39 protein-coding genes (2 of these 39 only partly in view) are annotated in these 57671 nt (G+C 38.2%); 2 read left to right on the top strand and 37 right to left on the bottom strand.

Features of this window, described 5'->3' with window-relative positions; translation table 11 throughout:
- Together RM541_RS01185 and RM541_RS01190 are read right to left on the bottom strand one after the other, a co-directional pair.
- Positions 1–150: the start of a hypothetical protein gene (locus tag RM541_RS01185; protein WP_311498399.1), read on the bottom strand. It extends 210 nt beyond the left edge of the window; the window shows 150 of its 360 coding nt (coding positions 1–150); the start codon lies at positions 148–150; the stop codon falls past the left edge of the window.
- A 307-nt stretch (positions 151–457) separates the two neighbouring features.
- Entirely contained in the window at positions 458–826 is a 369-nt protein-coding gene (locus tag RM541_RS01190) for a hypothetical protein (RefSeq protein WP_311498400.1), read from the bottom strand.
- A gap of 299 nt (positions 827–1125) precedes the next feature.
- Between RM541_RS01190 and RM541_RS01195 the strand changes: the two genes are divergently transcribed.
- Complete coding sequence (locus RM541_RS01195) at positions 1126–2679, top strand: protein adenylyltransferase SelO (protein ID WP_311498401.1); 1554 nt, start codon at positions 1126–1128, stop codon at positions 2677–2679.
- A gap of 140 nt (positions 2680–2819) precedes the next feature.
- Here RM541_RS01195 and RM541_RS01200 read toward each other — a convergent pair whose 3' ends face one another.
- From RM541_RS01200 to RM541_RS01370, 35 genes are all read right to left on the bottom strand, one after another.
- Entirely contained in the window at positions 2820–4454 is a 1635-nt protein-coding gene (locus RM541_RS01200) for a GH35 family beta-galactosidase (RefSeq protein ID WP_311498402.1), read from the bottom strand.
- 619 nt (positions 4455–5073) lie between these two features.
- On the bottom strand, positions 5074–6132 hold the full coding sequence (locus tag RM541_RS01205) for a sugar phosphate isomerase/epimerase family protein (protein WP_311498403.1): 1059 nt from the start codon (positions 6130–6132) through the stop codon (positions 5074–5076).
- An 18-nt stretch (positions 6133–6150) separates the two neighbouring features.
- Positions 6151–7290, bottom strand: coding sequence for a Gfo/Idh/MocA family protein (locus RM541_RS01210; protein ID WP_311498404.1), 1140 nt, complete (start codon positions 7288–7290; stop codon positions 6151–6153).
- A 76-nt stretch (positions 7291–7366) separates the two neighbouring features.
- On the bottom strand, positions 7367–8596 hold the full coding sequence (locus RM541_RS01215; protein WP_311498405.1) for an MFS transporter: 1230 nt from the start codon (positions 8594–8596) through the stop codon (positions 7367–7369).
- A gap of 132 nt (positions 8597–8728) precedes the next feature.
- Positions 8729–10099 (bottom strand): alkaline phosphatase family protein, encoded by a 1371-nt coding sequence (locus RM541_RS01220; protein ID WP_311498406.1) that lies wholly within the window; start codon positions 10097–10099, stop codon positions 8729–8731.
- On the bottom strand, positions 10096–11307 hold the full coding sequence (eboE, locus tag RM541_RS01225) for a metabolite traffic protein EboE (RefSeq protein WP_311498407.1): 1212 nt from the start codon (positions 11305–11307) through the stop codon (positions 10096–10098). Before eboE ends, RM541_RS01220 begins: the two co-directional genes overlap by 4 nt.
- A gap of 36 nt (positions 11308–11343) precedes the next feature.
- The gene (locus RM541_RS01230; protein ID WP_311498408.1) at positions 11344–12483 is read right to left on the bottom strand and encodes a 3-dehydroquinate synthase; all 1140 of its coding nucleotides are present in this window, start codon (positions 12481–12483) and stop codon (positions 11344–11346) included.
- Positions 12484–12517: 34 nt separating this feature from the next.
- On the bottom strand, positions 12518–13426 hold the full coding sequence (gene eboC, locus RM541_RS01235) for a UbiA-like protein EboC (RefSeq protein ID WP_311498409.1): 909 nt from the start codon (positions 13424–13426) through the stop codon (positions 12518–12520).
- Positions 13427–13438: 12 nt separating this feature from the next.
- On the bottom strand, positions 13439–14350 hold the full coding sequence (locus RM541_RS01240; RefSeq protein ID WP_311498410.1) for a TatD family hydrolase: 912 nt from the start codon (positions 14348–14350) through the stop codon (positions 13439–13441).
- 105 nt (positions 14351–14455) lie between these two features.
- A complete protein-coding gene (locus RM541_RS01245) occupies positions 14456–15358 on the bottom strand; it encodes an EboA domain-containing protein (RefSeq protein ID WP_311498411.1) in 903 nt (300 codons plus the stop codon).
- Positions 15359–15486: 128 nt separating this feature from the next.
- On the bottom strand, positions 15487–15840 hold the full coding sequence (locus RM541_RS01250; RefSeq protein WP_311498412.1) for a transmembrane 220 family protein: 354 nt from the start codon (positions 15838–15840) through the stop codon (positions 15487–15489).
- Positions 15841–16116: 276 nt separating this feature from the next.
- A complete protein-coding gene (locus RM541_RS01255) occupies positions 16117–17904 on the bottom strand; it encodes a RagB/SusD family nutrient uptake outer membrane protein (RefSeq protein WP_311498413.1) in 1788 nt (595 codons plus the stop codon).
- 18 nt (positions 17905–17922) lie between these two features.
- Complete coding sequence (locus RM541_RS01260) at positions 17923–21162, bottom strand: SusC/RagA family TonB-linked outer membrane protein (protein WP_311498414.1); 3240 nt, start codon at positions 21160–21162, stop codon at positions 17923–17925.
- Between the two features lie 216 nt (positions 21163–21378).
- Positions 21379–24825: a ThuA domain-containing protein gene (locus tag RM541_RS01265; RefSeq protein WP_311498415.1), complete on the bottom strand. Its 3447-nt coding sequence runs from the start codon at positions 24823–24825 to the stop codon at positions 21379–21381.
- A 1041-nt stretch (positions 24826–25866) separates the two neighbouring features.
- Positions 25867–26412: an azurin gene (gene azu / locus RM541_RS01270; RefSeq protein WP_311498416.1), complete on the bottom strand. Its 546-nt coding sequence runs from the start codon at positions 26410–26412 to the stop codon at positions 25867–25869.
- Positions 26413–27111: 699 nt separating this feature from the next.
- Positions 27112–29463, bottom strand: a complete 2352-nt coding sequence (locus tag RM541_RS01275; RefSeq protein ID WP_311498417.1) for a DUF7133 domain-containing protein — start codon at positions 29461–29463, stop codon at positions 27112–27114.
- A 353-nt stretch (positions 29464–29816) separates the two neighbouring features.
- Entirely contained in the window at positions 29817–31538 is a 1722-nt protein-coding gene (locus RM541_RS01280) for an IlvD/Edd family dehydratase (protein ID WP_311498418.1), read from the bottom strand.
- A 121-nt stretch (positions 31539–31659) separates the two neighbouring features.
- A complete protein-coding gene (locus tag RM541_RS01285; RefSeq protein WP_311498419.1) occupies positions 31660–33240 on the bottom strand; it encodes an aldehyde dehydrogenase (NADP(+)) in 1581 nt (526 codons plus the stop codon).
- 80 nt (positions 33241–33320) lie between these two features.
- Entirely contained in the window at positions 33321–34154 is an 834-nt protein-coding gene (locus RM541_RS01290) for a fumarylacetoacetate hydrolase family protein (protein WP_311498420.1), read from the bottom strand.
- A gap of 66 nt (positions 34155–34220) precedes the next feature.
- Entirely contained in the window at positions 34221–35552 is a 1332-nt protein-coding gene (locus tag RM541_RS01295; RefSeq protein ID WP_311498421.1) for a GntP family permease, read from the bottom strand.
- Positions 35553–35918: 366 nt separating this feature from the next.
- A complete protein-coding gene (locus RM541_RS01300) occupies positions 35919–36836 on the bottom strand; it encodes an NHL repeat-containing protein (protein ID WP_311498422.1) in 918 nt (305 codons plus the stop codon).
- A 183-nt stretch (positions 36837–37019) separates the two neighbouring features.
- Positions 37020–37400 carry a cupin domain-containing protein gene (locus RM541_RS01305; RefSeq protein WP_311498423.1) on the bottom strand — a complete coding sequence of 127 codons (381 nt, stop codon included), beginning with the start codon at positions 37398–37400 and terminating at the stop codon, positions 37020–37022.
- A 7-nt stretch (positions 37401–37407) separates the two neighbouring features.
- Positions 37408–39492 (bottom strand): transketolase C-terminal domain-containing protein, encoded by a 2085-nt coding sequence (locus tag RM541_RS01310; RefSeq protein ID WP_311498424.1) that lies wholly within the window; start codon positions 39490–39492, stop codon positions 37408–37410.
- 55 nt (positions 39493–39547) lie between these two features.
- Positions 39548–40303: an SDR family NAD(P)-dependent oxidoreductase gene (locus tag RM541_RS01315; protein ID WP_311498425.1), complete on the bottom strand. Its 756-nt coding sequence runs from the start codon at positions 40301–40303 to the stop codon at positions 39548–39550.
- A 27-nt stretch (positions 40304–40330) separates the two neighbouring features.
- Positions 40331–41401 (bottom strand): zinc-dependent alcohol dehydrogenase, encoded by a 1071-nt coding sequence (locus RM541_RS01320; protein ID WP_311498426.1) that lies wholly within the window; start codon positions 41399–41401, stop codon positions 40331–40333.
- A gap of 26 nt (positions 41402–41427) precedes the next feature.
- Positions 41428–42459, bottom strand: a complete 1032-nt coding sequence (locus tag RM541_RS01325; RefSeq protein ID WP_311498427.1) for an SMP-30/gluconolactonase/LRE family protein — start codon at positions 42457–42459, stop codon at positions 41428–41430.
- 227 nt (positions 42460–42686) lie between these two features.
- The gene (locus tag RM541_RS01330; protein ID WP_311498428.1) at positions 42687–44162 is read right to left on the bottom strand and encodes a CoA-acylating methylmalonate-semialdehyde dehydrogenase; all 1476 of its coding nucleotides are present in this window, start codon (positions 44160–44162) and stop codon (positions 42687–42689) included.
- Between the two features lie 199 nt (positions 44163–44361).
- Positions 44362–45297 carry a sugar phosphate isomerase/epimerase family protein gene (locus RM541_RS01335; protein WP_311498429.1) on the bottom strand — a complete coding sequence of 312 codons (936 nt, stop codon included), beginning with the start codon at positions 45295–45297 and terminating at the stop codon, positions 44362–44364.
- 16 nt (positions 45298–45313) lie between these two features.
- Complete coding sequence (locus tag RM541_RS01340; protein ID WP_311498430.1) at positions 45314–45751, bottom strand: DMT family transporter; 438 nt, start codon at positions 45749–45751, stop codon at positions 45314–45316.
- 126 nt (positions 45752–45877) lie between these two features.
- Positions 45878–47830 carry an FG-GAP-like repeat-containing protein gene (locus tag RM541_RS01345; RefSeq protein ID WP_311498431.1) on the bottom strand — a complete coding sequence of 651 codons (1953 nt, stop codon included), beginning with the start codon at positions 47828–47830 and terminating at the stop codon, positions 45878–45880.
- An 11-nt stretch (positions 47831–47841) separates the two neighbouring features.
- A complete protein-coding gene (locus RM541_RS01350) occupies positions 47842–50121 on the bottom strand; it encodes an outer membrane protein assembly factor BamB family protein (RefSeq protein WP_311498432.1) in 2280 nt (759 codons plus the stop codon).
- 304 nt (positions 50122–50425) lie between these two features.
- Complete coding sequence (locus RM541_RS01355) at positions 50426–51934, bottom strand: RagB/SusD family nutrient uptake outer membrane protein (protein ID WP_311498433.1); 1509 nt, start codon at positions 51932–51934, stop codon at positions 50426–50428.
- Positions 51935–51988: 54 nt separating this feature from the next.
- The gene (locus RM541_RS01360; RefSeq protein WP_311498434.1) at positions 51989–55261 is read right to left on the bottom strand and encodes a SusC/RagA family TonB-linked outer membrane protein; all 3273 of its coding nucleotides are present in this window, start codon (positions 55259–55261) and stop codon (positions 51989–51991) included.
- A gap of 108 nt (positions 55262–55369) precedes the next feature.
- Positions 55370–56236 (bottom strand): FecR family protein, encoded by an 867-nt coding sequence (locus tag RM541_RS01365; protein ID WP_311498435.1) that lies wholly within the window; start codon positions 56234–56236, stop codon positions 55370–55372.
- 71 nt (positions 56237–56307) lie between these two features.
- The gene (locus RM541_RS01370; protein WP_311498436.1) at positions 56308–56841 is read right to left on the bottom strand and encodes an RNA polymerase sigma factor; all 534 of its coding nucleotides are present in this window, start codon (positions 56839–56841) and stop codon (positions 56308–56310) included.
- A 527-nt stretch (positions 56842–57368) separates the two neighbouring features.
- Here RM541_RS01370 and RM541_RS01375 point away from each other — a divergent pair.
- Positions 57369–57671, top strand: the 5' portion of a protein-coding gene (locus tag RM541_RS01375; RefSeq protein WP_311498437.1) for a transposase. The gene runs 123 nt beyond the window's last position; the window shows 303 of its 426 coding nt (coding positions 1–303); the start codon lies at positions 57369–57371; the stop codon falls past the right edge of the window.

Below are 57671 nucleotides of genomic sequence, written 5' to 3' on the forward strand. Positions count from 1 at the left end.
GTAATGAACAAATTTGGCGAGAAAATTATGCTTAATAAGTTCCACAACATCCTGAGAAAGCTCCTTCCCTTGAGAACAATCCCGTATTTTCTGTTTTACAAGTGTCTGAAGTGAGGCTTTAACCTCCCCTGTTTTAATATACGAAACCATAATACTGCCAGAATGTTAAATTATAGAAATAAACCGTATTTAGCACCTAAAAGATGAAAATATCCTAATGCTATCTTCTCAAATATAATTAAAACATTGAGGTCACAGATTGATCTACAAAAATATAAAATGTTAATTATCAAATCTTTAATTCAACTAATATTAGGCGACGAGAAATATTATATTCGATTTTTCCGGGTAGCGTAATTATATTATTCACAATATCGTTTTCGCCACAAAAAGTTCAACAAATAAAAAAGGCAGCTTTTTGCAAAGCCACCTTTTCCAGAAAACATAAGATTGATTATTATCTCATTAGAACAACCTCGGAATTTGAGTGGAGGTTATTCCTGTTTATCAGCCTGCCATAAAATTCCAGGTCAACATCCTTATCTCCACAAGAGCGTGCAATTTTTTCCTCAGCATCATCAAGCCTGTATTTATAAACCTCAATTTTAGGATAAGCTAATTCAGATTTTTCATTCCTGTCTTCTATCCCAATTTCTATAGTTTTCTCAGACCTGTTAAAAATTACATACTTTGCCAGGAAATTATGTTCTAAAAGAGTTATAAAGTCCTGAGATAGTTTGTTACTCTTCCTGCAGTCCTGCAGATACTGTTTAATTAATATTCGAAGAGAATTTTGAATTTCGTTCTTATTTAAATATGAAGCCATGATATATTAAGTTTTGTTTAATGCGGTAAATATATCTCATAAGCTCCCGTCCAGAAGTTTTTTTAATCAGGTTTAACTTCAAGTACTAAAGAAATCGTAACAACAAAAATTTCCTTATTATCTTAAATAATTGTTTTACAAATACTTACTGTTCTGCCGATCAAAATCAGAAACTTTTCTTTAACTATGGGATTTCTCCATCAAGAAATTGCTACTTGAAAAAATATAATTATTTTACTGAAGTACTGGAATTCTTTTGAAGAGGACTCTTCTATGGGTTCAGTGAAAAACGAAAAATTATGCAAAGTCTCAGTAGAAAAAATTATAGTAACGAGTTTGTCTCCAAATTTAAAGGGGACGAAAGCGGGGATCTTTCTCCGCGCCAAACGCCGGGGGTACTATACAGCAAAGCAATCCCTACTCCGGTACCTCAACCTCATCTTATTGCATGGACGGAAGACTTTGCCCAGGAATTAGGAATTTCAACACCAAATGAAGATGATTTAGCAGTTCTTGCCGGAAATAAAGTCACGAGTTCCATGCAGCCTTATGCAGCCTGTTATGCAGGTCATCAATTTGGAAACTGGGCCGGACAATTAGGAGATGGCAGGGCAATCACCCTGGGAGAATGGGAAAGTCAGGGAAAAAATTGGGAACTTCAACTAAAAGGAGTTGGTCCCACACCCTATTCAAGAAGAGCAGATGGTAGGGCCGTGTTGAGATCTTCGGTTAGAGAATACCTGATGAGCGAAGCTATGCATCATCTGGGAGTTCCCACTACAAGAGCTTTAAGTCTTGTTTCTTCCGGAGAAGAAATCCTAAGGGACATGTTCTACAACGGAAATCCTGAGTATGAACCCGGAGCAATAGTGATGAGAACTTCGCCATCTTTCCTGCGATTCGGAAATTTTGAAATTCTCGCCGCCAGGCACGAAATAGACAATCTTCAAAAGCTGGTTAATTGGACTATTGATGAATTCTACCCTCATCTTACGGGAGAGAACAGAATAATTAGCTGGTACAAAGAAGTTATCCAAAAAACAGCCAGTCTTATGGTCGAATGGCAAAGAGTGGGTTTCGTGCATGGAGTGATGAATACCGATAATATGTCTATTCTGGGTCTCACTATAGACTACGGTCCATTTTCGTTTATAGATGATTACAATCCCGGGTTTACTCCAAATACCACAGATCTTCCGGGCCGTCGCTATGCATTTGGGAATCAACCTTCGGTGGGTTACTGGAACCTGGGAAAACTAGGAAATGCACTCCTTCCCCTTTTTGAAAAACCTGATGAGCTCGAAGAAGCCATGCAAACCTATGAAGAGACCTTCTGGAGGAAATACTACGAGATGATGGCTAATAAACTAGGACTCGATAATGTGGAAAAAGATGATCTAACTTTAGTTGCTCAATTTGAAAAAGTACTCTCTTCTTTAAATCCAGACATGACTATTTTTTATCAGTTACTCACTTATCTTCCTAAGGATCTTCTTGAGGAAGAATCTATTCTGGATTATTTCAATGATAGCTTTTATGAGATTCCGACGGGCAATGGAAGAAAATCCTTCTTTGATTTAATACAAAAATATCAGGACAGACTAAAACAGAATTCAATATCAGAAGAAGAATCACGGGAAAGAATGGAAAAAGCAAATCCAAGGTTTGTTCTTCGGAATTACCTGTTGCACCAGGCCATCGAGGAGCTGGAAAAAGGAGAATCCTCTCTTTTTGAAAAATTAAGAGTAGCCCTGAAGGATCCATATTCAAAAAATCATGATGAATTCTTTAAGAAGAGACCGGACTGGGCTAATGACAAGGCAGGATGTTCCATGCTCTCCTGTAGCTCATAGAATCCTGTTGTTTATTTTCTTCGGAGAAAATTTTATGCACTGAAAGAAAATCGGCTAAAATACTTGCTCACTGTACTACAAAAACTTAAACCGTAAAATTCTAAAGATCGATAACTGCCAAAAAAGGGGATAGGCTTTAATCAGTCATATTTGTAAAGCTCAAATCGCTGGATGGACACATCATCTACAAAAGAACGTATATGCCTTCCCTGGTGCGTCTGGTCCCCATTCAAATGCCGATAAACCTTCCACTGATCGTCTTCAAAACAACCCAGATCAGTTTTCAAGATGCCTACCCTGCCACTTTTATCTTTTAGGTTCTTCATCTTAAGCGAAACACCAAAACCAGCAAAATAAAACTCGTTTTCTCCAGTCTGAATAATTATAGCTCCGGAAGGTTCCCACTCTTCAGAAGCAGCATCGGGTTCCCAGCCCAGGTTAAAAGTATGTTCAGCGGTAAATTCATAGTCGCCCAGCACAAATTTTGCTTCACTTACTTCTTTATCCAATAACACCCCTTCAATTTTGCCCTGTCCTCTGTACTTATTCAAGAGCGGCTTTATTTGGTCAATAACTTTATAAACTTCAGCTAATTTCTTTTCTTTATGACTTAAAGGCTCTCCCGGTATTTGTTCAATAGAAAAAGGTGAGAATCCCAGCGCCTCATAATGACCAATTGTGTAAAGCGCTTTTGCCGCCACGGTATTATCAAATCTATGTTCGGGAACGAAAAGCGGATTATCCTGCCTTACATACAAATCGTTCCAGTGCTTAAATCGGGGATTATAGAAGTCGGGTGCATAGAAATCGATTTCTGGAGAAGCTGCTTTCCACACGTCCAGAATGTGTGGTAAGGGTCCTGCACTTGGGTAATCCCCAGGTTTAACATCAGGCCGGTTAAGTGCGGCATTTACAAAGGTTGGCAACGCATATTCTTCTTTCCCTGCAGCAGAAATCTGGTTTGTATATTTAGCAAAATAATAAGCCATAAAAATTTCATCTGTGTGTAAACCTTTGCCGAAAACTTCCGCCCAGTTTCCTTCGGTTTTGAATCCGTTTTTCTTCCATACTTCTAAAAATTCCGGGTTTAACTCAGACCTATTTTTTTGAAAATATTGAATTAGATCAGCAGGAACTTCCTCTTTAAATTTCCGGTTTGCCAGGCGACTATGATCTCGTGCCGATGACAACATTCCAATTTCATTTTCCGGTTGCATTAAAATTACAGTCTGGTGCCCGGCATCCACACCTTTGATATGTCGCATAAGATGTCGGTAAGCGTTTATTTCTGCTTCTAAGGTTTCTTCAGAAAAAGGGGTGAGAATTTCCTGACTTTCTCCCGATTCACTTTTAGCACGAGGGAACCGCTGCTGGTCCAGCTTTACCCATGCGGGGGCGTGACTGGACATGCTGTTCTTCCATGCTCCAAACCAAAGAAAGGTTAATTTTAAATCGTGCTTCCTGGCTTCAATTATTAAATCTTCTACTAATTTATATTGAAATTCTCCTTCTTTGGGTTCTAAAAGTTCCCAGTAAACAGGCACGAGAATGGTGTTCAAATTTAGTGAGTCCAGTCTTGGCCATACAGGCTCCATAGACTCCATCGTAGTCGCAGTAGAATTTCCCAGCTCCCCTCCCAATATTAAAAAAGGCTTTCCGCTAACTATCAATTGCTGTTCGTTCCCTACTTTCTGTAAATGCGGGATTTGTTGTGCTAATAGATTCTGGACCTGAATTATTGAGATGATTATTAAAAGGAATATTGTTCTTATCATAGCATTTTAAAAAAATTTATGCGGTATTACATTTTTTCATTTTAATATAATGGGAATTCTGAAGGCTGTTATGAACAAGTAACAAAGAAGGATGAGCACCAAAAGTTAAAGCGCTGACGTGCGAGCAAAGGTCAATCAAATTTAGCGGCAATGGCCGAATTCAAAACTTGAAAATTCCAGAACAGGCAAGGAGGATAGCCATATTCGGTTTTATCAGATAAAGGTATTAGGCTCTCACAAAAAAGGAAAAATTGGCGATCTGGTTTGAAACACCTTAAAATAAAAGAATTGTATTTAGCGACAAAAGCACCAGTTATGTTGATATTACCCATTTTGTAGTAATGCAATTAGGTCAAAATACCATCAAATAAGGAAACCAGAAAGATACCTTAAAAGATACGTGGACATTAGCAATGCAAAATGAACATCATTGGGTAATTCCCAAAAAGTCGAAGGAAAATGTTTGCAAATTACCTTGATGACTTCTACAAAACCAACAAAAGATAATCTGCTGACCAGCTGTTCGTCAGTCTGGTACTTGCAGTTACCCATTAATACTGGTGCAAAAGCGCTTAATTCATAAAAACTTTATTTCTATTTGTTAGCCTCTATTTTAATTCTAACGGTTAATTCCTAAAATTCTTTGAAGCTTCTCCTCATCTGTTTGAGCACTGGCAAAATCATCAAATTTCTTATCTGTTGCCTGGATTATAAGATCCTGTATAAAAGGAGCTCCTTCCTTTGCTCCCTGCTCGGGTGACTTGATGCAACATTCCCATTCCATAACAGCCCAAACATCACAACCATACTGCGTCAGTTTTGAGAAAATAGTTTTAAAATCTACCTGACCATCTCCAGGGTGACGATATCTTCCTGCGCGGTTAACCCAATCTTCATAACCTCCAAAAGTCCCCTTTTTTCCAGTAGGATTAAATTCAGCATCCTTAACATGAAACATCTTTATAAAATCATGATAGTGATCAATATATTCTATATAGTCTAGTTGTTGTAATACGAAATGGCTTGGGTCATAAAGAATGTTTACCCTTTTGTGATTTCCTGTAGCTTCCAGGAAACGTTCAAAAGTGACGCCATCATGCAGATCCTCACCAGGGTGGACTTCGTAACATACATCTACTCCCTGTTCGTCAAAGACATTAAGAATAGGCATCCATTGCTTCGCGAGTTCTTTAAAGCCCATTTCCACCAGACCGGCAGGACGTTGAGGCCAGGGATGTGAGGTATGCCATAGAAGGGAACCACTGAAAGTACCATGAACATCCAATCCTAAATTTCTACTGGCTTTTGCTGAACTTTTAAGTTGTTCTACTGCCCATTCTGTTCTTTTCTTTGGATTGTTCCTGTATTCTTCGGGAGCGAAGCTGTCGAACATAATATCGTAAGCTGGGTGAACAGCTACCAACTGCCCCTGAAGATGAGAAGCAAGTTCTGTTATTTCCAGCCCATACGATTCAACTTTTCCTTTTAATTCATCACAGTACGATTTACTTTCACCAGCTTTGGTAACATCTATTAAGGCAGTTTCCCAGGTCGGTATCTGTATTCCCTTGTATCCTAAATCTGCAGCCCATTTACAGAGACCATCCAATGAATTAAAAGGAGGTTTTTTATCCATAAATTGCGCTAGAAAAACTGCAGGTCCTTTTATCGTTTTCATGCTAAAATATTTTAATTCTTAATTATTAAGTTTTACCCAAACGTTACCATTTTTATGTGATTCTATTGTTTTTTCAATAAAATTCACTCCTCGCACACCTTCGGCTAAATCTGGGTATTCTCCGGTTGCAAAATCTTCATTTTTTACCGCTCTGGCCACACCTCTATAGATATTTCCCATAGAATCGAAGATTCCCTCCGGATGGCCGGGAGGAAGTTTTGTGCCATCCAAAGATATTTCACTGTTGTAAGGATGTCCAGGCTTTAAAAGCTTTACCGGTTCAGAATCCTTCATCATATATAAATAATTTGGGTTTTCCTGTTCCCATTTAAAACCTCCTTTTTCTCCGTAGATTTTAACGGTGAGGTTATTTTCTTCACCAGTAGCAACCTGGCTGGACCGGATAATACCCTTGGCATAATCAGAAAACCTTACCAGTACAGTCCCATCTATATCCATTTTATTATCTTCATATAAATAATTAAGGTCAGATAAGATTTCACTAACCCGCATATCTGTAAGGTATTCCATCATATTAAATGCATGGGTTCCAATATCGCCTATACAGCTGCTAATCCCGGCCTTTTCGGGATCTAACCTCCAAACCGAAGAGCGTTTTTCTTTATCATGGATAATTTCATTTATCCAACCCTGGTAATACTGTACATCAACTTTATGAATTTTTCCAATCTCCCCTGCAGCAATCATTTCCTTCATCTGCCGCACCATAGGGTAGCCTGTATAAGTATAAGTTACCGCAAAAACCTTTTGTGATTTCTCCCTTAGAGCATCGAGAATCTTAGCTTCTTCATAAGTAGTTGTAAGTGGTTTTTCGCATATTACATGAAAATCATTTTCCAACAACTGCTTGGCCATAGGAAAGTGAAGAAAGTTAGGTGTTAGTACAGAAATCACCTGCATTCTTTCGTTTTCCGGAAGTGCTTTTTCTTTTTCTATAAGGGTATTAAGATCTTCATAAATTCTGTTAGTTGATAATCCTATTTCCTCTGCAAATATGATACTTTCTTTTAGCTCAGGATTAAAGACCCCTCCCACCAGTTCGAATTGATCAAACATTGAAGAAGCTATCCGGTGAAGAACACCAATAAGGGAGTCTCCTCCTCCTCCAAGGATTCCTAATTTAATTTTTGAACTCATTTTAATTATAATTTATTGTTTACCATTTATATCAAATACTAGAAAATACTGTTCTGAACTGTTGTTCAACAACATACTATTCCTCCGGTATTTTTTCTGTTTTCGTTGAATTTTTTTGCCAGAATAGCAACACCAGAAATAATACTATTAAAATCGCGGGGAATGTAATCATTTTTTCTAACGTCTCCTGACCTGCAACTAACTGTAATTCATCACCTGTAATACCCTGACTTCTATAATCTTCCATAGAACCATCAATCCAGCTTCCTATAATAGGCTGAAAAATAGAGGAAGAGAACATTCCCACTGCACCAATTACCGACATACCCAGAGCGCTGCTTAACGGCACACGTTGTGCTACGGCTCCAACCATGACCGGCCAGAAATAGGCATATCCAAGGGCATAAACTATGGCTGCCACATAAGCTAAAGGACCGGTAACCACACTAAACATATAAATACCTATTGCCGCAAAAACAGCACCTCCCAGCAGAACACCAATCTGGCCAAATTTTCCTACAACAGGTCCCGCAAAGAAACGAAGTAGTGCCACCAGGCCGGCAGTAAGTGCCAGGATCAACATAGGATCTGCCCCACTGCTTCCAAGAATAATTTCTACCCATTGTCCAGGTCCAAACTCTGTAATAGCCGTAAGAGCCATACAAACGATCAGGAATATGTATAGTGGACTAAGCATGGCTTTAAAGTTTGACAACAGAGATGTAGCCCCTTCCACTTTGGGTTTTGGAAATACTTTTCCGAAAAACAGAAAAGCATAAATAACAGCCGGCACCATGATAAACCACATTTGTGCCTGCCATGTAAATCCAAAGTCTGTCATAAACTTAGAAATGAGCGCACCAATAAGGATTCCACCGGGAAACCACATATGAAACCTGTTAAGCATTTTATTCATTCTAACTCCAGAATACATATCTGCAATCATAGGGTTACATGCCGCTTCTGTACACCCATTACCTATGCCTATTAAAAGTGTGGAAATAAGCAAAGCTGTATAACCGCCAGCATATATTGTTAAAATTATACCTAAAGTATGGGCTATAAAAGCTACTGTCATAATAGTTTTGGGACCTACTGTATGGTAGACCAATCCCCCAATGATCATAGAAATAGGGAAACCCAGGAACCACATGGAGTTAATAAATCCAAGTTGCTCAGCAGAGAGACCAAATTCTACACCTAGTTGAGGTAATATTCCAGCCCTTATGGAAAAGGTAAAGCCAGTGGTTATTAGAGCAAAGCAACTTCCATAAAATAAAGCATTTTTATTAACAGACGCACTCATAAGATTCAATTTTATTGGTTAGATTATTAATAATTAAAAAATGGTGTAAAAAAAATATTAAAACAGCTGCAGCAATATAAAAAAATTATTAATCAGGAACATGAATTAAGATATTTTTTGATAGCAAATTGATTATTTAAGATGTTTAAAAATTAAATTATACACCTCTTTAGAATCGATTTCTGACTTTCCTAAAAGCTCTGTCTTCTGGGTAATGAAGACCGGCCAGTCTTCCTTCACTTCCCCTGTTCGACCATGAGAACCTTTAACTAAGTTTGCATCCAGCGGAATGACATCCATAAGATATCTAAACCCTAGTTTCTTCTTCAATAATTTTAGTCCTATTTTTCCCTTCAGAAACTTAATTTTGGGATCTGCAAAGGTCTCGACAGGATCATATCCAGGTTTGCGGTGAATATCTACAGTTCGCGCATAATCCGGAGCTTTTTTATCGTCCAGCCAGAAGTAGTAGGTGAACCAGGATTTCTCCCCCGCCATTATCACCAGATCACCTGCACGCTCGTGGTTAAGGTGATGCTCTTCTTTCCCTTTCTCATCCAATACTAACTCAATACCCGCAGTCTTTTCCAGAAGTTGTTTTACAGCAGGAATATCCTGGGAATCTTTAATGTAAATATGGGCTAACTGATGGTCTGCCACTGCAAAAGCCCTGCTGGCCCAGGTATCCAGGGTCTCTAGCCCCAGTTCGTCTTTAACCGAAACATATCCTTTCTCTCGCAAGATCCTGTTGATATGCACAGGCTTGTCTACATCTGTAATTCCGTATTCTGAAACGATCATTACTTCTGCTCCCCTATTTTCGTAATAAGTAATTAGATCTTCACAAACCTCATCTATCTCCCGCAAATCCTTTCCAATTTTAGAAAAATCTATTCCCACCCTCTGCAGATTATAATCCAGGTGCGGCAGGTAAATAAGTGTGAGTGTAGGATCGTGCCATTTATCCACCATCATGGAAGCATCAGCTATCCATCTGGTGGATTCTATATTCGCGTTAGGACCCCAGAATGAGAATAAAGGGAACTGACCGAGTTCCTTTTGTAATTTTTGACGAAGATCCATTGGCTGGCTATGAACATCGGGTAATTTAAGCCCCGTTGCAGGATAAAGTGGACGCGGAGTAACTGCGAAATCTACCGTAGAGTTCATGTTAAACCACCAAAACATATTCGCACAGGTGAAATTAGGATCCTCTTTTTTTAACTCTTCCCAAATCTTAGGAGCCTGGACCAATTTATTGGATTGTCGCCAGAACTTAATTTCATATTCATCTCTAAAGCACCAGCCATTACCAACAATCCCATGTTCAGACGGCCTTTTTCCCGTAAAATAAGTTGCCTGCGAAGAGCAGGTTACAGCAGGGAGAAGAGGTTTAATATTAGCTTTCTTCCCTTGCTCGGTCCACTTCTTCAGGAAGGGCGTGTGTTCCCCGATAAGGCGGGAGGAGAGAGCGACTACATTAAGAACTACAGTTTTCTTCATTTTATAAGTTTTTTCTGTACCCATTGTAATTCCCGCACAATAGAATCTACTATTTCCAGCTGAATATCATCTGGAAGTACTTCCCAGGTATAGGTTTCGACTTCCAGGTGATTGGTAATTTTTTTTCCTTTTATATATTCGAGAATATCAAGGATATCCTCTTGAGTAGATTCCAGCTGACCGTAGTTAGCAAGGAAGACCGGTACATGAAAGTGGGTACGCCATTCCCTTGCATCCGGGTTGTTCATATTTTCCAAGGCTTGGGGTAAATCTGGATAATGAGTGAACTTATTTTTAGAACTTCTTTCCACTACCTGGTGCAGATAAGTAGATTCTACAAATGGAGCCAGGGCATCTTTCACCGATCCCCTTTGCGCTACATTTTTGGACAAGCTTGCCTTAAGTGCAGCGCTTATTTGAATTTTTCCAATTTTAATTCCTTCATTAGCCAGCAGTGAAAAAACTTCTCTGGGTTTTTCGTAAACAATCGCAAAATGGCACACATCATAACAGAGGCGGATATGCCTTTTCAAACACTTCTCTGCCTCTTCATCTGTAAAATTTAACTGCTCCTTCAGGTATTGAATGCCTTGCGGGATCAACCAATCCTTATACCAATCGATTACTTCGTGTGTATTCTCGAGAAGTCCATCAGGTTCCGGTTCAATATCCAGGTGCAAGACCTGATCCTTTTCCTGTTGAATATTAATAAGTCTTTCGGCAATTCTAATTATATGAAATGTAGCCTTTTGCAACACTTCTTTCTTATTATTTTTAACATCTTCCCAGTACTTATAAGAGAGCGGAGAGGTAGAAATACCGCCATCCATTTCTTTCGGGAGAAGTGCAGATAAAATATTGAAAAGTCGAAGAGTGTAATCCAAGCGGAGATTGGTAGTCCAATCTGGATGATGCACCTGGTCTTTTACGGACTGATGGTGAAATCCACCAAAGGGAAAGCCGTTAAATGTAAATACGTAACAATCACTCTCAGCTAGCCACTCTTTAAAAATGGAAAGATTGTTACCTTCCATTAGTGATGCGCTGGCTTTATCTGATAATCGGAGGCCAATCCCAAAAGAAGTATCAGGAGAAACTTCAGCTTTAATCTTCGGGATATATTTCTTTAAGTTACTAAAGGTTTCTTCCCAGCTCTCGCCGGGATGTATGTTAGTGCAATAGGTAAGATGATGTCTATTTGTATACATAAACTAGCTTTAATTCAGAATAATACTCTCAGTAAATTAGTTTTCTTCTTCCTGATACTCCTTCAATTTCTCTGCTGCGTCAAAAATTAATTGGGATTCCATTTCGTGGACTTCCAGCCCCTGGCCAATTTCATTTAGCAGCATAATAGTTAATTCCCCTCCCAAATGTTCCCGGAACTCTTCCAGTCCTTTTAATAGGTTATCTCCGGAAAGCTCCGGAATATGCACTGTGAAATTTAACTTCTTAAACAGGGAGATAATGCGATTTAAATCTTCAATAGAAATCAATCCTTTAAGATGAGAGTAGGCAGCATCCAGGCAGATCCCTATAGCCACTGCCTCTCCATGCCTTAATCTATAATTGGTAAGCTGCTCAAGCTTATGTGCAGCCCAGTGGCCAAAATCCAAAGGACGTGAAGAACCCATTTCAAAAGGATCTCCCCCAGCAATATGATCCAGGTGCATTCCCGCACATCTGTAAATCAACTCTTCCATGGACGGCATTTTCCTTGCCTTTAGATCTGCCGCATTGGCTTCTAACCATTTAAAAAACGAAGCATCTTTTATAAGGGCAACTTTAACAGCTTCTGAAATACCTGAACGCCAATCCCTGTCCTCCAGCGTAGATAGAAAAGCAGTATCGTTAATCACGGCAAAAGGAGGCGCAAATGTTCCCAGGAAATTTTTTTTGCTGTAAGCGTTAACGCTGTTTTTTACTCCTATCCCAGAATCATTTTGAGCAAGAACAGTTGTAGGTATACGTATATGCCTAATACCCCTGTGCGCAATAGCCGTTGCAAATCCCGCCATATCAAGAACTGCACCTCCTCCAATGGCTACAATAAATGAATGCCTGTCTATACCATATTTGTTACTTGCATCCAGGATCTGATCTACATAACTCCTGTCATTTTTCACGCCTTCCCCACCAGTGACTATGAGAGGCGTTGCGCACAAGATAAAATCCTGAGAATATGCTTCAGCATAGTTCTTAATATCACTACTTATATAAGGATGTGCTTCTGCTACTCCTTCATCTATAATAAAAAAAACTTTTGCCGGACGAGCGTTTCTTACAGTATGTGCGAAAAGTATATTATCTAAACTGAAAACTCCCTCTGTGAAATGAACAGTGTATTTAAATGGAACAGAAAATTTCTGTTGTATAGATTTCATTTAATAATTTTTAAAAGTTGTTCCCAAATTTATTTCAGGTTACAGAAAATTTCTTTGCTATTAGCAGGGAAACAGGTAAAAGTAACAGCACGATCAAGCCATAAACCCATCCGGCAAAAACTGTTGCCAGCGAGGCATTAAGAACAATTAAAGAAAGAACACCTGCCTTTACTGCTTTTCCTATTAAACGTGGTTCCTGCTTTTGCAACGCTTGAATTAGAGGCCTGAAAATAAGAAATGAAAACAGAAGCACAAAAGGCAATACCTGCCACCAAAGAATTTCAGAAAGAAAAGCAAGACCGATAATTGCCAAAATAATAATAGCATACATTACAGCTCCTCCTACAATGGCTTTTCTATTACCACCATGCACTTCTCCCCTGCTTATCATGGTAATAGCTGCAATGTAAATAACAGGAATTATGGAAATAAACCACATCTCCTGAAGTGCAGCTGGAATAGCGCTCATCCCCAGCAATAAATTCCCGCCTCTGCACAATCCCATATTCACGGGACCAAAAACAAGTTGATGTTTCCCCCAGGCATTGTAAAGTACAGCCAAAATAGCTACTGCCAACGCAATTACTGCACTAAGAACCGAGATCTGCCAGGCGGAAACAAGCCCTATTAAAAAAAGTATACATGCCAGGATGCTTGCACTTTGCACGGAAGCTCTTCCGCTTGGAATAGGTCTTTCCGGCCGTTCTTTCCTGTCCAGATCGGCATCAAAAACGTCGTTAAAAACAATCCCACCTCCATATAAGCCGATTGTTGCCAATATTAGCCATAATAGTGTATTGATTAAAGTGGGATCTGTCCCCACTTCTGCTGAAAAGAGTTGTAAAGCAGCTCCAGAGACAGCAAAACCAGCTAAAATATCGGCAACTGCAGTTATGATATTGGCAGGTCGCATCAACTGAAGGTGAGCAATAATGATCTTCATTAAAAATTAATTCTAGTTTTCTACTATACCTGAAGAGGAATCACCTTCTACTTTTGGAGACTGCCCTCCTCTTAATACGGTATTTCCTGAAAGCTTTTTTCGTTGATCTATAGGTTCGGCATTTAGCCAGTCACTTTCCTTCATCTGTCCGCTTTGCCCGTATGCGGTAAGTGCATTTTGATAGCAGGCGAGATGAATAAGCTCGTCACTTATTCCTTTTTCCTTCATTAGTTTTGCGGTTTTTGGCACTGCCAGTGGATCACTAATACCCCAGTCTGCAGCACTATCTACAATAATTCTTTCAGCCCCATACTGCCTAATTATTTCCACCATTCTTTCACTACCCATTTTGGTATGAGGATAAATGGTAAACGCAGCCCAGTACCCTCTATCCAGCACCTCTCTTACCGTTTCCTCATTATTATGATCTACCACAACCATAGAAGGATTTAGCCCGTGCTCTTCACTCACATCCATACTTTTTATTGTTCCTCTTTTCTTATCGCGATGAGGCGTATGGATCATTACAGGTAAGTTTACTTCTTTGGCCAGGTCCAATTGCAGGCGGTAGTACTTATCTTCTGCCTTTGTCTGATCGTCATAACCAATTTCTCCTACCGCAACCACTCCCTCCTTACCTACGTATAAAGGCAATAATTCCATTACTTCTTCTGCCAGAGCTTCATTATTGGCTTCTTTTGAATTTAAGCCAATCGTACAGTAATGTTTAATTCCAAATTGGCTCGCCCTAAAACGCTCCCAACCTACAAGGCTGTTAAAGTAATCCTGAAAGCTTCCCACTTTTGTACGAGGTTGCCCTAACCAAAAAGCAGGTTCAATTATGGCGCGAACCCCAGCTTTTTGCATGGCTTCGTAATCATCTGTTGTACGTGAACTCACATGTATATGAGGATCTATAAACATAATATATTTTTAAAGTTATTAGCTAAAACTAATTTAGCTGTGTCATTAAACAATTTTTTTTTTGAAAAATCAAAACACCTGGGATTACGAAGAAGTGCACACTTTTTACTTTCTAAGTTCATCTTCAAATCGGAGCCCAATTGTCATCCAGTTCAATTTACCGTTTTCTATCCTATCTATTACTTCAGGATACTCGTTAAGCAGCTGTTGTGCTTTAGGAAACTGGCTGGTTGCACAAGCTAATAAACCGGCATCTCTTTCAAGAACATCATTTCCGCTTATAACCTTTTCGATATCAGCAAAATTGTTTTCATTTAGAAATGGACCTACAAAACGCCATAACTCTGGTAAAACCTTTCTGTTTGCTGCCCAACGTTCGTGAGCAAAATCTATTAGCATCCCGGCTAATTCTAGATTGGCACGTTCTTCAGCTTTGAATATTTTAAACAAGGGTCGCTGCATAAACACAGCTTTTAAAATCATTTGATTCCACGCCTGCTGGTTCAGGTAATCAGTTGGATAAGGATTATTAAGGGCTATGGCGTCAAAAACATCTGTAATATTAGTTCTTATTCCTTCTGCAGCCCGTGCTGACATTTCCTCTGGATAAGGAAGAAGTGGTAATGCCTTATATAATGTCACCTGCTCATCCATATCAGCCGTTTCGTGAAGCCTCTGCATAGTTGCTATATATTCTTCTTTATCCTGATGTGGAAGCATTAACAGCAAATAGATCCTAACGCATTCTAGCAAACTCCAATGTTGTAACTGGAAACCTGTTCTAATTCTACCTGCCTTTTTTAACTGTGCTTCAGAAAGAAGGAGAGAATCTTTTCTAGTAAAACGGGATGCTGAACTGAAGGTTATATAAAAAGAAGATAGCTGAAAACTATTCCGAAGTTTATCCTCCTGTTGGCCTAACCAATCCAGTTCCTTTTTTTCAGCTTGTCCCGCAACTACTTCCTTAAGAAAATGGCTTGCCTGCAATAAATCTACCTGAGAAGTCATAATACTTTTGTGCTTTTTGCTTTAACAATAAAGATATTAATTAGTGTCTGCATTATACTAATGAAACTCTATTTCCTTTCTTAAAATCCGATCATTTACCAGGCTTAATATATAAAAAGACTACTACCTCAAGTAGCAACAATATAATTAATTACCAAAGCAGCGCTAATAATGAGCAGGCCAAAAAATTCCCTCGTCTTCTCAATATATGGTTTAGTTGCCTGCATACTTTGGACAATACTTTCCTGCTTATATTTTGTAATCCAGTCCAGTACTCCTTCTTTAGAGAAAAACAATACCACGGCAAATGCCATATAAAATGCAATTGCTATAAGGTATATCATTGGGAAATAAGTACCAAATGCCGCAAACCCACATGCTATCGCGGCTACCATATAAATCGTGACCCAAAGCCATGAATCTTTATCATTTAAATTCACATAAGCAAAACCCGCAAAAGCGATACAAAATAGAATGTTCAAAATCAAAATCATAAATAAAAGTACAAGCAGTTAAAATCAGTAGATGTATTTATATTTAAAAGCAGCGAAACCTATCAGCCATGAGGCCCCGCTATTAAGACATTTTAAATAAAGTTAGTTTTTCAAAGTGTGCAGTCTGAAATATAAAATTTTTATTCAAGACCGCTATGGTATTACTATTAAAAAAAATATCGGGAGTTAAATCCCCCGATATTTCTTTATTAACTTCTTAAAACCTTCATTTTATACCTGAAAATGAAGAGTTAAATTATATTCTTAATAACCAGGGTTTTGTTCAATCTTATTATTTTGATCAATAACAGCCTGAGGTATGGGGTTCATGTACATTTTAGGGGTGAAAGTATGAGGATGATTAAGAGGTATTGGCTCGTAGACCCATGTGCCACTATTATCCTCGGGAGAAGTATTGGTTATCTTCATCCCATGTTTATCGACATTCATTACGTCCTCTGCCACTTTCCAGCGAATAATATCAAAGAACCTCACATTCTCGTATGCAAGTTCCACTCGTCTTTCCCTTCTTATAGCCTCACGCATTTGGTCTTGAGTTAAACCTTCTTCCAAATCTGGAAGGTCTCCTCTATTTCTTATTTTGTTGACCGCTTCATAAACAGAAGCATCGGGCCCTACAGCTTCATTTTGTGCTTCGGCATAATTTAAAAGCACCTGAGCATAGCGGTAAAAAATGTAATTTTGTCCACTTGCACCACTACCTCTGGGAGCATCATTATTTAATTTCTTTTTAGAATAGTATCCTGTGTTCCCAACATCATCACTACCAAAATCGATTTCGTTTAATGACGGGTTCACTTTATCAATTCTAGTATAGATAGTGTCTACCTCTTCCATCCAGTCAAGATAAAAAGGAGCACCATCGTACACTATAAAATCATAAAAACGTTGTTCTCTACCTTCGTAAGGATTTTGTGGATCATAACCCGAGGTTGGATCTGTAATTTCCTTACCATTAGCCATGGCAAATTGATCTACCAACTCCTGCGTTGGATTGTAGTTACCCCAAGTGTAATAAACGCCATTAATCCATACTGGACCACCATACTGCTCATAGTTTGAGCCCATTACATTTGCTACAACCTGTCGGTCCCAAATTACTTCAGAATTGTATTCATTCTCTGCTCTCCATAGATCTTCAAGATTAGGAAATAAAGAATATATACCTTCATAAGTATCAATAAACTGCTTATTGGTAGCCGCTGCTTTCGCCCACCTGGAGTCATCTGCAGAAGAAAAACTGATCAGGTTCTTTGGATCATCAACTGCCGGATCGTCATTAAACAAAGGACTTGCAGCATATAACTCTAGCCAGCCTTTTAAAGCCAGTGCAGCTCCTAATGTAGCTCGTCCTGCATCTGGATCACCGTTATTATATTTTATCTGCAAATTGCCATTATCAACAATAGATCCCAGTTCGCTGGTCAGAAATTCAAAAGTTTCACCAAATGTAGATCTAGGTTTATAAAGTTCTGACTCATCCATAAGATTACGGTCTAGCGGTTCGGTATGAATTATTAATCCGCCAACATGCATAAATAACTCACTATAGAAATATGCTCTTAAAAATCTTGCTTCATCAGTTCTTTGCGCTATATAATCTTCAGAAAAATTGCTTGAATATTCCTGTAATTTCTGAATATACAGATTTATCTTTCTTACCCTTTCGTAAGTATCACCCCATGGGTGATGATCTGTTGGACCAGAAATGCCCCCCCACACCTCAAAGCCGCTTGAAGCCGGGGTTAGTATTCCCTGCTTCCAGTTCCATGATGTATAATAAAATCCTGCGTCGTTATCATCTGTAAAATTATCAAGATTCTCTGGCTGATTTCCCTTATTTGGAATATCGCTATAAATATCATTTAAGAAAAGATCAGCAGTAGTTTCTGACTCCCATTGCGTGGCATCTACCAGATTAGTCTTGTCCTCATTTTCCAAAAAATCTTCTTCACAGGAAAAGGAAACTAAAACAATCAACCCTATTAAAAGGAGATTACCTGCCTTTAAAAATTTGTCTATTCGTTTCATAATAATCGTTTTTTTTATTTAAAAATTTATATCGAATCCAAAAGTGTAAACCTTTGAATTAGGATAAGCAGTTTCCCTATCTATATCGTCCCCATTTTGATTACTAAAACCTGCTTCTGGGTCGATAAAATCTAACTCACTTATTGTGAATAAATTTTGGCCTGTAACATAGAATCTAGCGCTTTGTATTCCTAATGTTTCGGTAAGGGATACTGGAAGAGTATAACCTAATTGAGCTGTTTTTAACCTTACAAATTTACTATCTACCATCCAGAAATCTGAAGTTTGAGTATTGTTAGCATAAGGACTCTGGGTAGCACGTGGATATCTTGCATTTTCTGTTTCAGGAGTCCACCTGTTATTATAATATTCTGTAGTAGTATTACTGCTGTTATTAGCAAAAGGTAAGGTATGAAAAGATTGATTTAAATCGAAGCTCATCATAGCAGATCCCTGGAAGAACAAACTCATGTCAAATCCTTTCCATGAAGCATTTGTTGTAAGTCCATACGTGATACCTGGATAAGCTGGATTTCCAATAACAGTTTCGTCATGAGCATCAATTACACCATCAGGTACTCCTTCTGGTCCACTTAAATCTGCATAACGTATATCTCCGGGATGTAAATCCCCAAATTGAGTTATCTCATATCCATCGGCGCTGTTAATAATTCCATCATTATTTACGTCATCTGAAGTTGTGAAAAGACCTAATGATTTGTAACCAAATGGAGTATCAAAAGCTCTTCCGGTTCTTCTTCGGTTTGGGTTATCAAAAGTAGCAGCTGTTTCAAAAACTTCTACCATTTCATTAGTAGAGTAACTGAAGTTACCATCTATTCCTAGCAATAGACCGTTTTCAAATGTGTAATTACTACCAATTACAAATTCAAACCCGTGGCTTTCCATAACTCCTGCATTTTCTTCCGATAGATCCAGACCATATTCTGCTGGCACACTAACTGCCGGCGGCAATAACATTCCGGTTCTTCTTTCTGAAAAATAATCTACTTCCAGGGTTAGAAGCCTATTCCAAAGAGAGGCGTCTAAACCTATATCAAATTTTGTCGCTATTTCCCAGGTCAAATTAGGGTTCGCTTCTAAAGGCACATAAGAACCCTGAACCATTCTTCCTGGTCCAAAAGCATAAGCATTTCCATATATGCTATAGCCCTGCTGATACTGAAAAGCAGAACCTGCCAAATTACCAGATTTACCCCATGACCCTCTAAGCTTAAGGTTTTGAATATAATCAATGTCATTCATAAATGATTCTTCAGAAATCCTCCAACCTGCTGCAAAAGCAGGGAAGTAGCCATATCTTTTTCCGGGAGCAAAAAAGTAGTGACCATCATATCGCCCGGTAGCCTCGAATAAGTACCTGTCATTATAAGCATACGTGAAACGATAAACATATCCTATTTGACTTCCTGTCTCTGAGGTACCATAGTTGTCATAATCGTTCCTGTCTGAACTTCCCATTCCCAGTTCATCAACATTAACAGCAAAATTGTTTCTTCTTGCATTGAAAGTTTCATAGGTATTGTTTCTTGCTTCTGCAACAAGCAATCCTGAGACATCATGAAGTCCAAATGTGTTTTGGTAATTAAGCATAGCTTGGTACGTAAAAGTCTCATTCTTTATATATTCCTGTTCAAGATAAGTATAGCTCACCGCATTTCCTTCATTTGCCGATATCTCCTCAGCGTACTCATAAGGATCGGTATTCAGATTCTGAGAGTAGAAGTAGAAAGGTCTATGCCAGTTTTTTATAGTTCTTTGATTAGGGTCGTAACTAAACTTACCTGTAAAACTTAATCCCTCTAGAAAAGATAATTTCTGGTCTACAGAAATACTCGTTAATAAGGTATTATTGTTATTTCTTGCATACCCACCACTTTGAAGAATGGCAACTGGTGATCGACCTGCAAATTCACCCCATAGACCATTGCTATAATAAATATTTCTAATTGGAATAAATTTAAACCCACTTCGAAACAATCCACTTGCCGTTTCTTCCGGATCCACACTCTCTGTTTTTTCGATTGAACCAATAACAGAAAGTGACACCTCTGTTGTACTGGTAACCTGGGATTGTAAATTCATATTGTAGTTATATCTATTATAACTCATTGGATCAAAATACCCCCCCTGATCAAAATAGCCGATTCCTGCGTAGTACCGGGTATTTTCCGAGCCACCACTTAACTGGATATTGTAATTTTGCATAGGCGCAGTCATCGACGTATACTCTGTAGGGTTGCTCTGAGGATACCTGTCGGGATCCTCTGCGCGTAATTGATTATAATTTGAAATAACGTCAGGATCAAAAGGAAGTTGACTCCCCTCCGGTACCTGGCCATTGTTTTCATTTAAAAAAGCTTCATTTCTCAAACGCATGTACTGTTGGGAATTCAACAAATCATCGTAGTAATCATAAGTAGGGGTTTGAATTCCGTAATAAGCATTTAACGTGAGTTGAGGTGCTCCACTCTTTCCTTTTTTAGTTGTGATGAGAACAACACCGTTAGCTCCACCCAAACCATAAGGAGCTACTGCTGCTGCATCTTTTAAAACAGACATGGACTCTATTGAGTTGGGATCAATTTGAGCAATATTGTCTCTAATAATACCATCAACAACAATTAATGGAGCGCTGCTCCCGGTTGTACCTATCCCTCTAATCTGGATTTGGGGACTATCCATACCCGGTTGCCCGCCGTTGGGTCTCATGCTAACCCCAGCCATTCTACCTGCAAGAGATTGGCTTATATTTGCAACAGGGTTTTCTGCTACATCACTCCCTGAAAGTGTGCTTACAGATCCCGTCATAGTAGATTTTCTCTGTGTACCATATCCTACAACAACAACTTCCTCTAAAGCTGCCGCATCTGCCTCTAGTACAATATCTATTTCACTGCTGGTTCCGACGACTTGTTCATATTCGGCCATTCCCACAAATGAGAAGACCAGTACAGCTTCACTCGAGCTAACATTAAGAGAATAATTTCCGTCAAAATCAGTCTGGGTTCCATTGGTAGTTCCTTTTTCTATAACATTAACAGCAGGAAGAGGGATACCATTTGCATCAGTAACGGTTCCAGTGACTGTGTTCTCCTGGGGTAATTCCTTAAAAGCAAAAGTATTATTACATACGAAAAGTAGGAATACAAAAACCAACAAAACTTTCCCTGCCCTTGAAAGGGCGTGGTTTTCATGGTCTTTTTTAGATGCTAGTCCTTTTGTAGTTTTTTTCATTTAGATTAGTGATTAGTTGTTCAACAAAATTTAATAATAGTAAAAACTTGAAATCGATTCCGGTATATTGCCTGAGGATAAAATATTGCAATAAGTATTAACAGTCACCTCTAAAATGCAGGTTACTGATAACATTATCAGAACCTTAATTTTAGGTACTGTTAAACTTTATTTTATTAAGTGCTGGATTTTATTAAGTGCCGGTTTGCTCCTTGTCTATTTATCCTGTAATTTTAACTCCATAATCCCTATGCCGGCTTGTTCTTCGGGATTGAGATTACGAAATACAAAGAACACATCATGAAGAGCTTCTTCATTAAAATCCTTTTTTAAAGAAACCACAGTTTCGGATCGCTCCCGCTCCTTCGCGCCCATTCCAAAAGTCTTCTCGCCAATTACATTTCCTTCAGCACTATCTAGACGTACTTCTATCACCCACCCTTCCTTTAAAGCCTGGCGTGCACCATAACTAAGAAGAATAGATTTAACATTCTTCAGGCTTATTTGAGAAAATTGTATCCAGCTGTCACTGCTGTTTACAAATTTTATCTCCCTTCCCCCCATGGTCATGTCAGAAACATCAGGAGACGATGCTGAAGATCCTAATGATAGTATTGGATTCTTAAGGATAAGGTTTTCAACGGTTGTAAGCGAAGGCATTTTATTACTGGCTTTATCTTTATAAGATGCTGAAAGAATGATATCGCCTTGTGGTTGTAGTTCAAATCTTTGTGAAGGAACAAATGATCCACTCATTGGCATTGATGGTTCTTTGGAATCTTCATTAGCAAGAGACAATATCCAGGTAACAATTTCTTTGGCATCAGATAACGGAAGATCTGGATGTGCAGCCATAGCCATATCTCCCCAATTGCCACTACCACCTTTTAAAATAGTTTCAGGCAAGAAATTCATTGCTTCAGGATTGTCTTTATATCTTTCTGCCATTTGCTTATAGGCAGGACCAACAGATTTTTCATCAATTTTATGGCATGCCACACAATCTAAAGATTCCATTTTTGCTTTACCAGGAAGACCTGTAGCCATAGGTTCTACGGTTGCCACGTGCAAAGCAGCCTGATCTGAGCTTTCAAGGTAATCTGTTTTTACATATCCACGTGCTTGCAAATCTTCCTCACTAATATTTCCGTCCTCAATATCTTCGACTGTAACGCTATATCTTACCGGGGTATTAGGCAAATAGAAATTTGGATTTCCTGTAATACCAATGGTCACCTTCGGACGAGTATTCCCTGCGTAAACTTCAACTTTAGGACTCTGTGAAGTTGAACCATTTCCATCTGACACTTTAAGTGTAACAGCATAGACTCCTTCAGATTCGTAAGTATGCTCGACATAAGGTTCATTGGTCTCTACCGTTTCACCATTTCCAAAATCCCATACATACGTTAATTTATCCCCATCAGGATCAAAAGTACCTTCTGCAGATGCTTTTATTGTTAGCGGCAACCCACCCGCATCCTTATCTAATAAGAACCGTACAACGGGCGCACGGTTACCACTGTTATAAGTAAGTACAGAAAGTGCCGCGCCTGGGTTTTGTGAGTACCAGCCTTTACCATATTCTACTGTATAAATTTGGCCATCTGGACCTACCTCCATATCACTTATAGCTTGAAAATCTGCACTTTCCATGAATGGTTCTATAGTTTGCAAATCTCCATTATCATCCATGGTGACTGCCATTATCCAGTCCCGAACCCAGTCATACATAAAAAATTTACCATTATAGTATTCCGGAAACCTTTTTTCCTCAGGGTAGTCATTTACATAATATACCGGTCCCGCCATAGAGGTACGCCCTCCTTTTCCAAGAACAGGATATTCACGGGAAATAGCGTAAGGATATTCAATAAAGGCCGGTTGCCCCTCTGGGAGCGTTTTTAACCCCGTGTTGTGACGGGAATTATTTTCAGGACTTTCAGGATCAAAAGCATCACCAGATTCTCCGGTGGCATAATTATATTCCCTGTAAGGGTAATTTTTCCCTATAAGGTAAGGCCACCCATAATTTCCTGCTTTTCGCGCCTGGTTAATCTCATCATAGCCTCTTGGACCCCTGGTAGATAAGCTGTCGTTATTAGCATCTGGGCCTACTTCCCCCCAATAGAGGTAATCTGTCTTCTTATCTACAGAAATACGGTACGGGTTACGAGTTCCCATTACATAAATTTCCGGGCGTGTTTGAGGCGAATCATCAGGAAAGAGATTTCCCTCAGGAATACTATAAGAGCCATCCTCATTTACATGAATACGAATAATTTTCCCTCTTAAATCTGCTGAGTTTCCGCTAGAACGGCGCGCATCATAATTTTCGTAGCCAGGGCGGTCATCCAAAGGGGCAAATCCATGTGTATTTATAGAAGTTGCTTTTCCTGTCGCCGGATCTATTTCATTGAAAGGAGTAGTGTTATCTCCTGTTGAAAGTAAAAGGTTTCCAGCAGAATCAAAAGCAATGGAGCCTCCCGTGTGGCAGCAAATTTCCCGCATCGTCTCTACATCCAAAATTACCTGTTCTGAATCAAGATCAAAATTTCCATTGTTAAACTGGAATCGGGATAAACGATCTACTGATTCTTCAACTGGTGAATAATACAGGTAAACCCAATTATTATTGGCAAAATCAGGATCTGCCTGCATTCCCAATACACCAAATTCGACATTAACTTTAGCTTCAAGCGGCTTATAATAAACATCCATCTCGGCCACAATGCTAAGTGTACTATCCTTGGAACTATAATATTTAATATTTCCTTTTCTTTCCGCTATCAGAATATCCAGATTTGGCAATATTGTAAGTTCTGTTGGCTCGTCAAGGCCCTCAGCAAGTATCTCCTTCGAAAAGCGATTTTCCTCCGGCACCTTTAAAGCCGTTGCTCTCTCATAATCTAAGAGATTATTTTCTCCAATAGCATAATCTATTCCTGCTTTAAGCAGGCTTAATACATTTGGATCCTGGTATGATTCCGGAGTATGTCCAAGAGCCATATAAAATCCCCGACCTCCATCATATTCATGATACCAGGCCATTGGATGATCTTCCCCCATTTCACCACCTTCATAACTATCCTCATCAATACTCAGTATTACGTTTACATTTTCAGGAAGCGATCTAAAGTTGTACCATTCATCTGTTGTCACCCAAGGGTTAGGTAAGGATTCTGTAACCGAAAAAGCTTCATCTTCGTGCACCTCCAGAGTAGCCTCCTGAATGGCGGGGTGGTTTTTAAAGTAGGTACCTATTAATTTCCCGTACCACGGCCAGTTATATTCTGAATCTACAGCTCCGTGCACACCAACATAGCCACCACCAGCTTGAATATATCTCTGGAACTCTACCTGCTCCCGGGTATTTAATACATCACCCGTAGTACTCATAAAAATAACAGCCGAATATTGCTTTAAAGTATCTTCTACAAACTTTTCCGAAATCGATGTAGTGTCTACTTCAAAACCATTCTCCTTTCCCAATGCCTGTACAGCCTTTACCCCGTCGGGAATTGAAGCATGTCTATAACCCGCAGTTTTAGTAAATACCAGCACCTTTGGATTTCCAGAACGTTTTTGATTTTTATCCGAACAGCTTATAACAAACAATACGGCAAAGAAAAAAATAGTTAAAAGGAGTAATTTGGATTTCATAAATAATCTGTGATTTTAGAGCTTAGGAACTTGAGCTTTTTTACTTATAGTAATTTTGACAATAATAAGATTTTATTTTAAAAATTTGCAAATATTTTAGCTAAATTTTTTGATAGTTACCATTGTTCGTTAATAAAACCTGAAGATATGGAAGGGTGTAAATTGTGAATTTCAATCTTTTTACAATTTAAAATACCAGAGAACCAAATATTTATGTCTAGGAAAAATTCGGATTTGATCCTTATTTTTCTATTCATTTTTAGTTTATCATGATCAGCCATAAAAATTCAGTTTCTTAATTCTTTCTTTAGATGGAAAAAGAGAAAAGGCAGAAGTGTACGTTTTAAACCTGGAATGCTGGTGGAGTCAAAAATTAACAGAAAAAGATAAATGCTGCCGTTAAGAGTTTAAGATTGAAGAATATATACACCAGCTTTTTTCTATAAAGGGTGCGGACTTCATTTAATTTGAACATATTTAATATCAATATTCAAACACAGCGAAAGTAAATAATAACAATTGAACAAAATGAAGAACAAGCCTTGGAACAATTCAGCAAAGGCAAGAGGCTTTTGGAAAGGATGGTGCTTTAGCACCAATGCAACAGAGTTTCACAGAAAAATCTATTGAATCAGAAATGGAAGGTTCTTTGAATAGCGATAAGCGAAACAAGGCAACAAGTGTAATAGAAGACGAAAAACTATCAAAACGAATAGACATGGGACAATAAATACCCAATGGTAATCGAAAGTTGGCAAAACAATTAGGGTCACTATCCGCACTACTTTAAATATAGCCAGCTAATCTGTAAACCAATTTACACCAATGCCAGGGAGGAGCTTAAGCGGCAACGCGCAAACCCAAACAAAAGGGACCTTTAAAAATGGAAATGTCCCTGTTGAAATTGGTCTATCTGTACACTTAATCATCCAATTGAAATGGACAACACCACTTCAAAATAGGAGCTTTTTGACGCCCTTACCCTGTAGCAACACAGTAAAATGCAAATTTTGGATAAAGCAAAAAAATCTTAAGCAGATGTTATTCAACAATAAATTTCCCCTTCATTATCGCATAATGACCAGGAAAGCTACAAATAAAATCATATGTCCCCGCTTCCGGCGCTTGGAATTCAATGGTTGTAGATTCTCCTCCTCCAAGAATTTCGGTATGTGCAATTACTTGTTCTCCATCTTCAGGAATATAATCATTATCTTCTGCCTGCATTGCTTTTTGCCCAAAAGAACTTATATCTACCCCTTGTTTTAGTAAAACAAAATTATGTCCCATAACTTTTTTATCCATTTCGCCTGTATGCTTCAGAGTAAGCTTCACTATACTACCGGCTTTAACTTTTATCTCTTCTTTGTTGAACTGCATCTGATCACTGGCCGAAATAGAAACCTCCACAATTCCATTTTCACTTTTATTCGAGATGTCTGAATCTGAATCTAAAGCTGGAGAACTGCTTTTAGAAATATTATCACTAACAACAATTTTATCCTCTTCTTGTTCCTGATTTTTTTCTCCACAAGCTATTGTTACCAGTACTGCAAAAAGCAAAAGAGCCTTATTATAATATGCCATTTTTAAAATTTATTTTTAATTAATTTATTTCAAGAGGAAAACATCTTGAGCCTTATCACGAATATATCATAAAATTCTAAAAACCCAATCCTGTATAGTACACAATTTCTATTTTTTTAAATGTGCCTTCCACAGCTCCAAATTAATTAAACTTTTCTAGTAAAAACAAAATTTTGTGTAGGTAATTTTAACGAACAAACGCCTTCTTACCCCCATTTACATGTTCTAGCATTAGTTCTACAATTGACAACCTCAAAGAAAGCATTCCATTTTATAATAATACTGAAACTTCCAGATTAAAAAATAGCTTATGGTAGGTTTAATAATTGCCGTTTTTTAAATCGAATATATTATTTCAAATTAATAAAGAAATATTATACTACAAGCCGATAATTGTCATTTTTGAAGAATCTCTTTTTTAAATGGAATTAGAATATGAGGAGATAAATTCGCTGAAGCTAGTATACCTTTTTAACTACTGATTTTTAATTGATTATACTCAAATATGCTTCCTTTGGCAGAAGTTCGTGTGTTTTTCGATCATCATGAGATGCTGAAAAAGAATTCAGCACCTCATAATCAAATACTATAGATCGAAAATTGACATTTTTTGAGGCAGCTATAAATCACGAGTTCGATTACATATTCAAAAATACCAACCTATCACATTTTTTTCATTTAATAAATAAGACTAGGTCTTTAAATAGAGTTTTGCTGTTGATGTTCTTCTTTTTCACTTAAATTTTGAAGTTCATCTAATGTCCAGGCCTTATTCCTCCCGCTGTGTTCCTTCCTAATCACCTTTACTTCCTCGGGTGTGACTACCGGCGAAGTTATCTTCCTTACCGGGAACCCTGATTTGGTATCTACCGGAGTAGGAGCCATTCCAGGAATTTCTCCAGGTTTTCTTGGTGGACGACCTCCTAATTCGTGCCTTATATAGCTGAGCACTGAGGCAATCCATTCATCATCATTGGCCTGCATTCCCGGCATTACGCTTGAATACTTTTTTCCATCGACAGGACCTTCCAGCCCATGCAAGAGAATTCTGGTTAATGTCTTTTTTTTTGTAAAAGCTAAACGATCAGAATCCTCCAGGGGAGGAGCTACCATCGTACTTCCTCCTATCGCTAATCCCCTGCCTTCAGGCCCATGACAGCTTGCGCAAAGGGAATTGAAAATTCCTGCTCCCCGAAGGATTAGCTCTCTGTCTCCTTCCGGCATACTACCAAGGCTCTTTCCAAAGGTTCTTACTTGTTCATTTTTGTCCAAAGCATCTTTAGTGGCTACCAACATTTCATTATCCGGGTTTTCTGCTAATATTTCACTGATAATACCCCGTGCCTTATGTGATTTACTGTTATACAGCGAAAGGAGGAGTTGAGTGCGTACATCATAATTTTCATCATTTTTCAACTCACCAACCATGGCAATCATTTCCTCGTCATTCTCCTCCAAATATGTTTCACTTATCCACACCGCTGTTCTTCTTACCTGAGGATGTTCGTCTTCTAAGGCTGTTTTTAAAACCTTTTTATCAATAGCCTCTAAACCTTCGAGAGTCCATAAAGCATGGATTCTTGCAAGATGACCTGCCCCTTTGGAGAACAAGTCACTTTTTGCTGTTGCCATTTGTTTAAGTGCGGGAACAACAGTTTTATCACCCCGAACAATTATTTCTTTTTGTGCCTGATCCCGCCACCATCCATTGGGATGATTTAAACCTAAAAGCAAGTCACTGCTGGATTCCTCCAGCATTTTCGGTTTTGGTCCTGGTTTATAATCTTCGTGCACTACCCTATAAATCCTGCCATGGCCAACATTTTCTGCCAGGCCAAGACTATCAATTTTTTTCCGCAGAAAAGAACCTGGTTTTGTCCAGTTGCCCTGCTGGATTATTCCCCGGTGCATATCTACAATATAAAGTTGTCCATCTGGGCCTGTGGCAGTATTTACGGGGCGGAAGTTCATATCTGTAGAGGATATAAATTCTTGTTGCTGATAGGTGTTTTTTAAAATTGTTTTTCCGTCCTGATTTACAATTTCGGCTCTTCTTACAGCTCTTGCCACAGGTTCACAAACAATATAGTCTCCCACAAAATCCTGTGGAAGCCCGTCTCCCCGAAAAATAGACTGCCCACACGGAGCTGTAAAATGATTTAGCGTTTCATTTTCCCGTAGTCTCAGCGGACCTCCCTGGACATCTGGTGTGGGAATTATTGGCCAGACTTTAGAAAATTCTGCCGAATATTGATCAGGAAAATCAAGCGACCCATACGCCGGGTTTATCTGAAAACCTAAAGCAGGTATCTCTCCTCCTGCCCTCGAATAAAATATACGTCCATAATTATCATGCGTTACTCCCCATTGCCCACCTGAGCCGCTTACCAGGGTATCTACTTCCACCGTTCCATTTGTATAACGAAAACGTATTGGATCGTAGGTAACGTACATCCAATTATCCAAATTCCAGTCCAGACCACTACGCTGATGCTCCATATTAGCATCATTTAATACATAATCCTCATTTTTGTAAATCAGCTTTTTCTCATCAGCCTTTCCGTCTCCGTTGGTATCTTTGTAACTATGAATGTTTATTGTATTAGTTTCGTTAACCAGAAGTTCATTGTTTACACTCTGAAGCATCCGGGGTAACAAAAGACTGTCGATAAAGACTGTGCTTTTGTCCATTTTACCATCATTATCTGTATCTTCCAACAACGAAATTCTGCTCATTTGCTCCTGCTCACCAGTGGCATCTGCATCCTGCATATACGTTAACATTTCAGCTACATACATCCGCGCATTTCCATCCCATGCAATAGCTACCGGCTCCTTAATCATAGGCTCGCTGGCAACCAACTCCAGGTGGTAGCCTTTAGGTAAATAAAATGTTTCCATGCTTTCTTCCGGGGACATATATGATCCTGAAGGATTGGGATTAAAGGCGGGTTTGGGACCAAAAGCATCCTGTTCTTTTTCCCGGGAAGTCGTGCAATAAGTAAATAATAAAGACAAACAGAACAATCCAGTGATATAAGTTGTTTTCATACAAATTCAGTTGATGTGAGAAAGGAAATTTTATAGGTCTTCCATTACATAAGAGAAAGATTTAGGTTAAATAGCCTAATTAACAGGAGCATCATTTAGCGGATAACCTCTCTTTTCTTCGAGGGTCATTCTATTCACCAAATCATTTACCCGATCTTCAAAGTCCAGTTCAGGGCTCATGTAAAGAAAGTTCTTATATAATTCCTGAGCGTGTGAAGATTACCGGCAAATCCGAAAATAAACAGTAAAATTAAAAACTGTTTTTAATTAGGTTCTGCTGAAATAGCTAATGATGCTTTATCTGTTGAAATTTTTTGAAAAGTTAAATCTTTTCTAAATAAAAAGACCGGGAGTTAATGAAGATCACGTGTAACCTCAGAGCCAGAACCTCCAATCAGAAAATCCAGATCAGCACCTTTATCAGCCTGCTGTACATGTTCAATGTACATTTTTACATAGCCTCTGGTGGCTAACGGAGAAGGGGGAATCCACGCAGCTTTTCGTTCTTGTAGTTCTTCTTCACTCACGTCTAAATGAAGCCTTCTTTTTTCTACATCGAGCTCAATCATATCACCATTCTGAACAAGAGCCAGGGTTCCTCCAACTGCAGATTCAGGAGATACATGCAGCACTACAGTTCCAGCGGCTGTACCACTCATTCTACCGTCAGATATCCGTACCATATCCCTAATTCCTTTTCGAAGAATTTTCTCAGGGAGATCCACATTCCCTACTTCCGGCATACCGGGATAACCTTTTGGCCCTACTCCTTTTAAGACGATTACACAGTTTTCATCAATATCCAGATCAGGATCATCAATACGAGCATGGTAATCTTCAATAGTTTCAAAAACTACCGCCCTCCCGCGATGCTTCATAAGTTCTTTAGTGGCGGCCGATGGTTTAATGATCGCACCCTGTTCACATAAGTTGCCCTTAAGAACAGCAATACCGGCATCTTGCTGAAAAGGTTTATCAATAGTTGCAATAACATCTGTATTGTAACACGTGGCATCAGCGGTATTTTCTCCAATACCCCGACCATTCACAGTTATGGCATCCTTATGAAGGTATTTCTTTATTTCCTTAATCACTACTGGTAAACCTCCCGCATAATAGAAATCTTCCATCAGGTATTCTCCCGATGGTTTAAGATTGGCCATTAAAGGAATTTTACTTGCTATCTGGTCAAAATCTTCCAGCTTCAAATCCACTCCCATTCTTCCGGCAATAGCCAACAAATGAACAAGGAAATTGGTAGAGCCTCCTATAGCTGAATTTACTACCATGGAATTTTCAAATGCTTCCCTGGTTAAAATTTTTGAAAGTTTCAGATCTTCTTTTACCATTTCGACAATTCTTCTGCCAGATAGCTGTGCCATCACTTTTTTCCTGGAATCTACCGCCGGAATGGCTGCTGCTCCAGGAAGGGTCAGACCGAGTGCTTCTACCATACAAGCCATGGAAGAAGCTGTTCCCATAGTCATACAATGCCCCTGGCTACGTGCAGCACCTATTTCCATAGCGCGAATATCTTCATCGGTGAAATTATCCACCTTCTGCTTTTCCTTGTGCAGCCAGTTAAAAGATCCTGAACCCACGCATTGTCCTTTATAGCGGCCATTAAGCATTGGTCCTCCCGGGACCACAATGGTTGGCAGATCTACACTGCAGGCACCCATTACCGTAGATGGTGTTGTTTTATCACAGCCGGTGAGCAGCACGATCCCATCCAGCGGATTGGCCCGAATCGACTCTTCTGTATCCATGGCAGCCAGATTCCGGAAAAGCATAGTGGTTGGACGCATAATAGTTTCACCAAGGGAGGTAACCGGAAATTCTAATGGGAAACCTCCGGCTTCAACCACCCCTCTTTTTACCACTTCGGCAAAATCACGTAGATGACCATTACATGGTGTAAGGTCAGACCACGTATTACAAATCCCAATAACAGGTTTTCCTTCAAAATAATCATCAGGATAGCCCTGATTTCGCAACCAGGAGCGGTGAACGAATCCCATTTTATCAGATTTTCCAAACCAATCGTAACTTCTTAGTTTCTTATCTTCACTCATATCTAATGCTCCGGCTTCACCGGAATTTATTTGAATAATAAAATTTATTGTATAAATCAGTACACAATTATTTACCGGACTGATTCTGCAGATTTTTAATCTCTGAATTTATTCTCTGTTTCTATTCCTTTTTAAAATCACCATTCACTAAACGCCATATTTTTAAAGGGTTTCCATCTTTTAATTCGTCGGGAAGCAAAGAGGTAGGAAAGCTTTGATAGCATACAGGTCTTACAAAGCGTTTGATCGCAGCAGTACCTACTGAAGTGGAGCGGCTATCTGTGGTCGCCGGAAACGGTCCGCCATGAACCATGGAATCGCAAACTTCCACTCCGGTAGGATAACCGTTAATTATAATCCTACCTGTTTTTTGTTCCAGTACACGGATAAGATCCTGATGCTCCAGCAGATCTTCTTCTGTGCCGTGGATGGTGATCGTAAGATGCCCGTAAAGGTTTTCTGCCGCCTTCACTATTTCGTCTTTATGCTGCGCCGTAATTGCCAGCGTGGAAGGACCAAAAATCTCTTCCTGAAGTGAATGTTCGGATAGAAAGGATTGAGCCGTAGTATGTAGTAAATAAGATGTTCCCCGGCAGGAAGAGGATTCTTCCTTTCCTTTTGCCAGGACTTCCACATTATTTTTACTGCTTAACTTCTCTATGCCTTCCCGGTAGCTGCCATTTATTCCTGAAGTGAGCATTATACCGGCATCTGATTCACTTATACTTTGCGACAGGAGGTTTTTAAATCCTTCGGTATCTTCTGAGCTTTGTAGAAACACCAGACCAGGAGAGGTGCAGAATTGTCCTACCCCAAGATTTACCGATGCCGCCAAATCCTGTGCTATTTTATCTTTTCTCTCCTTTAAAGCTCCCGGAAGAATAAACACTGGATTGCTACTACCCATTTCTGAATAAACCGGAATGGGTTCCTCACGTTTATTTGCTTCATCAAAAAGAGCCTTTCCACCTCGAAAGGAACCTGTAAACCCGATAGCTTTGATCAAAGGGTGACGTACAATCGCTTGCCCTACTTCTACAGAAGGCCCATTTACCATAGAGAAAGTACCTTCTGGCATATTGCACTTCTGAACAGCCCGTTGAATGGCAAGTCCCACCATTTCGGAAGTTCCCGGATGCGCCGGGTGGCCTTTTACCACTACCGTACAACCTGCAGCGAGAGCAGAGGCAGTATCACCTCCTGCTACAGAAAAGGCAAGTGGAAAATTACTTGCTCCAAAAACTCCTACCGGACCAAGTCCTTTGAGCATGCTTCGAATATCTGCCTTGGGAAGAGGTTGACGATCAGGATCGGCCGTATCAATACGGGCATCTACCCAGGATCCTTCTCTAAGTAATTTAGCAAAAAGTTTTAGTTGGTTCACTGTTCTTCCCCGCTCACCGGTAAGACGTCCTTCGGGCAGGCCAGTTTCTTCGATGCAGCGGCTAATAAGGGAATCTCCCAGTGACATGATTTCATTGGCAATGGTTTCTAAAAACTCAGCTTTCTCCTGCCCCGATTTGTTACGGTAAACTTGAAAAGCCGTACTTGCTTTTCTGACAGCCGAATCTATTTCTTTCTGACTAGCCTCTTTAAAACCAGGTTCCATTTGCTTTCCTGTAGAAGGATTTACAGCAAAAAAGATATCCTTGCCCTCTCCGGAAAAGTCATTACCAATTATATTCTTTCCTATTAATTCCATAATATTTACTACTTAAATTATTCATCCAAAAAAATTAAAAACTGATCCCAGGCCCTTTTATACCGGCACGCCTGTATTCTTTACTCCACAAAATTGACCAAAGTGCCGATAGGTTCAATGGTGATTCTAATTTCATCCTTCTTTTGCAAAGTGAATTCTTTACCGGGAACAATACCGGTTCCTGTCATTAGCATACTTCCATACGGAAAACTGCATTCTCTGTAAAGATATTTTACAATATCTGTCAGCTTCCGCTTTATCTGTCCTATGTCTATGCTACCTTCAAATACTTTCTCTCCCGTCCGGATCACTTCCATTTGAATCAGAGTATCCTGCGACAGAGGACTCGGACTCACATAAACGCAAGGACCAACAGATGCACAACCATCGTAATTCTTTGCCTGTGGAAGGTACAAAGGATTCTCTCCTTCTATGCTACGGGAACTCATATCGTTGCCAACAGTATATCCCACAATCTTCCCAGATGAAGTAATAAGCAATGTAAGTTCCGGCTCAGGAACGTCCCACCCCGAATCTTTCCGAATTCGTACTTTTCCACCCGGTCCTACTGTCCGGTGGGCCAAAGCTTTAAAAAACAATTCTGGCCGTTCCGCTTCATAAACCCGGGCATAGAAATCGCCACCACCGCTTCCTTTCGATTCTTCCTGGCGTCCTTCTCTACTCCGGTAGTAGGTTACCCCGCTTGCCCATATCTCCTGGTTCCCAAGAGGAGCCAGCAGGTTGTCAATGAGATTTTTTCCACGAGGGTCAGCCGCTAGATTCGACGTCACATTTTTCATTTTTTCATAAAGATGATCGTCATTAATAAATGAGTCCCAGGTTTCATCTTTAAGGAGGTAGTATGAATTATCCTTTTCTATGACAATTCCATTTTGTGTTTTGTATAATTTCATCTGTTCTTTAGTTATAATTTTTGACTGGGTCTCGCTTCTCTACTAACTTTATACTTTTTCTGGACATCATGCAACAATAAGGTATATTAAATATATGAAAAATGCCGCTGATGTACCTAATATAAAGGTTCCCGTTGTGTAAAGGCGATATCCCGTTTTAACTTTCATGCCCGACATTTGACTGACCACCCAAAAAAAGCTGTCGTTAGCATGAGACACTACCGCTGATCCTGAACCAATTGCCACAACCACGAGAGCTTTCTCCAACTCAGAATCGAAACCTAGAGTTGTCATCATCGGAAGCATTATAGACGCCGTTGTGATTAAAGCTACAGTAGAAGATCCCTGTGCAGATTTAATTGCCGCTGCCAGTAGAAAAGGAAGCCATATGCTAATATCAATTTCTGCCAGTGTTTCTCCTAAAGTAGTGGCTATTCCTGAATCCTGCAAAATTCTTCCGAAAATTCCACCTGCACCCGTTATTAATAATACGGAGGCGGCATCTCTTAATGCATTCCCGACCCAACCATCTGACGAAAGCATTTTTGCATTAAGTTTTTTTGGTAAGCTTAAAGAGAGAATTGCACCAATACATAACGCCACTATTGGCTCTCCCAGGAAAAAAATAATTTCCAGAAAAGGTATGTGCATGCCTATGGCATCGTTAGCTGTAATTGATTTGAGAACAATTAAAATAATAGGAACAAATACTGGTATAGAAGATTTAAAAGCTCCCGGGGCATCATCTAAACGATTTTGAATTTCTTTTTCCGAAATATCGGGATTAGGGTCAATCCATGTTTTTGCCGCATACTTTGTAGCAAATACCACCCCAACGATTAAAGCCAAGGCACTTATTGGCACCGCCAATAACATTACAAGTCCCAGATCGGCACCCAGTATTCCCGCTGCTGCTATTGGTCCCGGGGTTGGAGGCACCATGGTATGTGTAGCCGTAAGACCAAGACCCAGCGCAACAGCCGGTCCGGCAAGGGAAATACCTGCTTTCTTGGCCAGGCTTCTGTTAAGTGGGGAGAGTAGAATGAAACCGCTGTCGGCATATACGGGAATAGAAACTATATATCCAATAAAACCCATGGCTGCTGATACCCGCTTCTTACCTACAACTTGAAGCGCTTTTTCGGCAAGAGCATAAGCCCCTCCTGATTTCTCCAGAAAAGCACCGATAATAACACCAAAAACTATGATTAATCCTATACTACCCAAGGTATTTCCAAACCCCTGGTTTACAGACAGAATAATTGCATCTAAGGGCATTCCTATTAACAAACCGTAGAAGACAGCCACCAGAAATAAAGCCAAAAAGGGATGCACCTGGAAACGTGCTGTTAATATAATAATAAGTGCTACACTTAAAAGAAGGAGAATTACGGTCATATCAGATTTTCATTTGATGGTGCACTCATTTTCTCAGGCTTTTCTATAAGAGGTTAAAATATTTTATTTCCACAATCCTCATCAATTTTTCCTCGTCGTTCATAGAGTGTTATCTACGTTCTTCTCTGTTGTGGCAAAGTAGATTTGAAACCCTCATCAGCACTCACCATTTTTCAGGGAATTTAGTATAATTATTGTGCGTTTATTATTTAAAAAATACAAGGAAAGCCACTAATAATTAGTTGATACCTATCAGAAATTGAGGCATTACTACAAACCACTTCATTACGATCTATGAAAAATCAGCTGGAATATAGAAAAATCCCACCCCTGTTATTTATACTTTACACACTTTACGGGAAAATGTCAACCTTTATTAATGCTTAGTTTGTAAGCAATTAATCTATTGTCAAAAAATGTAGGAACAACTAATAGGTTTTCGTGGGGAATATATCCTATATCTGCGGCATTTATTTTCTCCAGAGTTGTGTCAAGTATTTTTTGCTTTTGCATATCATTACTAATAAAAAATATCTCTCCTGACCAGCTAGATGTTAAAAAATGCCCCCCTTCCAATTGGATTATTCCATCTACTCCACCTATATCTTCGACTAAAGTTTTTATCTTATTAGTTTCCAAATGAAAAGATAATAAGCTATTGCCGGACATAGAGGCTATAATAAGCTCATTATCCTTAATAAAAACACCATTTGGTTTATTTAGTTCTTCCCCCTCAAACAAAAGAGTGACTTCACCATCCTGTGTCACCATGTAAATTTTATTACCCTCTGAATCTGCTGCATAAATATTTCCTGTCTTATCAATATCGATTCCATTCAAATTAGCGGCACCTTTTACTGGAATCTTTTCTATTATGTTACCACTCTTAATACTTATTTTTACAATATCCCCTCCATCATTTACAAATAAATAATCATTATAAAAATCATTACCTAAAGGTGAGCTCAATCCTTCAATCCATTTCGCATTTTCAACACTTCCATCGGCATTAACAATAGATATATAGCCATCTTTCTCCACTTCATTATCCCTGTTGAGATTAGAAATATAAAAAATATTTTTTTCGGGGTCATAAGTTGCACATTCAGGAGTTTTTAGAAAAGCCCTCCCCGTTTCCCAAACCTTTTCTAGTTCCACACTTAAAGAATCAGTTCTCATTTTCGCAGTTTCTCCGCTTTGATCTTTTTGTTTCTTTTCAGCTTGACCACAAGAAATTATTAATAGTAAACAACTACTAACAAAACAAGAAAGTAAAAATTTCATAAATTTCAATTTATATATATATAAAGAAAGTAAAAGTAATTAATCACAATCTTAGGAGAATTGCTCATATGACCACACACTTAAATCATTAGAGTAATCTAAGGAATAGAAGGCATGAGCGGCGCAATTTTAAAACTTTGCTATTCTTCTAATTATTCATTCGTAATAAATTAATAGATGGGACTAATCAGGAAAAGAAATATCATCAAACGTTTTGTAATTATCGATTGATGTGGCCGGTGAAAAGAAACAAATGACTTTCATTTCTATTTCTCCAGTATTCTTTAGCATATGTATTTTTCCCTGTTCAAAAAGAATAGCAGATCCCTCTTTAACATTTCCAACTTCATTTTCAATCATTACTTTTCCTTGACCCCTTATAATATATATTAATTCCTCACTATTGGGATGAGAATGTGCTGGTCTTACTGCTTCCCCAGGCATTACTCTAATTACGCAAACCGAAAGATTTTTTGCTTTTAATGAATCTTCATTGACCAACCAGCGCATAAATCTTCCTGGATGAGCTACTTCCTCTGTATCACTCTCGTTTATAATTTTCATTTTCTTATTAGTTAATGGTTCTAATAATTTTTTCAACCAAATGAGCCGCATCTAATCCATAATGTGCCGCGAGTTCCGTATAAGTTCCTGAGTGTACATAATTTAGATCCCCATCTGTAGTCAAATTTACTGGGTGGAGGTTTTTAGTACTGATTGTGCTCACATTGGAAAAAAGTACCCTTTTAAAATTCACCCATATATATCCATTATTCTGCTCTGCAATAAATATAATTTTTTCTGACTTATACAATTGCAAAATGGTATTGGGATCAATGGACGGCATATCCACCACATTCACATTAATTTTCTTTTCCATGAGCATCCTGCTTGCCTCCAAAGCTTCGTGTACACCCCTGCCACTAGTTACTATATAGGCATTCGTTTCATCTCTATTGATCAGTGAATAAGCCTTTCCAAATTCAAATGCAAATTTATCATTGTACAACACCTTTGAAGGAGATCGCAGAATACGAAGATAAATTATTCCTTTGTTTCCTTCCATTATCCATTTCATGATTGCAAGCAATTGTTGGGGACAAGAAACGTTTATTATTTTTACGTGTGCAGCCTGGTCCATCAACAGAACATCATCATTGCCCATATGGGTAGCTCCATTCGACTGAGTCTCTAAGTCAGCAGCTGTTGCCAACATTGTATAATCAATACCATGCCCTTTCGAGAGCCATCCTCCTTGGTCAATTACCTCCAACCTTTCTTGGTAGCCTACAGCAATCCTTCTAAGAACCTTCCAATCAAAAAAAGGACAAAAAGTACTTACCCATACATTAAATCCAAAAACGGCCATAGCCTCTCCTATCAACATCATATTGGCTTCCGCTACTCCCACATTCAGGCCTCTATCCTTATCTACAAATCCAATTCCCGCTTGTAACCCGCTTGTAGAGGCCAAATCGGAATCAACAGAAACAACATTCTTGTCCAACGAAAACTCTTTCATAGCCTCTTCAATAACCTTATGAGCTGCGTATGTTCTTCCCTCTTCCAACTTAGGCAAATTGTAGTTGTTAAAATCAATTTTCTTATTCCGAGGTGAAGCTTTTTTTAATTTTACAGTTTTCTCCTTTTCCTTTATGTTCGCTACTTTGGTTCCGCTACTTATAAATTCAAGCCCCATTTGCGAAGCATGATTTTCCAAAATCTTCCTAACATGGGAGTAATATTCATTATCGCAAACTGAATTAAATAAAGCACAAAATCGCTTTTGCATTAATTCTCTATGGCGTATATGAAATGATTCTTCTTGATTTAAAATTTCTTCGCTTATACTGGTTTTATGGTTATTCATATGGCTTGAAAACCCGCCGTGTCCTTTCGTTGAACGACAAATAATCACTGTAGGTCTACCATCCCTAACACCATACTTGAAATCATGTAATGCATTATATATAGAGTGGTATTGAGTGGCATCAATTTCCATGACTCGCCAACCGAAGCTTTCAAAACTTCCACCTAAATTATTGTAAGGGTAATGTAATGACATTACATTATCCAATTGCCCACCATTGTGGTCCACCATTACACAAAAATTCTCCAAGCGTTTAGAACCTGCATACATTATAGTCTCCCAAATCGGACCTTCCTGCAGTTCCCCATCCCCCGTAAGGGCATAGACATCAAATCCACCATCTTTTTGACCTGCCAAAGCAAATCCTTGTGCAACACCCATTCCTTGACCCATCGGTCCAGTGGCAATATGTACACCAGGAATAAGTGGCCCTGGATGCCCATTAAGAATGCTGGAAATTGATCTCGAGTTTTTCAGAACTTCCTTTTTGAAATAACCTAAGTCAGAATAAATAGAGGCCAAAGTAGCAATTGCGTGACCCTTGCTCAATACAAATTGATCCTTTTCGGTAGAAGTTGGATTCTCAATGTCTGGGTCTATAATACCGCCATAAAAAAGGCTGACCATGGGTTTGGTAGCAGAAAATGCCCCCCCAATATGTATGGCGTTGTCTATTGCATGTCTACATTGATGCAGATTGAGTAAACGAATTTCCGCATCCTTTATTTCAAGTAATTGAACAATTCCCTTTCTGATAAGAGATTTTTTACTTTCTAAATCTATCATTATTTTAAAATATTTCTAACATTACTCATTCATAGGTTTTATTAGCTCCTACCGATTACAGTATCGCCCAGCCACCATCTACAAAATAGGTCGATCCCGTAACAAATGAGGCTTCATCCGACGCCAGAAAATACATAACATTGGCAACTTCTTCAGAGGTCCCCATCCTGCCAAATACACTTTTGGAACCCAATACTTTCTCTGTTTCTTCCGGATCAGGAGAATCATTTATGGAACCCCTTAACAAAGGAGTATCTATTGCGCCTGGTGCCACACAGTTTACACGTATATTATTTGCTGCTAGATCATAGGCCATACTTCTTGTGAGGCTATCTATAGCCCCTTTGGAAGAAGCATATGCAGCCCTCTCACCTACTGCTCTGTAGCCCAATATAGAACCTGTATTAACAATAGATCCCTTACCTCTCTCAATCATTAGGGGAACAAATGCGTTGGACATATGGTATATCCCTTTCAAATTAATATTATAAGTCTTTACCCAATCATCTTCTTTACATTGGAGAATACTACCTCTTATTTCCAATCCCGCATTATTAATTATCACATCTGCCCTACCAAATTTTTCTTTAGTTATATGTGCTGCTTGTTTTACTTGGTCATAGTTTGAAATATCGCAAAAACAAAAAATCGCATCTCGCCCCATTTCTTTAATTTTCTTCTCGGCCAACCTCCCTTTTTCTTTATCAATATCAATTATGACAATATTGAAATTATTTTTGGCAAATTTTTCTGCGGCCGCCAATCCTAGTCCGGATGCTCCTCCACTTACAATCAATACTTTATTATGCATTATAATTTTAATTTAATATATTAGTTTTTATCCATTTGGTTTTGTGGCAATCTTTATAGCACCATTCCTTCGATTCTCAAAAGTATCAAGAGCACTATCGAATTCTTTTAAAGAGAACTTATGAGTCATTAAGGGTGTTAAGTCTATTCTACTGTTCGCAAGCAGCTCAATAGTCCGTCTTGCCGTATTGGGATTGGCTCTATTTCCCACCAATTCGATCTCATCTAAAACAATTCTTTTAAGAGGTAAGGAGGGATCAGCATGGGGTATGCCAATCACTGAAACAACACCGCCTTTGGATGCGGCCAAACAAGCTTGTCTGATTGATTTCACTGTTCCTGCACACTCCAAAACAGAAGGAACTCCATTTCCATTGGTCATTTCTTCGACTTTAGAAACTACGTCCTCCTCCTTGTAATTAATAGGTATTGCTCCTAATTCCTCCGCTTTTTTCAACCGCTCTCCACTCCCAGCCGCAATTATTCTACCTGCACCAAGTGCTTTGGCGCAAAGGATTGCCATTAAACCTTGTGGCCCAGTTCCTAAAATTAAAATATCATCCCCAGGTTTCATCCTAGATCTTTCGACCGTATAAAGTGCAATACTCAGAGGGTCTACACATGCTGCATATTCAAGTGACATAGAATCCGGAACCTTAAAAATACTTTTTACCGAAGATCTCATGTACTGGGCATAGGCGCCAGGTGTATAATGTCCATACTGCCTATGGCCCTTCTCCTCGTGCCCGTAATTCAAACAGATATTATACCTCCCCTTTAAACACATTTCACAATAACCACATCCACAGTGAGAGATACCACAGACTCTATCGCCATTATTCCATCCTAGTACTGAGGCTTTTTCTCCGGTTTTAACAATGGTTCCTGACCATTCGTGTCCGGGAATAAAAGGATATCCAGTAGGCCAGAAATCAGGAAAATCACCAGCAATTATATGCGGATCTGTTCCACAAATATAAGTGGTATCTACTTTACACAATACTTCATCAGAATCAATTCCAGGCACTGGTACTGATTCTATATTAAAATCTCGGACTCCTTTTAAAACCAGGGCATTCATCTTTGTTGGTATACTCATTCTTTCTAATTTAAATTTTTTATGTTTTATTTTTTCCAATGAACCATGGGTAATCCCGGGACAGGGGATTTAAAATAAGGGATATTTTTTCCTTTAAGTGAACCAATATATACAGTTCTTAAATCCGCACCACCAAACGTGATGCTCGCCATCCAAGGAGCAATTCCCTGACCTGTGGCAAAAAGTACATCTTCTGTAACATTGTTGTTATAAAAGGCCTTTTCCAATGCTTCCACTTTTTCCGGATCTCCTTCATCCAAAAGGATTTTCATATCACCTTCGGGGCTGAGAACAAATAATTTATCGGAATAGACCGTAGTCCCCCAGAGATTACCAAAGGTATCAAAAGCTATTCCATCCGGCCAGGACCCCCGACCCAACTTCGTGGGACCAAAAATTTCCCTATCAACTAAGTTTCCACTCTCAGTAAGTCTCATTCTGGTTATACATCCTCCAGTCGTTTCCACTATATAAAGATATTCTTCATTCCTATCAAATCGGATCTCATTCGTAAAACCGAACCCATCTGCAATAATCCTAAAAGCTCCGTCCTCATACCTAGCCACATATCCATCTCTAAGATCATGCTTTAAAGCATGCATCCAATTTTTGGTTTTGGTAGAAATTGTTATCCATATTCGATTTTTTGAATCCCTCAACACAAAATTAACTTTTCCTATCTCCTCTCCTTCAATTGTATCCGCCAGTACGATAGTATCACCTTTTCGTGTCATTCGTTCTAACCGATCGGTACCAAAATTGGAAATAAGAATATCTCCATTATCCGCAAAAGCTAATCCATTGGGCAAAGTTCCATCCAAATATTTCGTCGTCTCTTCTTTTGCCCCTTTAAAAAAATCTGATCCGGTTTCCGTAATTAATTTTTGTGATCCATCTGGTGAAATTTTCATCACCCCACCTCTTGCATCAGCAGACCATAAATTTCCATTAGGTTCTGCCAAGATACATTCAGGTCTCTGTAAATCTTTACCTATTGTTTTAATATCCCTATGATGCAATTCAAAATCATCTAGCGGATTATTATTGTAATTGGTCATATATATAAGGAATGTATTTTTAGATTATTTATTTCTAGTGTATTTATCTTTTTAGGTAAGCCAATAAAATCCTTTTGCCGGTTCTTTTGATTTTTCCAAATAAAAAAAAGATTTCAAACACGATTAGGCGATACCTGGCTGTAAATCTAAAAACCATTAATATCAACCGTGACTCTAATTATTTTATGGCATACCACTCTTAGGTTATATCCCTTTTAGTTCTAATCTTAGAATTTTCTTGACCATTCTTTCGGCCATCTTTCAATTACCACTTTGGTCTGCGTAAAGAATTCTATAGCATGATGCCCCTGTCCATGGAGGTCACCAAAGAAACTGTCATTCCAACCACTAAAGGGAAACTGTGCCATGGGAGCCGCAACACCTATATTAATACCGACATTACCTACGTTCGCCTGATTTCTGAATTTTCTCGCGTTTGCGCCACTTGAAGTAAAGAGACAAGCCATATTTCCATAGTTGCTCCTATTAACAAATTCCAAAGCATCATCCACCGTGGCGAGATCTATGAGGCTCATAACGGGACCAAAAATTTCTGTATGTACTGTTTTACCATTAAATGGTGGATTTTGTATTATAGTAGGACCTACAAAATTTCCAGATTCAAAACCACTAACTTTTAGATTTCTACCATCCAATAATAAATTAGCTCCCTCATCTACACCTTTAGCAATATGATTTTCAATTCTCGCACGGCTTTCTCCATTTATTACCGGTCCCATTTCCACATTTTCATCCAAACCATATCCAGTAGATCTAGCCTTGGCAGCTTCATAAATGGCATCTTTTATTTTTCCGTCATCTCCAACAGTAATAACATTAGAAGCAGCCAAACATCGTTGTCCGGCACAACCATATACACTGTCGGTAATAATCTTTACAGACATTTCTAAATCAGCATCAGGTAGTATTACCACCGGGTTTTTAGCACCTCCCTGAGCCTGTACACGCTTACCATGCGCAGCTCCTTTGGAATAAATATATTTTGCTACATTGGTAGATCCTACAAAACTTATAGCTTTTACTTTCTTGTGCTCCAAAAGTCCATCCACAGTTTCTTTGCCGCCATGCACCAAATTCACCACGCCCTTTGGCAAGCCCTCAAGTTGATCAATTAATTTAAAAACCTTCATCATTGTTAAAGGCACTTTTTCAGATGGCTTTAAAATAAAAGTATTACCACATGCAATAGCATAGGGTAAAAACCAGAACGGAATCATGCCGGGAAAATTAAAGGGGGATATACATGCGCACACTCCCAAAGGTTGACGAATCATAAATTCGTCTATACCTCCAGCAATATTTTCAGAAAATTCACTTTGAATTAACATAGGTGTACCGCATGCAACCTCGACATTTTCAATAGCCCGCTGCAATTCACCTCTGGATTCTCCTATTGTTTTCCCACATTCCTCAGTTATAGTTTTAGCTATATCTTCTGCATTTTCCTCCAACAATCTCTTAAGCTGATAAAGAGGCTGCACTCTTTTCATTACTGGCACTTCTTTCCATTCCAAATAAGCTTTTGAAGCCACATCAACTGCTACTTGTACATCTTCGTTGGTTTTAACACCAAAAGGAACCTTTCCCAAGATATCCAATGAAGCTGGATTTACAATATCAATTGTGTTCTTTTCCTTACTCTCAATCCAAGAACCACCAATGTAATTTTTCAAAATTTCCATAAAATATATTTAAAATGATCACACATACTCCATGTGTGAATTTATTACTATTTTTAATCTCGTTTTAACCAACGAAAAGCCTTGAACCCATAAGCGAACAATCTAAAATAAGTTTAACACTTCTCATGTAATTTTATTCGAAAAACAATGCATTTATCTAAAAGAGGAAATCAAATTAGAAGTTAACACATAACAAATATCAAACAAATTTATATCCGAGATTAACCAAATAATCCCTTGATATTTTTGCTGCTTTAAACGGGCTGTAAGGAGCATCAAGCTTTCCATCGTAGTCCAATTCAAACATAACAGCACCAGCCATACTTGTCTTTTCCTTTTCTAACTGATTTAATATTTCCCTTATATTTACTTGACCTTCACCCAACGGTGCATATCCTAAATAACCATTATCACCACCTTCATAATCCTTAAGATGCACATGCTCAATCAATGACATAAAATCATTACATATCTTAACGGGGTCTGCACCACCTTTTTCCAACTGTCCAACATCTGGACCGAATTTCATATATTCAGTATTTACATTTTCCATAATAAAATAAACTTCTTCTTCTGTTTCTATCGGAGTTCCAGTATGTGGATGGAGCGCACAAACCAGACCAAGGTCAGTTACTGCTTTTGCATAATCATTCATAGATTCTACAATATTCTTTTTGTGATCTTTGTAATTATAGTCCTTTCTATTTATGCTAGACGGACAATATTCAACAACTTTACCACCAGCTTTTTTAAGAAGTTTTGACCACTTAACCAACTTTTCAAGTTCTTCCTTTCGTTTTGAAGGATCTAGAACATCTGTCATGCAAAAAGCAGATGTTATTGGCATGCCCGTTTTATCAATAAGGGATTCAATTCCTCCTCGATTTTCATCATATTCCTGAATAACATTACCAAAAGTTTCAAAAGAATGATATCCCAACTTTGATAAGTCGGTCAATGCAGGCTCTAAATTGTCTGGACCATATCCCCACAAAATAAATGTAGCCCCTATTTCGAATTTGTCTTCAATTAACCAAGAAAGCGGCAAATGGGGAAGTGCAATGGCACACAATCCAGTCGCCCCCATTTTCTTAACAAAATCCCTTCGTGATGAAATATTTTCTTCATTTTTCATTTTAATAATATTTTATTTATTTAGAAAACGTGACCAAGCTAACACCGCCGATCATCAACAAGGCTCCTAATATTTTTGTAATGGAAATTGGTTCAACAGGTGCACCTAAAAGACCGAAATGGGACATAACCAAACCTGCAATTACCTGACCGCAAATCATCAGTACAAATGCAGGCGCAGCTCCAATTTGTGGAATAATCCATGCTATTCCGAACACTAATGCCGCCCCAATCGCTCCCGCCGCGAAAAGCCAAATAGGAACTTCTGACATTTTAGAAAAGACGCCAATATCCCAATGAGTAAAACCTATAATAATTGCTGTAATTGCCCCAATGCACCAAAAAACAGCATTTCCCATTTCAGGATTTTGAAGGATAGACCCAACTTCAGAATTCATTGCCAGATGTACTGCCAACACAATTCCTATTAATAACATTAGTAAATAAAGGTACATTTTTATTTTCATTTTAAATTAATTAAATAACGACAAAATCGGTAATGTTTCTTTTAAAAAATTTCACTCTTATGTTTATAAAAATAGCTTATCAAAATTCTGCTCTTTCTTTTAAGAAATAAATTATTACTGAGCATTCGGATTTGTTTTGTTCCAATATATATAAGTTCCGTTGTTCGTGGAGGTAATGATATCCAATGTTCCATTATCATCTAAATCTACAGCATCAATTTCAGATCCCACTCCAGAACGATTATTAATCAATTGTGGAACAAACTTCGCGCCACCAGGAGCACTGGCATCTCTAACCGTCTTGTACCAATAAATAACTGGGGGGCCATAGGTATCTGGATCGTAGTAATTGTCCAAATGTGTGAAATAACGCTTTCCCACAATATAATCATTAATGCCATCATTGTCAATATCAGCAAAAGTGGCACCATGTAATTGTGAAAATGTTACGTCACCGGAATTATTTGAATTATAATCATCCATAATCATATGCTGAACAAAACTTATTTCTCCTTTTTTATTTCTTTTTTGCTCATACCAAGCCAACCCAAATCCATGTGAGTTTAAATTCGCAACTACGTCGTTTAACCCATTACCATTTACATCATAAACAGCCATTAAACTACTCCCTATATTACTACTTCTTTTGCCATATCGACCAAAAGCTACGGGATGATACTTCCACGTCTTAGTGGTATCCAATACTTCTGGCTGCTCCCACCAGCCCAAGGCATTAAGAATGTCTATCCTTCCGTCTCCATTGATATCTCCAGTACCTATACCGTGTGCCAATGCATGTCCTGCTTTAGACACATTAAATACGACCCAAGGCCTAGTAGAATCTTTTTCATTTGGCTTTGCATAACGCACAAAACCTTTAGCCCCATATACCAATTCAGGCTTTCCATCACCGTCTATGTCACTAAAGGTAGTTATTTCACTTTGTCCTCCTTCAGGAAGAACGTCATAGCTATTCCAGCGCTTATGCATTCCTTTAGGATTGATATAAAGTGTTGTAGTAAATGCACTAGCCAAAACATCTGGCCATCCATCATTGTTAAAATCATAGGTGTCCTGAACCCGGTTATATGGAAAATCTAGGGAAGGGCTACCAGTAATGGCAGGGAAAATTTCGCTACGATTTGTAAAATCAGGGCCATAATAAATATAAGGTCCTGCTACTATATCTCTTATTCCATCTTTATTAAAGTCAGCCGCATCTGTGGCCCAGGAATAATACATATCACTAATACGCTGTTTGACAAATCTTTCAGAAGTTTTCTCAAGCGGAGTTCTTTTAATTGAAGCATCCTTCACAAATATATTCTTAAACTGCACCTTTCCCGCTCCACCGATATAAAGAGCTATTGGACCATATCCGTCTTGATTTGTCTCTTCCCCTGTGGTCCCACCAACTTCACGTCCATCGTTTAAAAAGGATCGTATCATATTAACGTCCACATAGCTTTCGACTTGATTCCATTCACCATTTACAAAATTTGTATTAGGCCTAGTTACCGGCAAATCCTCTGGCGGTTCTGGACGCTTATATCCTGAAAAACGATTATTCTCTTCCTTCTTCTCTTTCATCGGCGGAGCTACTCTATATGAAATCCCGCCAGCGCGTAGAAGTTTTTTCCGACTCTTTTCATTTCCTTTAGCATCAAAAATGATATCATATGACACCAAAGAACCACTCTTATCAACAGATACAAGAAAAGCTTCATATATGTCCCCGACTCGTTCAAATCGAAAAAGAAATCCAGCTTCCACAGGACCATCTCTTTTTACAGAAACTTGAAATGCAACATCTTGATAAGAATCATCAAAAAGTAAAATCCCAGGACCCTTTCCCTGAGTTACCTCACCCGTTATAACGCCATCTTTTGCATTCCAAACTCCTGAAGAATCAAAACTATGCCATTTATCTAGACTAGACCCCGAGAATACATAATCAGGAATAAAAGTTAAAGCCTTAATATCGTTGAACTTTCCCAGTTCTTGAGAAGTAATAGCTTCCGACACAAAAAGAAATAGTAGTAAATTTAAATACCTTCTAATTTTCATTTTATATAAATTTAATTGTTACTTCCGGGTAAGGAAAAAACTACATAGCCGCCCTGAGTATCGTCCTTTTGGGAGGAACTATTTTCATTACCCCTACCAAAACTAAAAGGGGAGGTTGCTGTTACCACTAAATATTGCTTTCCATTCTCTACATACATCGCAGGAAGGCCTTCCGTGCCTTTAGGAAGATCGGCTCTCCAGAGCTCTTTTCCATTATCAGCATCAAAAGCGCGTATTTTTCCATCTTTACTTGTTGAAAACAATAATCCTGTAGAGGTCACTACCATTCCATTCCTTTGAGCCCTCAGCATTCCAGTATCATTGAAGCCCTTCTTCTTTGCCTCCAAATCTTCCCCTAAGGGACGTTTCCATTTAAGATCTCCTGTGTTCAGATCATAAGCCATGATTTCAGACCACGGCGGATCAATAATGTAAGGAACTCCTAAACCCCAACCATTTAAATAAAGTCGCTTATCCGGTACATCTACCCCTAGGGGATAAGGTGCACCATGGCGTCCGCCAGAATTTTCCAATTTCCGAGTTTCGAGTCCACCTGGAGCACCTCCAGCAGCAACCACCGGACCCAATGGTTTTTCGACTTGTTGATCTACCACCTCTCGCATAATATTAGGTTTTCCTTTTAATTCGGACAAATAATTATATAAGGACTTCATTTCCAAACTATCTAATTGAGAGAATGATGGCATATCTCCGCGGCCAGAAATTAGAATTTGTTCAAAATCTTTAAAATTCAATCTCTCTTTGATGTTTACTAGAGAGGGACCTACTATACCTGAATGATCTTTCCCGTGACAGGCTGCACAATTTTGTAGATAGATCTCTTCAGAACTAGCACTCTGAGTTTGTGCTATTTTATTCCTTTTTTGAATAGTATCTAAGGGAACTAATCTTTCATATAAAGAAGGCCAATTAATCGAAATAACATACAAAATCCCTTTGTCTGGGTTAGCTGCTGTATTTCCCCAATTAACCCCGCCCACTGCACCGGGCATAGCTAAAGTCTCTTTTATATCTGAAGGTGGCATAAATAAGCCGTGTTGTAAACTATCCCATTTATTTTCCCATTCCAGTTTTTCTTCTTTACTTAGAAATACAGGGTTTAAATCACTTTTTTCCATTTCCTGCCGGGAGGCTGGTGGTATAACTGTAGGGAAAGGCTGCGTAGGCCAAGTCTGTTCTCCTGAGACCTCGCTTTGTGGGACCGGACGTTCTTCTATAGGCCACAAAGGCTCTCCTGTTGAACGATCAAAGACATAAACAAATCCATTTTTACTAACTACGGCAACGGCATCTATTTTTTTTCCCTCATGGTCTACTGTTATAAGTTGAGGAGCAGCTGTCAAATCGTAATCCCACAAATCATGGTGAACTGTTTGAAAATGCCAAATTCTTTTACCCGTTCTAATATCTAATGCCAAAATAGAATTTCCAAAGAGGTTACTTCCTACTCTATCTGCTCCATAATAGTCATAAGTGGGAGAACCCAGTGGATAATATGCAATACCTCGTTTTTCATCTACTGAAATTTCACCCCAAGTATTAACCCCTCCGGCATATTTATGAGCATCTTTGGGCCAAGTATCGTACCCATACTCTCCAGGTTGCGGAATAGTATGAAAAGTCCATACTAGTTCTCCTGTAACTACATTAAATGCTCGTAAATAGCCGGGCGATGACATATAGGATTCTCCAGTTCCAGATCCTAGCAGGATCAAGTCTTCAAAAATCTTACCAGGAGTACCTGATTGTGCCCTCGATAAGGTATTAGGATCTCTTCCTAAGCCTTGCCTAAGATCTACTAATCCATTTTTTCCAAAAGAGAGGATTGATTTTCCTGTTCTGGCATCTATTTCCTGTAAATAATTATTGATTTGGAATATTAATCTTTTGTCTTCCCCATCTTTGCTTTCCCAATAATTTATTCCACGACGTGCCATTCCGGACAAACCTGAATGTATCCAAATCTCTTCTCCGGTAGTAGCATTTAAAGCTACCAGGGAATTATCTTTGGCCAAAACATACATGTAGTTATCAACAATGATAGGATTAAATTGATAGATTTTATTGTCCCCTGTAGGATAAAACCAAGCAACTTCCAAATCCTTAACATTGGACCTGGTTATTTGATTAAAATCAACATATTTAGACTGATCAGGTCCTCCTCCATAATCCTTCCAACTTTGATGTTGATCATCTTCATCTTTTTGGTTATAATCTCCATTTTTTTCTTGATTAGATTTAACGCAACTCCAAAATAATAGTAACGCCAATATCCAAATCGCTTTTGGCAAAAAGTAAAAAAAAGAGCTTATTTCTTTTCTTCTTAAGAAGGAGTAAAAAAAATTGTTTTTCATAAATAAGATATTTCTTTCTGTTATTTGTTATTTGTTCAACAAAAAAAAAGAAATTTAAACCCTGTAAGAAATCTAAGTTTTTATAGATAATATTTCCATAATCCTTATTTCAAAAAATTATGGAAATATTCCTATTGTATTAGAAGGATAGAATAAAGGAACCATCCTTCCTGAAAAAGCATATATTCATCCATCCATCATTTCTGATAACATGTTTTTATTAATACCCAGGGTTTTGAGTTAAAGTCCCATCGCTTAGATTGATTTCCGTTTGTGGTATAGGGAATATTTCATTTACACCTTCTCTAAATCCAGCCCCTTTTGATGTATCGTATTCTTCAGCATACGCATGAAGAACTTCTGCTGCACGATCTTGCCGAACTAATTCAAAGAATCGTTCAAATTCTTGACCAAATTCAACTCTTTGCTCATGCCATATAATTTTTCGTAGCTCATCTTTATCTGTAACTGTAATATCGGGCAAAACACTAGCATTCCCATTTCGTGCACGAGCTCTTACAGCATTTAAAGCTTCTAGAGCAGCTTCGGTCTTCCCTATTTCATTCGCGGCTTCAGCATACCATAATAAAACTTTACCCAGTCTCATATAAATATCATCTCTACCTGCTTGAAGCGATCCCCCTATACGTTCATAATCAGGGACATAGTATTTTTTATTCATGTACCCCGTGGTACTATTACCAACATCTGCAATTACTCCTCCGGGCATAACGTCTCCGTTTTTATAGACGGTCTGTTCTAGTCTTGGATCTCCCTCTTCAAATGCATCAACAAAATCTTGAGTGGGTAAATTAAAACCCCATCCATTCATAGCCCTACTCGAAAAAACTGTGTTTAGCTGGTTATTTACAGGTTCTGCTCCCTGGTCATTCAAGAATTGAACTTGGAAAATATGTTCGGGACTATTTTCGCCCTCTCGTAAAAACATGCCCAAATAATCAGGATCTAGACTATAGACATTTGAATCTATTACCTGCCCAAAATATTCTTCAGCTTCTGTGAAATTATCTAAATATAAGTACACTTTACCGAGATAGGCTAGAGCTGCTCCTTTGGTTGCCCTTCCTCTATCATTAGAGGAGTATTCTGTTGCTTCCGGTAAAACTTGACTTGCTTCAACTAAATCTTTAATAATTTGATCATATACCTCTTGTTTGGGTGTTCTGGTCAAGTCATATGATTCCAAGTCAGCTTCTACTACTAAAGGAACATCACCAAAGGTTTTAACCAGATTAAAGTAATACCATGCTCTTAAAAACTTAGCTTCTGCAAGAATTCTATTCTTTAGATCCTCGTCCATGTCAATATCTGAAACATTATCCAGAACTAAATTTGCACGGTGAACACCGATATATTGGTTTTCCCAGGCAAATCGCGTCGCATCGTTATCTGAAGGAATATTAAACAAGGATATTTGTTGCGCATATAGTTGATCAGAACCTGATTCTCCTCCTTTTTCCGTGTCATCTGAAGCAACATTTCCTAAAACCCAATGCATGTAACCTCCATTACCATAATTTCCACAGCACCAATTGTTGCCTGTTAAAGGGTAATATGCCGCTGTTAAAGCTTTTACAGCATCCTCAGCAGTAACATAGGCGTTGCTTGTACTAATAGCTGCTAGCGGTTCTTTATCTAATATATCATCAGAACAACTAGTTATAAAGAAACTTAACAATATGACGATTGTGAATAATTTATTTTTCATGATTAAAATTTTTTATTAATATATCATAATTCATAGCAATGAATTTCTTATAGCTTATAGACTCATTTTAAGTCCCAATGTGTATATACGGGGCACAGGATAGTTAGTTTCATCAATACCTACATATAAAGAATTGCTTCCATTAGTCCCTATTTCGGGATCAAAACCGGAATAACTAGTAAAAGTGAAAGCATTTTGAACTGAACCATATATACTTAACCGTAAATTTTCAAAAACTTCTTCTGGTAATCTGTACGATAATTGAATATTTCTAATTCTTAGGTAGGATCCATCTTCTAAATAATATTCTGAAGATCGAAAATTGTTATTTGGATCATCCGAGTTTAATCTCGGAACATCATTGCTTGTGCCTGGACCAGTCCAACGATTATCAAAAACATTCTGAGTGTAATTAAAGAAATTAGGTCCTTCGGTTCTAAACTTATAAGCTGAAAATATTTCATTTCCTGAAACTCCTTGCAATGCAACACTAAAATCAAAGTTACTATAAGATAAAGATCCATTCATTCCATAAGTAAAAGAAGGCCATGGATCTCCAATGATGGTTTGATCCTCTGCATTTATTATATTATCCCCGTTGATATCTTTAAATCGAATATCTCCCGGAGCGGTTCCATTACTTTGAAATGCATGCATCTCAACTTCTTCTGGAGTCTGAAAGATGCCATCCGTTTGCCAGCCCCAGAAGGAGGCAATAGGACTACCCACTTGAGTGACATTTACCAAACCTACAAAAGAAATAAACTGATACAGGGAGGATCCTGCATTACTTAAACTAGTCACTTCATTACTGTTATGAGCAATATTTCCAGATAAACTATACGCCAAACCACCTTGCGTAGTATTTTCATAGCTTAACATAGCTTCATACCCCTTGTTCACTACACTTCCTCCATTTACATAAGGAGAGTCTTCAATCCCAGCATAACCAGCAATCGGTACTTGAAGTAACATATCTGTAGTTTCTCTATTATACCAATCCAAAGAACCTCTCAATTTTCCTTCGAACCCGCTAAAATCAAGCCCAATGTTTGTTTCCTGTGTCGATTCCCACTTTAAATCGGGATTACCCAAACCAGTAGGTGCCTGACCTCTATAAACTTCTTGTGGATATCCAAATACATAGTTATTATTAGGCTCAACCAAATTGGCGAATGCATAGTTGGGTAAAGAGCCTTGATTTCCTAAGGAACCCCAGCCCCCCCGCAACATTAGATTTGTTATCCATTCCGTGTTTTGAAGAAAATTTTCTTCAGATAATTTCCATCCTAATGAGAAAGAAGGAAAATTTCCCCATTTATTATTAACTCCAAACCTTGAAGATCCATCGGCACGAAAGTTTGCAGTGACAAAATATCTTCTGGCATAATTATAATTCACCCGCCCTAAGTAGGATAAAATTCCATAAGATCCGGCACTACCACCCACACTATTAGATTGTGTGTTTAAATCTAAATACCTCAAATTCTCATTATCGGTCGCGTTTGCAGGTAGTCCAGCACCATATGCTGACACATTCTTGGAGTAAGCTTCTTGCATGGTATATCCTGCTAATGCCTCGAAAGTGTGATCCTCAAAACTTTTATTATAAGTTAATGTATTTGCCCAGCTGTACTCAGTAAAGCGTGAAAAATTCTCAGTTAAATTTGCAACAGCATTAAAAGTTCTTGGGGAAATAGAATATTCTGGATTAAAAATAACGTTTTCGGTAAAACCCAAATTAAAGTTGAACTGAGAGCGAAAAACAAAATCTTGAAGAAATGATATATCCGTATAGACATTTCCGTTAATCACAGTTCTTTTCGTATCATTATTTGAATAGTGAATATTTGCAGCAGGGTTCGTAGAGTTTAGGGAAGTTTCTGAAAAACCCCAAGAACCATCAGGGAACCTGGCTGGAATTTCAGGATTTGCAGTTAAAGTACTCCCTAGGATCGAGCCAAAATTAAACTGAGAGATATTCTCAAAATTTGATAGACTTGCAGATAAATTTTCCCCAATAGTAATTGCTGGAGTAATATCCATAGAGGTATTGACCCTTAAATTAAGTCTATCAAATCCAGAGCCCTTTACAATCCCCTCCTGGTCACTATATCCCGCAGAGAAGAAATAACTACTTGATTCACCTCCACCACTGGTAGAGACTGACAAATTGGTCATGGGGGCCACTTGAAAAACTTCCTCCTGCCAGTCAGTACCTTCTCCCAGAGCAGAAGGATCAGGATAAATAGGATCCTCACCAGCATTAATTAACGCCTCGTTATATAGAGTGGCATATTCCATTGCATTGGTCATGGGGATATGCCTTTGAATTTCTTGCCATCCTTGAGAAAAATTAATATTTAATGTGGGTTTACCTGATTTTCCTTGTTTAGTAGTAATTAAAATCACTCCATTTGCTCCTTGCGCACCATAAATAGCAGCAGCACTAGCACTTTTCAAAACTTGAATGCTTTCTATTTGTTCAGGAATTAAATCTATGGGATTAGCATTAGGATTACCATCTACAACATATAGTGGTTCCGAATTATTGACTGTTCCTGTACCTCTGACCCTAATTAAAAGACCGGAACCAGGTGATCCTGAATTTTGGGAAACTTGAAGTCCCGCTACTTTTCCCTGGAGAGCCTGACCTACCTGTACTACAGGCTCATCTTCAAATTCTTCTGAGCTAACTACTCCAACAGCACCCGTTATATCACTTCTCCTTTGTGTCCCATATCCAACCACTACTACTTCATCCAAAGCCTGAGAGTCATCTTCCATTTGAACATTTATTGTAGTATTATCTCCCACTGTTCTCTCAGCAGTCTCCATACCGATATAACTAAAAACCAAAACTGATTCAGAAGAACTCACTTCAATGCTGTAATTGCCATCAAAATCTGTCATTACCCCATTGTTCGTGCCTTCTTCTTGCACAGTAACACTAGGAAGAGGTGTTCCATTTGAATCTGTAACATTTCCCTCTATATTCATTTGAGGCTTAGTTTTTTCAATCCCAATATTTTTTACCGGTGGATCCACGGTAATCGCAATGTTATTTCCCAAGACCTCAAAACTAAAATGAGTCTTTGTAGAAAGTGTCGTAAGTATTTTCTTCAAATCTTCATCCTGAAAAGAGTACCTACCGTAAAGTTTAGTTTGAATTTGGATTTCACTCCCATAGGCAAATTTAAAATCACTTTGTGTCTCTATTTCTGATATTAGCTCCTTGAGACTGGGATTGTCCAGAACAAATGATATTTGAGCAGAATTACCAATTAACGGAACGCAAAAAAACAATGTAAATAATAGTCTTTTCATATTAAATTATTTAATAAATTGGAAAATTAAAGTAGCCACATCGATTTTTTCATCGATGTTACTTCTTGATTATAAAAAGAGTCTCTATATTATGATGGCGGACTCTTTTTACTTTTTTAAAATCTTTATTTCTTTAGTCTTAGAGTTTATTTCATAGTTAAATTTATTTATAATGGATAAAATATTTAGCACTTGTTTTATGGAATCAGATTTGTTTACCCTAAGAGTTACATGCTTATTTTTCGTATAAATATTTTTTTGGAATTTATAATCAAATCTTTCTTCAAGAAAATCCAGTAAATTCTTAAACTCAACATTATTTACGTCGATAAATTCCACTCCTGGCTGGAAAGACAGATCATTTTCAAATTTCTCTATAAAAATTTTATCCTTTTCATAAACAAATCTTTCACCAGGTATTATTGACCAAGATTCTGCTCTTCCTATTACAGAAACCAGGATCTCCCCACTATAGAGCGCAATTTTAACGTCTTTTAAACCGCGTTCTTGGCTAACATTAAAGGATGTTCCCAAAACAGTAGTAGTGGTAGCACCGGTTTTAACCTTAAAGACCTTTGAATTATCTTTAACCACCTTAAAAAAAGCCTCCCCTATTAAATCTACTCCCCGTAAATTTTTAAAGCTTCCTTTATAATTAATCTCTGAATTAGGCTTTAAAAGCACAAGGCTTCCATCAGGTAAAATAATTTCTTTATCTATATAGGAGTTATTAACTACATGGATATTGGAATTATATATATCCAGAAACAAATATCCAGTAAACAGAAACAGCAGAACAGCAGCCGCCCCGGAAACTTTAAAAAAATGTTTTCTACTATCTTTCCACTTTCTCTTGGAAAAATGTTTTTCGAAGTCCCTCCAGGAAACTTCTACTTGACTCTTAGGGACTTCCTTGTAGTAGGATTTCCAAGATGCTTCTATTTTTTTTGCTATGTCAGATTCGTAATTTTTCACCTTTTAAAGTAAGGGTTTCTTATACTATAACAATTGAGAATTAAAAAGTTCCTAAAATTTTTAAACTAATTTTAAGGTTTACATAATATTTCCTTAATGTAATTATGAGCCAAGTAAATGTGATTTGCTATAGTTTTCTTAGATATACCAAGAGATTTAGAGATTTCATCATAGGTCAGATTTTCTATTTTATGTAGTAAAAAAATATTTTTCCTTTTAGGAGGAAGGTTATCAATAACATCCCTCAACTCTTTTAAATTACAGTTTTCAATCTCCACTTCCTGCATTTCTTCCTCTTCAGAAAGATCAGCCTCTTTAAAATGAGCAGAAGTCTTAGCTTCTCTTTTTAATTGATTAATAATGAGATTTTTACATATGACGAATATTTGTTGATCCAAGGAAACATTATCCTTTAGTTGATTTCGATTATCCCAAAGTTTAAGAAAGGTTTGTTGTACAAAATCATCAGACTCCATAGTAACAGAATCAAATTTTTTCGAAAACCAATAAAGTTTTGAATAATAAAGTTTATACAGCTTTTCAAGAGAATTAATATCTCCCCGTTTGAGAGCCCTCAATAGAAAATGTGTATCTATATTTTTCATAGAAACTTGGAATTTATTATAAAAGTTTGCTAAACTTAGCAAAAAAATATTTAAAATCTAAAAATACAATGGAATAATCATTTTTTATGATTCAAGCTAAAGATTGTTTAATTTAAAATAAATGTTGTTAATCTTATCTAAACAATTAGGAAGAACTCTACAATATATAATGTAAAACTATATACAGTGTCAGTGAATTTGATCGGGTGATGTTACAAACAATAATAGTTATGCAACAGCTTGAACAACAAATGTACTTCAAGATTAGAAGAACAAACATTTTGCAGACCCTTAACTCCATTAAAATATAGTCCTTTATAGCTATTTAGTAGCCCCTTGATAATGGAGTTCGAGTTAATATTACGTTTCTGGCTGATTATGTTTGAGAAGAAAATGCTAATGAAAGATAATAGCTTTGCCTCAATAAAAAGGCAAGATTTAATTTTTGGAGTATTATTATCAATTTCTGACGTGTCGGGTACTGAAATAAGTTGACCGTTTTACGGAGTTTTAAACAACTTAGTATTATGGTAAAAATAGAAGATTTTTCCAAAGAAGCGCACCAGCGAATAAATCGTTATTTTAGTGAGAGCTTCAAACGTAAAAAGGTACGGGAGATAGAAAAGAATCTTTCTACTGTACTTGAAGTGAGTCGTGAGTATGAGGTATCTACGACAGCTATTTATAAATGGCTTGATAAATACTCCAGGAATCGCAAACGTGGTGTTAAACAGGTTGTAGAACTTATGAGCGATACGCGAAAAATACAGGATATAAAAGCCAGGATTCGTGAACTGGAACAAATGCTTGGGCAAAAGCAGTTTGAAATT

The organism is Autumnicola psychrophila (assembly GCF_031846645.1).
GTDB classification, from domain to species: Bacteria; Bacteroidota; Bacteroidia; order Flavobacteriales; family Flavobacteriaceae; genus Autumnicola; species Autumnicola psychrophila.

Coding starts and splice junctions, on each gene's coding strand:
- RM541_RS01190 (WP_311498400.1), bottom strand. CDS start 826: ATGGCTTCATATTTAAATAAGAACGAAATTCAAAATTCTCTTCGAATA.
- RM541_RS01195 (WP_311498401.1), top strand. CDS start 1,126: ATGCAAAGTCTCAGTAGAAAAAATTATAGTAACGAGTTTGTCTCCAAA.
- RM541_RS01200 (WP_311498402.1), bottom strand. CDS start 4,454: ATGATAAGAACAATATTCCTTTTAATAATCATCTCAATAATTCAGGTC.
- RM541_RS01205 (WP_311498403.1), bottom strand. CDS start 6,132: ATGAAAACGATAAAAGGACCTGCAGTTTTTCTAGCGCAATTTATGGAT.
- RM541_RS01210 (WP_311498404.1), bottom strand. CDS start 7,290: ATGAGTTCAAAAATTAAATTAGGAATCCTTGGAGGAGGAGGAGACTCC.
- RM541_RS01215 (WP_311498405.1), bottom strand. CDS start 8,596: ATGAGTGCGTCTGTTAATAAAAATGCTTTATTTTATGGAAGTTGCTTT.
- RM541_RS01220 (WP_311498406.1), bottom strand. CDS start 10,099: ATGAAGAAAACTGTAGTTCTTAATGTAGTCGCTCTCTCCTCCCGCCTT.
- eboE (WP_311498407.1), bottom strand. CDS start 11,307: ATGTATACAAATAGACATCATCTTACCTATTGCACTAACATACATCCC.
- RM541_RS01230 (WP_311498408.1), bottom strand. CDS start 12,483: ATGAAATCTATACAACAGAAATTTTCTGTTCCATTTAAATACACTGTT.
- eboC (WP_311498409.1), bottom strand. CDS start 13,426: ATGAAGATCATTATTGCTCACCTTCAGTTGATGCGACCTGCCAATATC.
- RM541_RS01240 (WP_311498410.1), bottom strand. CDS start 14,350: ATGTTTATAGATCCTCATATACATGTGAGTTCACGTACAACAGATGAT.
- RM541_RS01245 (WP_311498411.1), bottom strand. CDS start 15,358: ATGACTTCTCAGGTAGATTTATTGCAGGCAAGCCATTTTCTTAAGGAA.
- RM541_RS01255 (WP_311498413.1), bottom strand. CDS start 17,904: ATGAAACGAATAGACAAATTTTTAAAGGCAGGTAATCTCCTTTTAATA.
- RM541_RS01260 (WP_311498414.1), bottom strand. CDS start 21,162: ATGAAAAAAACTACAAAAGGACTAGCATCTAAAAAAGACCATGAAAAC.
- RM541_RS01265 (WP_311498415.1), bottom strand. CDS start 24,825: ATGAAATCCAAATTACTCCTTTTAACTATTTTTTTCTTTGCCGTATTG.
- azu (WP_311498416.1), bottom strand. CDS start 26,412: ATGGCATATTATAATAAGGCTCTTTTGCTTTTTGCAGTACTGGTAACA.
- RM541_RS01275 (WP_311498417.1), bottom strand. CDS start 29,463: ATGAAAACAACTTATATCACTGGATTGTTCTGTTTGTCTTTATTATTT.
- RM541_RS01280 (WP_311498418.1), bottom strand. CDS start 31,538: ATGAGTGAAGATAAGAAACTAAGAAGTTACGATTGGTTTGGAAAATCT.
- RM541_RS01285 (WP_311498419.1), bottom strand. CDS start 33,240: ATGGAATTAATAGGAAAGAATATAATTGGTAATGACTTTTCCGGAGAG.
- RM541_RS01290 (WP_311498420.1), bottom strand. CDS start 34,154: ATGAAATTATACAAAACACAAAATGGAATTGTCATAGAAAAGGATAAT.
- RM541_RS01295 (WP_311498421.1), bottom strand. CDS start 35,552: ATGACCGTAATTCTCCTTCTTTTAAGTGTAGCACTTATTATTATATTA.
- RM541_RS01300 (WP_311498422.1), bottom strand. CDS start 36,836: ATGAAATTTTTACTTTCTTGTTTTGTTAGTAGTTGTTTACTATTAATA.
- RM541_RS01305 (WP_311498423.1), bottom strand. CDS start 37,400: ATGAAAATTATAAACGAGAGTGATACAGAGGAAGTAGCTCATCCAGGA.
- RM541_RS01310 (WP_311498424.1), bottom strand. CDS start 39,492: ATGATAGATTTAGAAAGTAAAAAATCTCTTATCAGAAAGGGAATTGTT.
- RM541_RS01315 (WP_311498425.1), bottom strand. CDS start 40,303: ATGCATAATAAAGTATTGATTGTAAGTGGAGGAGCATCCGGACTAGGA.
- RM541_RS01320 (WP_311498426.1), bottom strand. CDS start 41,401: ATGAGTATACCAACAAAGATGAATGCCCTGGTTTTAAAAGGAGTCCGA.
- RM541_RS01325 (WP_311498427.1), bottom strand. CDS start 42,459: ATGACCAATTACAATAATAATCCGCTAGATGATTTTGAATTGCATCAT.
- RM541_RS01330 (WP_311498428.1), bottom strand. CDS start 44,162: ATGGAAATTTTGAAAAATTACATTGGTGGTTCTTGGATTGAGAGTAAG.
- RM541_RS01335 (WP_311498429.1), bottom strand. CDS start 45,297: ATGAAAAATGAAGAAAATATTTCATCACGAAGGGATTTTGTTAAGAAA.
- RM541_RS01340 (WP_311498430.1), bottom strand. CDS start 45,751: ATGTACCTTTATTTACTAATGTTATTAATAGGAATTGTGTTGGCAGTA.
- RM541_RS01345 (WP_311498431.1), bottom strand. CDS start 47,830: ATGAAAATTAGAAGGTATTTAAATTTACTACTATTTCTTTTTGTGTCG.
- RM541_RS01355 (WP_311498433.1), bottom strand. CDS start 51,934: ATGAAAAATAAATTATTCACAATCGTCATATTGTTAAGTTTCTTTATA.
- RM541_RS01360 (WP_311498434.1), bottom strand. CDS start 55,261: ATGAAAAGACTATTATTTACATTGTTTTTTTGCGTTCCGTTAATTGGT.
- RM541_RS01370 (WP_311498436.1), bottom strand. CDS start 56,841: ATGAAAAATATAGATACACATTTTCTATTGAGGGCTCTCAAACGGGGA.